Below are 57,671 nucleotides of genomic sequence, written 5' to 3'. Positions count from 1 at the left end.
GGGTGAGCCGGTTGTGCTGGCGGCTGGTCAGGTGGGCGTGGCGGGCGGCCAGGACCGGGTTGTGCCGGATCACCGTCCAGGTGGCACGCCAGGCGGCCAGCCGCAGCCCGGGGCGGCCGCGTTTGGAGGTGCGGGTGCGGCCGCGGAAGGTGGCCGAGGTGTTCTCCACCGGGTTCAGCCCGGCGTGCTTGACCAGGGACCGTGCGCTGTCGAAGCGGGTCGGGTCACCGGCCTCGGCGAGGATCTGCGCGGCAGCCGGCAGGGACAGCCCGGGGATCGAGGCCAGCGGGTCACTCAGGCCCAGGGCGTCCACGGCGGTGAGCATCTCCTGCTCGACGGTCTGCTGCTGGGCGCGGGCGGCGCGCAGGTCATCCACCGCCCAGGCGGCGCGTTTGAGCGCCCCGGCGCGCTGGCGGGCCACCGCGCCGGTGGTGTCGTTGAGGGCGGCGAACACGCCCTCGACGATCCGGCGGCGGATCTTGCGCCCACCCCAACGAGGCAGCTCACGGCGCACCGCGTCGGTGAACCGGGCCAGGCCCATCCGCCGCAGCCGGGCCGGGTCACCGTTGCAGCGGTCCAGCACCACCGCCACCGACGCCTGCCAGGTCATCGACTCGAACGGCTTGCTCGCCGCCGTCAGGACCGTGGGCCAGCCCACCGCGAGCAGGTCACGCAGCTGCAGCACCGCCCGGGTCGACCGGGTGATCAGCTCACCACGACGGCGACCGAGGTGCCGCAGCACCGCCCACTGCTCCTCCACACGTTCGGGGACGTAGCAGCGCAGCTCACCGGCCAACCGGGCGATCAGCACCGCATCCTTGTAGTCGGACTTGTCCCGGGTGTAGTCCTCCTCCTCCCGGGCCCGGGCCGCGGCCAGCGGCTGCACACACACCACCAGCAGGTCCCGCTCGAAGGCGGCGTCCTGCACCGCCATCCACCGTGACCCGGTCGGCTCACACGCCAACGTCACCGCCGTGAACCCGGCCCGCGCAGCCTGCTGCACCGCCCAGTCCAGGACCGGCCCCAGCTCCCACGCCTTGCCCTTGAACACCCGCCGGGCCAGCACCCGGCAGTCCCGGTCAGTGACCACCACCATCTGGGTGTCCTCCCCCAGATCAACCCCCACCACCGCAGCCGACGCCGGCACCGCCGCACGCAGCCGGGCCCGCCGCTCGTTACGCCGCCGATCACCCCGAGTCAAACCCGTACCATTACCCATGGACGTCCTCCTGTTCATCGCGTTGGGACACCAAGCCCGAGACGTGTACACAGGAGGACGTTCTATGCGAACCCCCTCCCAGAACGCCATTACTACGAGGGGAGGGGTTCACGGGGCGGAGAAGGCGGTCGGGTCGACCTCGACCCAGATGTGGGCGGCCCGGGCCAGCAGCGCGCCGTCCGCGGCCCGGCGCAGGGCGGTGGCCGTGAGCGTGCGGCGTCCGGATCGCCCCAGGACGGTCCCGACGACGACGCACGGCTCGCCCACCCGAGGCCGCTCCGGGACGGCGGCAGTGATCGTGCCGAGCACCATCGGCCGCCCGACGAGGTCTGCCGACCACCCACCTGGGCAGTCCAGCGCGGCCCAGACGACCGGCAGCGCCACGCGTCCGTCCCCGGCGTCCAGGTCCTCCGGCGGCGTCCACGGGCAGGCGGTCATCTCCTCCCGGAACAGCAGGTGGCCCGGCTCGAGGCGCAACCCGTCGGGGCGCTGCGTGCCGCACACGAAGCAGGTCGGGAACGGGTGGTCCTGCCGGCCCGCGTACCGGACCGTCGCCGCGGTCGCCGTCTCCAGGTCGACCGCCGGTAGGTCGGGACCCAGCGCCTCCTCGGTCGCGACGGCCGCGGTCAGGACGACGTCGCCGTCGATCCGGGCGGTGGCCGTGTCGTCCGCGACCTCGACGCTCATCGGGACGTCGAGCGGCGGTGGCCGGTGCAAGCGGACCGACACCGGGCGAGCGGACGCCTCCGGCGGCAGCAGCAGCGCCGCCAGTGCCCCGGCCGACCAGCCGCCGTTTGCCGAGGCGGGCGGACCGTTGAACCGAGCGGGGACGACGAGATCGGGCATGCCCGTGACGGTAGCGGTCCGGGCTACCGTGTGCTCGGGTCCGGCGGACCGGGCCGGGACGAAGGACGGAGCACGGTGAGCGACCTCATCGACACCACGGAGATGTACCTCCGCACGATCTACGAGCTGGAGGAGGAGGGCATCGTCCCGCTGCGCGCCCGGATCGCCGAGCGCCTGCAGCAGAGCGGCCCCACCGTCTCCCAGACCGTCGCCCGAATGGAGCGTGACGGCCTCGTCGTCGTCGCCGGTGACCGGCACCTCGAGCTGACCGAGGAGGGCCGCCGCAAGGCCACCCGGGTGATGCGCAAGCACCGGCTCGCCGAGCGGCTGCTCGTCGACGTCATCGGCCTGGAGTGGGAGTACGTCCACGAGGAGGCCTGCCGCTGGGAGCACGTCATGAGCGAGCGGGTCGAGCGCAAGATCCTCGCCATGATCGGCTCCCCGGCCGAGTCGCCCTACGGCAACCCGATCCCCGGCCTGGACGAGCTCGGCCACCCCGGCGCGTCCGGGGCGCAGCCGGTGGCTGCGCTGACGACCCTGGCGGACGCCGCCCGGCAGGCCGGCGGGGAGCCGGTGGACGTCGTGGTGCGGCGGCTGGGCGAACCGCTGCAGACCGACCCCGAGCTGATGCACCGCCTCGCCGTCGGCGGCGTGCGCCCGGGCGGCCGGGTCGTCGTGCGCGCGGGCGACGGCGGGCAGGTGCTCGTCGGCGGTGCCCTCACCCTGCCCGGTCCGGTCGCCTCGCACGTCTTCGTGGTCCCCGGTGACACCCGCTGACGAGCCGGACTGCGCCGAGGACCTGGCCGCCGTCCTGCGCTCGCTGATCGACGACGCCCGGTTCGCCGAGCTTGGCGAGGCTCTGCGCAGCGTCGAGCAGCTCAGCGGTGCCCAGCGCCGCCGGGCGCTGGCCCTGTGCCGGGCCGGCGCGCGGCTGGTCCAGCTCGACGCGGTCGGCTTCGACGAGGTGGACGGTGTGCCGGCCGACCTGGCCGCGCAGGTCCGGGCGATGCGGTTCCCTGACACCTACGACGACCCCGACCGTGGGTCGCTCGCGTCGTTGGTCCCGCTGTACGGGCTCATGCTCGAGGTGCTGGAGACCCACTGGTCCCGCGAGGAGACCGCGTTCGTCGTCCTCGTCCTGCACCTCATGGCCGAGTACCTGCCCGTGCTGGCGTGGGAGTCGGTGCTCGGCCACGCCGCCGACCCGCCCCGCCTTCGGGACCACGTGACCGGGACGATGTGGGGCACCGAGGACTGTCCGATGCCGAGGCACCGGCGGTCCGCGGCGGAGCGGGTCCTGGCGATGCGACCGGGCGAGGACTCCGGCCCCGTCCCGCCGGAGCAGTGGCGGGCGTACCTCGACCGGTGGCACGCCCGCGTTGCTGCGGGTCTGCGCCAGTGCGCGCTGCGTCCTGGACATGGCCGGCCCGACCCCGGCGACGCCGGGTGCGACCGGGCTTGCGGGGTGGTCACGGTCCTGCCCGGTGAGGTGCTGGAGAACCTGGCCGACCGGATGACGCTGGCCGCCGCCTTCGCGTCGTCGCCGGTGGTCGCCCTGCGGCACAGCGCCCCGGTCGGCCACTTCTTCGGCGTCCCCGGTCCGGACGACGTCCAGGCCGCGTGGGCGGAGACCCTGGAGCGCATCGGACGCCCGTGGGAGGACGGGGCCGGGGAGGACCGGAACCTCGTGCTGGCCGACGTGGCCGACGTCGACGGCGGCGAGCGGCGGCCCGAGGCGCTGCCCGGTCTGGCCGGGGTCCTCACCGTGGTGGCGGGGCAGCCGATCCGTCCGACGACGGTGCTGGACCGTCTGCGCCGGGAGGTCACCGCCGTCCTGGACGACGTGCTGGCGGGATGAGCGGCCGGCCTGCCGCTCAACCGCGTCCACGCGGTGTGATGATGCTCACAACACGTTGCGTGGTGTCTTAGTGCGGTGAGTGACATTTTCGGGCAGTGAGCCGGACGTCGTGACCATCTCTTGACCAAGGCTTGGCCCGACACGGGAGCCCGTTTTCGCTGGTCCTGGGCTGGTCCAGACGGGTCAGCGGTCAGGGTCGGACGGCGTCGTGACCTGGACGTGACATTGCCAGGGCGGCTCGCTACTGTCGCCCTCGCTTCCGGGACCCCCTCCCCGGAGCCCGACGTCGGAACGCCGAGCCCTGCCACCGACGGAGGTCCAGAACGACACCGCAGGCAGGGGCGGGGGAACCACACGTTTCCCGGGACCCATGGGTCCCTCGGGGTGAAGCCGCACGAGCGGCCGGGTGACTTTCCCACCCGAACCCGACAGCTCACCTCGTAGGCGTGGGAGAGGCACTGCAACTGTGAGCACACGACCCCGTGGGCGCTACCGCGCTGAGGTGCGTCCGAAGACCCCGCTGTCGACGCTGTCCGAGGCGGTCAGCGCGAACGCGGCGACGATGGGCCGCCGGTCTGCCGTTCTCGCCGCCTCCAGTGGGCTCGTCGTCACCATGGGCCTGCCGGCCGCCGGTGCCACCACCGGCACCGACACCGCGGGTCGACCGGACGCCGGCACGACCGAGGCCGTCGCGGCCGTGCCCGAGCAGGCTGGTGAGAAGGCCGCCCCGGCTGCTGCCGCCGTCCAGGTCGTCGCCGCTGCCGACGACGCCGAGCTACGCATCAAGCTGCCGCACGTCAGCACGGCCGAAGCGCCGCCGCCACCGCCGCCGGAGCCCGAGCCCGCCGTGCGCGACGAGCAGCGTCGCCAGACGGCGTCCCGCAGCACCACGCGCGAGTCGACCGGCAGCTCGTCGTCCGGGTCGTCGGAGGGGTCCGCGTCCGCTGCTGCACCAGTCACCTCCGCCTCGGGTTCCAACAGCGCGATCCTCGCGATCGCTGCCCGCTACGTCGGCACGCCGTACAGCTACGGCGGCGCCTCGCCGTCCGGCTTCGACTGCTCCGGCTACACCCAGTACGTGTACGGCCAGGCGGGCATCTCCCTGCCCCGCACGTCCGGTGGCCAGGGTTCCGGCGGACGCCGGATCTCGGCCAGCGAGGCCCGTCCCGGCGACCTGGTCTGGAGCGGCAGCGGCCACATCGGCATCTACGCCGGCGGCGGGATGATGTACGACGCCCCGCGCAGTGGCAAGACCGTGCAGAAGCGCAGCATCTGGTTCAACCCGATCTTCGTGACCTACACGCACTGATCCGTCGTCGTCCGAGCCGTCGGCCCGGTACCGCACGCCGCGGTGCCGGGCCGATGGCGTTCGTGGCCGCCTTCCGGCGACGGGTAGGTGACCCAGGGTGCTGGGCCGGCGGGCCGGTGGGCCGTACCCTGCCCCTGTGCGCCCCCGCACGCTCGTCCTCAATGCGGGCTTCGAGCCACTCGCCGTGGTGTCCCTGCGGCGGGCGATCGTCCTCGTCCTCACCGGGAAGGCGGTCGTGCTCGCGACGGACGGCCCCGGCGTCCGCTCGAGCTCCGTCGTCCTGGACCGGCCGTCGGTGATCCTGCTGTCCCGCTACGTCCGGGTGCCACGAGCCCGGACGATGCCGGTGTCGCGCCAGGGCGTGCTGCGACGCGACGCGCAGCGCTGCGCCTACTGCCGTGGGCCGGCGACCACCGTCGACCACGTGCTGCCGCGCAGCCGGGGCGGCCCGGACTCCTGGGAGAACCTCGTGGCCTGCTGCGTGCGGTGCAACAACGTCAAGGGCAACCGGACGCCGGAGGAGCTCGGCTGGACCCTGCACGTCGTCCCGCGCCCGCCGCACGGCCCCGCCTGGACCCTCCGGCACGCCGAGCCGCTCCACCCGTTGTGGGTGGACTACCTGCCCGCTGCTGCCTGACCTCGACGCCCCTCTTCACCCCTTCGCCACAGAATGCTGGATCGGGCACGTGTTGGCCGGCGTGTCGCGCCACCAACCCAGCATTCTGCGGGAAGGCGGTGGGGGCGCGAGGGTGGCGGGATTGCATGATCACGGTGGGGGGCGGGGGGCGGGGGGTGGGGTGCTGGGGGAGGAGGAGTGGTCGGGCACAGTGGCGTCATGGCTGACGTCCCGCTGACCCGTCCTGAGCTCGCCGGCACCTTCGGCATGGTGGCCTCCACCCACTGGCTGGCGTCGCAGACCGGGATGGGGGTGCTGGAGCGCGGCGGCAACGCCTTCGACGCCGCCGCGGCCGCGGGCTTCGTCCTGCAGGTCGTCGAGCCCCACCTCAACGGCCCCGCCGGCGACCTGCCGATCGTCCTGTGGAGCGGTACGGACCAGCGCGCGCACGTCGTCTGCGGCCAGGGCCCGTCCCCGCAGGCCGCGACGCTGCAGGCGTTCGCCGACCTGGGCCTGGACGCCGTGCCGGGCACCGGCCTGCTCGCCGCCACCGTCCCGGGGGCCTTCGGGGCCTGGACCCTGATGCTGCAGCGCTGGGGGACCTGGCGGCTGCGCGACGTCCTGGAGCCGGCCATCGGCTACGCCCGGCACGGGGCGCCGGTGCTGCCGCGGGTCTCCCGCACGATCGACGCGGTCTCGGCGCTGTTCACCGACGAGTGGACGACGTCCGCCCAGACCTACCTGGACGGCGGCCGGGCCCCGGCGCCCTGGTCCCGGTGGCGGCTCACCCGGCTCGCGGACACCTACGAGCGCGTGCTCACCGAGGCCGAGGCCGCCTCGAGTGACCGGGACGCCCAGATCGAGGCCGCCCGCGACGTCTGGTACCGCGGCTTCGTCGCCGAGGCGGTCGACACCTTCGCCCGGACGACGACCTGGCTGGACACCTCGGGACGGCGGCACGGCGGGCTGCTGAGCGCCGACGACCTGGCCCGCTGGCAGCCGACCGTCGAGGAGCCGCTGTCGGGCCGCTACCGCGACGTCGAGGTGCTCAAGACCGGTCCCTGGGGCCAGGGGCCGGTGTTGCTGCAGTCCCTGCACATCCTCGACGGACTCGACCTCGCCGGCCCGGACGGGGACCTGGCGGACGACGACCCGGACTGGATCCACCTCACCACCGAGGCCTCCAAGCTGGCGTTCGCCGACCGCGAGGCCTGGTACGGCGACCCCGAGCACGTCGACGTCCCGCTCGCCACCCTGCTGTCGCAGGACTACGCCGCCGAGCGGCGCCGGCTCATCGACCCGGCCCGCGCCGACCGGGAGCTGCGCCCCGGGTCCCCGGACGGGCGGACCCCCCGGCTGCCCGACGTCCCTCCCGAGGGTCTCGGCGGCACCCGGGACGCCTCGGTCGGTGAGCCGACCGTCCGCCGCGACGGCCGTACCCGGGGGGACACCTGCCACGTCGACGTCGTCGACCGGTGGGGGAACATGGTCGCCGCCACCCCGAGCGGCGCGTGGCTGCAGTCCTCCCCGGTCGTGCCCGACCTCGGCTTCCCGCTGGGGACCCGGGCGCAGATGTTCTGGCTCACCGAGGGCCTGCCGACGACCCTCGCCCCCGGCGTCCGGCCGCGGACCACCCTGTCGCCGTCCCTGGCCCTGCGCGACGGCGAGCCGTGGATCGCGTTCGGCACCCCCGGCGGCGACCAGCAGGACCAGTGGAGTCTCGTGCTGCTGCTGCGGATGGTGCACGCCGCCGAGGCGTCGCGGCGGCGTGGCGAGCCGGTGTGGACCGGCCTGCAGGCGGCCGTGGACGCCCCGATGTTCCACCACGACCACATGCCGTCCTCTTTCTTCCCGCGGCAGACCTTCCCGGCAAGGCTCACCGTCGAGGACCGCGTGCCCCGCCCGGTGCTCGACGAGCTCGCCCGCCGCGGGCACGACGTGCAGGCCGTCGACGGCTGGTCGCTGGGGCGGTTGTCGGCCGTCGCCCGGGACGGCGGGTGGCTGCGGGCCGCTGCCAACCCCCGGGGCGCCCAGGGGTACGCGGTGGGCCGCTGACCCACCTCGCGCGGGCCTGTTGTGAGGGGCGCCGGGACCGGGGCGGGGAGTGCCGAGCCGGGGGCCCTGGACCGGCGACGGGGCGGACCGACAGACTGACCGCATGACGGACGCGCAGGTCGTGCTGGTCGGTGTCGACGGCTCCGAGGCGGGCAACTACGCCCTGGACTGGGCGGTGGAGGAGGCGGTCCGGCTCGGCTGGTCGCTGCACCTCGTCTGCGCGTACACGATCCCGGTCACCGCGGGCATCGCCGGGGAGATCACCACGCCGCTCATCGACGACGAGTCGGTCCGGGCCGCCGCCGAGGCGACGTGCGCGGACGCCGCCCGGCGGGTCGCGGCCCACCCGCAGGCGCCGCCGGTGCGCACCGACGTCGTCTACGGCGACGCCGCCGGCGTCCTCGTCGACGCGTCCGAGGGTGCCGGTCTCGCCGTCATCGGCAAGCGGGGCCGCGGCGGGTTCGCCCGTCGGCTCCTCGGCGGGGTGTCCAGCGCGCTGCCCGCCCACGCCGCCTGCCCGACCGTGGTCGTCCCGTTGCCACGCCCCGTGGACGACGAGGCCGGCGTCCAGGAGCGGTCCGGCGTGGTCGTCGGCGTCGACGGCTCACCGGCCGCCGCCCGGGCCGCGGACGTCGCGGCAGCGTTCGCCGAGCGCCGCGGCTGGCCGCTGCGCCTGGTCGCCGCCGTCCCGCTCGCCGTCCCGACGCTGGCGTGGGTGCCGACCGCGCTGGACCCCGACCCGCTGATCGCGGAGGTGCGGGCCGAGCTGGCCGCCGACGCGGACGCCGTCCGGGCGAACCACCCCGGCCTGGAGGTGACGACCGCGGTCGAGCACGACTCTCCGGCCCGGGCGCTGACCGACGCGTCGGCGACCGCGGGGCTCGTCGCGGTCGGGGCCCGCGGGCACGGCGGGTTCACCGGGATGCTCCTGGGGTCGGTGAGCCAGGCGGTCCTCCAGCACGCCCAGGGCCCGGTGCTCGTCGTCCCGCACCGTGAGCGGGACGACGCCGGCTTGCGGGCCGACGGGGACGCGGGTAGGCCTGCGGTATGAGTGAACCGCAGCGCAGGGACCTCGGGCAGGCGACCCCCGGCGAGGAGCCCGGCGCCGGCATCGCCGACCCGGCCACCGTGGCCGGCGGCACCATCGGTGCCGGCGACCCGTCGGCGGAGGCCACCGCCGAGCAGGTCGACCCGGCCGGTCACCCCCACGAGCCGGCGCCCGAGGTGCCGCAGAATCCGCCCGACGCGAGCGACCGGGCCGAGGACACCTCACGCGAGGTGCGCGAGGCGCGCGAGGAGGTCCGGGACACCGGCGGCCTCGGCGAGGGCGAGGATCAGGGCAGCTGGGGCCCGGGGTGGGAGCGGGAGTAGGGCTCCATCAGGTCGCCGTCGGTCGCGAGCCGGTCGAGCACCTCGTCGTAGGTCAGCTGGCGCAGCCCCGGGCCGATCTCGTCCCACCGTCGGGGGGCCGCCACCGTGGGCCGGTCCCGGCCGCGCAGCGAGTACGGCGTGATGGTCGTCTTCGCCGCGGTGTTCTGGCTCCAGTCGAGCAGCACCTTGCCGCGGCGCAGCGACTTCGTCATCGTCGCGGTGACGAGGTCCTTGTGGTCGCGGGCGAGTCCCCGGGCGAGCCGCTCGGCGTAGCCACGCACGGCGTCCGCCGCGTCCTTGGCGGCCAGCGGCGCGTACAGCTGCAGGCCCTTGCCGCCGCTGGTCACCGGCACCGCCTCCAGCCCGTCGTCGGCGAGGCGCTCGGCGACCAGGTGCGCGACCGCCGCGCACTGCTCCAGGCCGGCTCCCTCCCCGGGGTCCAGGTCGACGACGAGGCGGTCGGGGTGGCGCACCGCGCCGCGTCGACCGACCGTCCACTGCGGGGTGTGCAGCTCGAGGGCGGAGAGGTTGCCGAGCCAGGCCAGGGTCGCGACGTCCTCGACGAGCGGGTACTCGATGAACCCGTCGGACGCCGGGACGCGCACGGTCCGGACCCAGGACGGCGTCCCGGCCGGCACGTTCTTCTCGAAGAACCGCTGGGGGTCGCCGACGCCGTGCGGCCAGCGGATCCGGGTCACCGGCCGCTCGTGGAGCTGGGCCAGCAGCGGCCCGCTGACCCGCACCAGGTAGTCGATCACCTCGGCCTTCGTCGTCCCGGTGGCCGGGTAGAGCACCTTCTGCAGGTTCGTCAGCCGTAGCCGGCGCCCGCCGACCTCGACGTGGGTGACCTCGTCGGCCGCCGGGTTCACCGCTCCTCCACGGGGTCGGCCTCGGCGTCGGTGCGCACGCCGAGGTAGGCCGGCTGGCGCAGCCGGCCGGCCGTCGTCCAGCCGAGGTGCACCACCTCGACGGCGAGCACCGGCTCGCACCAGGTGGCCCCCGCGGCGTCCACCCGTGGCACCGGGTCCGCGAACGGGCAGTCCGCCCGGGCCAGCGGGGAGAGGCGCTCGGCGAGGTCGCGCTGGGCGGTGCGCCCGATGCCGCTGCCGACCCGCCCGAGGTAGCGCAGGGCGCCGCCGGCGTCCGGTGCGCCGACGAGCAGCGCGCCGACGGTCCGGGTGGTGTCGGTCTGCGGCCGCCAGCCGCCGACGACGACGGTCCGGGTCGGGCGGTGGGGCACCTTCACCCAGTGCGGGCTGCGCCGCCCCGGTTCGTACACCGAGGTGCGCCGCTTGGCGACGACGCCCTCGAGTCCCTGCTCGCGGGTGGCGGCGAGCAGCGCCGGGCCGTCCTCGTAGAGCGGGGACAGCTGCACCGGGCCGTCCGGCAGGGGCAGCCGCTCGAGGGTCGCACGTCGCTCGGTCAGCGGCCGGCCGGTGAGGTCCACCCCGTAGAGCCGCAGGACGTCGAAGACGACGTAGCTGACCGGTCGGGTGCGGGCGAGCCGGCGGGCGCGGGCGGCGTCCCGGACGTGGATCCGCTCCTGCAGCGCGGGGAAGGAGGGCCGGCCGGCGTCGTCCAGGGCGACGACCTCGCCGTCGAGCAGGACGTCGGGCAGCTCGGCCAGGCACGCCAGCTCGGGGAACGCGGCCGTCACCGGCCGGCCGGTGCGGCTGAGCAGCCGCAGGTCGCCGTCCGAGGCGTCCGCGAGGACCCGGATCCCGTCCCACTTCACCTCGAACACCCAGTCGGCGCCGGTCGGCAGCCGGCCGGGTTCGGGGCTCGGAGTGGCGAGCATGGGCTGCACGGGGCCATCCTGCCGGGCAGGGAGATCATCGGCCGGATGAGAGGTGTCGCGTCGTGAGGGCGATCTGGAAGGGTGCGGTCTCGTTCGGCCTCGTCAACGTGCCGGTGCGGCTGTACGCGGCGACCGGGGAGAAGGACATCACGTTCCACCAGGTGCACGTCGTGGACGGCGGCCGGATCCGCTACAAGCGGGTGTGCAGCCTGGACGGCGAGGAGGTGCCCTACGGCGAGATCGCCAAGGGGTACGAGACGGACGACGGCGAGCTCGTCACGCTGACCGATGAGGACTTCGCCCAGCTGCCGCTGAAGACCAGCCGCGAGATCGACGTCGTCGAGTTCGTGCCGGCAGAGCAGGTGGACCCCATCCTGTTCGCCAAGACCTACTACCTGGAGCCGGAGAAGTCGGCCCTCAAGCCCTACGCGCTGCTGCGTGAGGCGCTGGTGGAGACCGACCGGATGGCCGTGGTCAAGGTGGCGCTGCGCCAGCGCGAGACGCTGGCGGTGCTGCGGGTCCGGGACAACGTCATCTGCCTGCAGACCATGCTGTGGCCGGACGAGGTGCGGGCCGCGGACTTCGAGATCCTCGAGTCCGACGTCGAGCTGCGGCCCCAGGAGCTGAAGATGGCGGCCTCGCTCGTGGAGTCCCTCGCCGGAGACTTCCGGCCGGAGCAGTTCTCCGACCAGTACGCCGAGGCGCTGCGCGAGCTCATCGAGGCCAAGGTGGGTGCCGGCGAGGTGCGCCGTCCCCAGGCCGAGGTCGAGGAGGAGGGCGCCGGCGGGCAGGTCGTCGACCTGCTCACTGCCCTGCAGCGCAGCGTCGAACGGGCCCGGGCCGGGCGTGGCGGTGACGCCGAGCCGGCCGCGGAGGAGCCGCCGGCGGCGAAGGCTGCCGCGCGAAAGTCGGCGGCGAAGAAGGCGCCGGCCAAGAAGGCGGCCACGAAGAAGGCGCCGGCCAAGAAGGCACCGGCCAAGAAGGCGGCTACGAAGCAGGCGCCGGCCAAGAAGGCGGCCACGACGAAGGCGCCGGCCAAGAAGGCGGCCACGACGAAGGCGCCGGCCAAGAAGGCGCCCCGCAAGACCGCCTGACCCCCGCGATCTCTGGAGGCCTTCCGGGGTCTCCGGCCCGGTCGAGACCCCGGAAAGTCTCCAGAGATCGGTCAGAGGTGGGGGTAGAGATCGGTCAGAGGTGGGTGCGCAGCCAGGTGGTGACGATGCCGTGGACCTCGGGGGCGATCTCGTGCCCGACGCCGGGCAGGAGCCGGACGTCGAGGTCCGCGTGCGGGGCGACGTCCGGCAGGTCGACGAGCGGGCGGAACCCGGTGAACAGGTGCGGGACGACGTCCGCGCCCTGGACCGGGACCGAACGGTCCAGCTCCCCGTGCAGGTGCAGCGCCTCGAACGCCCCGTCGCAGGTCGACGTCGTGATGGTCGCGTTGACGACGGCGATGGCGTCGACGAGCTCGGGCCGCTCGCAGGCGAGGCGGTAGGCGAGCATGCCGCCGTTGGAGTAGCCGACGACCGCGACCTGGGAGGCGCCCTCGGCGCGCAGCCGGGTCAGCGTCCGGGCGAGGAAGCCGACGTCGTCGACACCGGAGCGCGCGGCCGACCCGCAGCAGCCGCCGGCGTTCCAGGACGTGCGCCGACCCAGACCCGTCGGGTACACCACGGTGGCGTCGAGCTCCTGGGCCCACTCGTCCGCGTCGAGGTCGCGGCGCAGCTGCTCGGGACCGGCCGTGTACCCGTGCAGGGCCAGCACCACGCGCTCACGCACCGGCTCGTCGGCGGGGACGACGAGCAGCGGGCGCTCGGCGTCCGGCACCGCCGGGATCAGCGGGTCCGGCTGCAGGACCGGAGCCGGCGCCGAGGTCGACTCGGCGGGCGCGCCGCCGACGACCTCGGCCCCTGCCAGCATGACCACCGCGAGCGCCACGGCGGCCGCAGCGGCGCGGGGCAGCAGCCGGCGGCGGCTGAGCGGGGTGCTCACCGCACCAGGATGCGGCACCGGTCCGGTGCTGCCGGTAGCGGGGCGCCACCGGGTGGGTGAGGATGCCGACGTGACCCGGATCGCCGCGGTGGCCCCCGTCCTGCCGGAGCACCGGTACGCCCAGGAGGACATCACCGCGCTGTTCGCCGGGCTCGTCACCCCCACCGGGGACAGGCGCGCCCTGCTGGAGCGGCTGCACTCCTCGGCCGGCGTCCACCACCGGCACCTGGCGATGCCGCTGGAGCGCTACCGCACCCTCAGCGGGTTCGGCGAGGCCAACGACGTGTTCATCGACGTCGGCACCGACCTCGGCGCCCAGGCCATCTCGGCCGCCCTTGAGGCCGCGGGGCTGACCGCCCAGGACGTGGACGTCGTCCTGGCCACGAGCGTCACCGGCATCGCCGCGCCGTCCCTGGAGGCCCGTCTCGTCACCCGGCTCGGGCTGCGCCACGACGTCAAGCGGATCCCGGTGTTCGGCCTCGGCTGCGTCGCCGGCGCTGCCGGGATCGCCCGCCTGCACGACCACCTGCGCGGCGACCCGGACGGTGTCGCCGTGCTGCTCAGCGTCGAGCTGTGCTCGCTCACCGTGCAGCGCGACGACACCTCGACGGCCAACCTCGTCGCCAGCGGGCTGTTCGGTGACGGCGCCGCCGCCGTCGTCCTGGTCGGGGAGGACCGCGCCCGCCGGCTCGGGCTCGAGGCCGCCCCCCGGGTGGTCGCCACCCGCAGCCGGTTCTACCCCGACACCGAGGACGTCATGGGCTGGGACGTCGGCGGCACCGGCTTCCGGATCGTGCTGGCCGCCAGCGTCGCGGACGTCGTCGAGGCCCACCTCGCCGAGGACATGAAGGCCTTCCTCGCCGACGCCGGCCTGGAGACCGCCGACGTGGCACGGTGGATCTCGCACCCGGGCGGGCCGAAGGTGCTGCAGGCCGTGCAGGCGGCCCTGCAGCTCCCGGACGACGCGCTGCGGCCGGCCTGGCAGTCCCTCGCCGAGGTCGGCAACCTGTCGTCGTCCTCGGTGCTGCACGTGCTCGCGGCGACCCTCGCCGACGAGCCGCCGCCCCCACCGGGCTCCGCGGGGGTCCTGCTCGCGATGGGCCCCGGCTTCTGCGCCGAGCTCGTGCTGCTGCGCTGGGACGGCCCGTGAGCAGCGAGGCGTGGTTCGCCGTCCTCGTCGCCCTCGTGGTCGCCGCCCGCGTCGCCGAGCTCGCCGTCGCCCGGCGGCACCTGCGGTGGGCCGTGGCGCGTGGCGGGGTGGAGCACGGCGCCGGGCACTACCCGGTGATGGTGCTGATGCACACCGCCTTCCTCGTGGCCTGCCTGGTCGAGGTGGTCCTGCTGGACCGGCCGTTCCTGCCCTGGCTCGCCTGGCCCGCGCTCGCCGTCCTCCTCGCCGCGCACGCGCTGCGGTGGTGGTGCGTCGCCGCACTGGGGAGACGCTGGACCACGCGTGTCGTCGTCCTGCCCGGTGAGCCGCTGGTGACCCGGGGCCCGTACCGCTGGCTGCGTCACCCCAACTACCTCGCGGTCGCCCTGGAGATCCTCGCCCTGCCGCTCGTGCACACCGCCTGGCTCACCGCGGTGGTGTTCACGGTGCTCAACGCGGCGCTGCTGCTCGGGGTCCGCATCCCGGTGGAGGAGCGCGCCCTGGCCCAGGCGTCCCGGTGACCGGACGCTGGGACCTCGTCGTCGTCGGTGGGGGCCCGGTCGGGCTCGCCGCTGCGGTCGCAGCCGCCCGGCGCGGGCTGCGCAGCGTCGTGGTCGAGCAGCGGACCGGCCCGGTCGACAAGGCCTGCGGGGAGGGGCTCATGCCCGGCACGCTGCGCGCGCTCGCCGACCTCGGCGTGGACGTCGACCGGGCCCTCGGCGGCGCACCGTTCGTCGGGATCCGGTACGTCGGCCCGGACGGCGTGACGAGCGTCGCCCACCGGTTCCGGGCCGGGCCGGGGCGCGGGGTGCGTCGGACCGCGCTGCACGCCGCGCTGCGGCGCCGCGCCGACGAGGTGGGCGTCACCGTGCTGACCGGTCGGGTGGACGACGTCCAGCAGGACGGCGCGCGGGTGCGGGTCCTGGTCGCCGGCGGCACCCGTGCCGGCGGCTGCGGTGCCGGCGGCTGCGGTGCCGGCGGGGCGGTGGAGGCCCGGTGGGTGCTGGCCTGCGACGGGCTGCACTCGGTGCTGCGGCGGCGCCTCGGCCTGGACGCCGGGACGGACGGGCGGCGCTACGGCGTCCGGCGGCACGTCGCCGTCCGGCCCTGGACGGACCACGTCGAGGTGCACTGGTCCGCGGACGCCGAGGCGTACGTGACCCCGGTCGCGGCAGGGGAGGTCGGGGTCGCCGTCCTGGGCCCCCGTGGGACGGACCACGCGAGCGCGCTGACCGCGTTCCCGGCGCTGGCCGACCGGCTCGCCGGGGCAGCGTGGACGACGTCCGCGCGGGGCGCCGGGCCGCTGCGCCGGCGGGTGCGCGGCCGGGTCGCCGGCCGGGTGCTGCTCATCGGGGACGCCGCGGGCTACGTCGACGCGCTGACCGGGGAGGGGCTGCAGGTGGGGCTGGCGTCCGCGGAGGCGGCGGTGGCCGCCGTGGCCGCCGGCCGGCCGCAGGACTACGAGGCGGCGTGGCGCGAGGTCACCCGCTCCTACCGCTGGCTGACCGGCGCCCTGGTGACCGCGAGCCGGGCCGCCCCGGTGCGCCGGGCCCTGGTCCCGGCCGCGGCCAGGGCCCCGCGCCTGTTCGCCGCCGCCGTCGACACCCTCGCCACCTGACCCCCCGCCACCCCTCACGACTTCCCCGTGATCATGCAATCCCGCCACCCCTCACCCTCATCGGTGATCATGCAATCCCGCCACCCGGCGGGGCGGCGCCGGCACCGGCAGGAAGGCGTCTAGTGTCCACCATGTGAGCGCATCCCCGGTCGACGAGAGCCTGCTGCGGCAGGTGGCCGACACCCTCGAGCAGCACCGCGGCACCGTCGTCGGCCTCTCCCACGCGATCGCCGCAGACCCGGAGCTGGCCCACGAGGAGCACCGCGCCATGGACCGGTGCGCGAGCGTCCTCGAGCAGGCCGGGATCGAGGTCGAGCGCGGTGCCTACGGATTGCCCACTGCCTTCGCCGCCCGCTTCGGCTCCGGCGACACCCACGTCGTCCTGTGCGCGGAGTACGACGCCCTGCCCGAGGTCGGACACGCCTGCGGCCACAACGTCATCGCGGCGGCCGCGGTCGGTGCCGGACTGGTCCTGGCGCCGCTGGCGGAGGCCGCCGGGCTGCGGGTGACCGTGCTCGGCACCCCCGCCGAGGAGCGGTTCGGCGGCAAGGTGGACCTGCTGGACGCGGGTGCGTTCGACGACGCCGACGCGGCGCTCATGGTGCACCCGACCCCGTACGACGAGTACGGTCCGCGCAGCCTCGGCATCGAGGAGTGGCAGGTGGTCTACACCGGCCGCGCCTCACACGCCAGCGCCGCCCCCGAGCACGGCCGCAACGCTCTCGACGGCCTCGTCGCCGGCTACCAGGCCGTCGCGATGCTGCGCCAGCACCTGCGCCCCCAGCAGCAGGTACACGGGATCATCACCCACGGCGGCGACGCCCCGAACGTCGTCCCGGAGCGCACCGAAGGGCTGTTCTACCTGCGTGCCCGGACGCCGGACGACCTGGCCGACCTGCGCGAGCGGGTCCGGGCCTGCCTGAAGGGCGCGGCGACCGCGACCGGGACGTCCGTCGAGATCACCCCGGTCGGGCACACCTACCTGCCGCTGCGACCCCACGCGGGCCTGGTGGGTGTGTTCACCGACGCCTGCGCGGCTCTTGGCCGGCCGTACACCCCGGACCCGCGGGGCGACGGCCTGGGCGGGTCCACCGACTTCGGCAACGTCAGCCAGCGGCTGCCCGGCCTGCACGCCTACGTCGCCGTCCACTCCTGGCCGGCGGTCAACCACCAGCACGAGTTCGCCGCGCACTGTGTCACCCCGCAGGCGGATGAGACCCTGCTGCAGTCGGCCGGTGCCCTCGCGCTCACCGCCCTCGCCGTCGCCGGCGACCCCGGCGTCCTGCACGACCCCGACCCCACGAGCTGAGAGAGGTCCGCACCGGAGATGACCCGTACCGACGACCTTCGGTCGATGTCCGAGCGCTGGAGCGCCCACAACTACCACCCGCTGCCCGTGGTGATCTCGGAGGCCTCCGGGGCCTGGGTCACCGACGTCGACGGACGCCGCTACCTGGACTTCCTCTCGGCGTACTCGGCGATGAACTTCGGCCACCGCCACCCGCGCCTGCTCCGGGTGGCCCACGAGCAGCTCGACCGGGTCACCCTCGTCAGCCGGGCGTTCGACCACGAGACGTTCGGCCCGTTCTGCCGGGATCTCGCGCAGCTGTGCGGCAAGGACATGGTGCTGCCGATGAACACCGGCGCCGAGGCCGTCGAGACGGCGATCAAGGCCGCCCGGAAGTGGGGCTACCGGGTCAAGGGCGTGCCACGCGACGAGGCGACCATCGTCGTGGCGTCCGACAACTTCCACGGGCGCACGGTCACGATCGTGTCGTTCTCGACCGACGAGTCCGCCCGCGAGGACTACGGCCCGTACACCCCCGGGTTCCGGGTCGTGCCCTACGGCGACATCGCCGCGATGGAGCAGGCCATCGACGACACGACGGTCGCCGTGCTCATCGAGCCCGTGCAGGGGGAGGCCGGTGTCGTCGTCCCCCCGACGGGGTACCTGTCGGGACTGCGTGAGCTGTGCACGCGGGAGAACGTCCTGCTGGTCGCCGACGAGATCCAGTCCGGCCTGGGCCGCACCGGGACGACGTTCGCCGTGGAGCACGAGGGCGTCGTCCCGGACGTGTACATCCTCGGCAAGGCGCTCGGCGGTGGCATCGTGCCGCTGTCGGCGGTGGTCGCCGACGAGGAGGTGCTCGGGTTGTTCGCGCCCGGCACCCACGGGTCCACCTTCGGCGGCAACCCGCTCGCCACCGCGATCGGACGCGAGGTCGTCGCGATGCTGCGCACCGGCGAGCTGCAGGAGCGCTCCCGGGTGCTCGGCGAGCACCTCGCCCAGCGGCTCAAGGAGCTCCCCGCGGACGCCGTGGCCGAGGTGCGCAGCATCGGGCTGTGGGCCGGCGTCCAGCTGCGGCCCGAGGCCGGCCGGGCGCGGCAGGTGTCCGAGGCGATGCAGGCTCGCGGCGTGCTCGTCAAGGAGACCCACGAGTGGACGGTGCGGATCGCCCCGCCGCTCGTCATCGACCAGGCCGACCTGGACCACGGGCTCGACGCCCTCGCGGAGACCATCGAGGAGCTGCGACCGCGAGGCTGAGCCCAGCCGTGGTGGCGCTGCGCTCGCGCGCGCCAGCCCCTCGCGCCGGCTCCTCGCCCGCCGGCCCGCGCCCGGCCCCTCGCAAAATGCTGGATTTCGCCCGCGTCTCGCGGCGTGTTGCGTCTACAACCCAGCATTCTGCGCTGGAGGTGACGCTGGGGGTGAAGAGTGGGCGGCTGGGGGTGAAGAGTGGGCGCTGGGGGAGGGGGATGGGCGCTGGAGGCTCAAGGCGCCCTGGGCAACGGCCGATGCACGGAGGGTTCCGTCGGTCGTCGAAGGACTCCTCGTGCCGCAGATGTCTCGCTCCCGCCCCGCCGCCCCCGGCAGCTGGCTTCGCCGCTGCGTGTCCGGCGCCGCGCTGGCCGGGGTTGCCCTCGGTCTGCTGAGCGGTCCGGCCGCGGCCGTCACCGCCGGCCCGCTGACGTCGTCCGGGCCGGTGTCCGCGTACCCGGTCCCGGCGGCCGTGGAGACCTACAGCCCCTACCTCGGCCAGGTCAGCTGCGACCCGGCGCCCAAGCCCGGCACGGTTGCGCTGTCCGAGGTCGTCCTGGCCCACTACGGCCAGGGCCACTCCAGCGGCATCTCCCGCAGCTGCGATCAGGGCGGTCGCAGCGAGCACAAGGAGGGCCGGGCCTGGGACTGGGCGCTCGACGTCAACAACCCGGCGCACAAGGCGGCCGCGGACGAGTTCGTCGCCTGGCTCATGGCGGACGGCCCGGACGGCAAGCCGGGCTGGAACGCCCGCCGGCTCGGCGTCATGTACGTGATCTGGAACCGCCAGACCTGGTCGTCGTACAAGGCCGACCAGGGGCTGCTGGCCTACACCGGCTCCAGCCCGCACACCGACCACGTGCACGTGTCGCTGAGCTGGGCCGGCGCGATGCAGCGCACGTCATTCTGGACCGGCCGGGTCGCCGCCACCGACTACGGACCGTGCGTCGCGGTCGAGGGGCAGCTCGCGCCCCCGTACACCGCGCCGAACCTCGAGCGCTGCCCGGTGCCGGTCCGGTTGCGGTTCTGGGACGTGCCGCAGCACCACTCCTTCTTCACCGAGGTCGAGTGGCTGGCCGACCAGCAGATCACGGAGGGCCGGGCCGACGGCTCGTTCGGGGTCACGGACACCATCACCCGCGCTGAGATGGCCGCGTTCCTGTACCGGCACGCCCGCCCGTCCTGGTACCCGGCGTCCACCGAGCAGCGGTTCACCGACGTCCCCCTGGACCACCCGTTCGCCACCGAGATCGGCTGGCTCGCCGAGCAGGGGATCAGCCGTGGAGTCGGGGACGGCAGTGCCTTCGACCCGCGCGGCACGGTGACCCGTCACCAGATGGCGGCGTTCCTGCACCGGGCGCTCGGGGCGCAGGACGACTACGTGACTGCCACGCCGACGGTCGTGTTCGCCGACGTCCCGCCGACGAGCAGCTGGTACGAGGACGTCGTGTGGCTGGCCGCCAGCGGGATCACCACCGGGTCCGGTGACGGGACGGTCTTCCAGGGCGAGGACCCGGTGACGCGGGGCCAGATGGCGGCGTTCCTCTACCGGGCTTCGAACGGCTGACCGCCGGTCCCGACGCCGGTGGGACGATACCGGCAGGATGACACCCGGGTCGTTGACCTGACGGCAGCGACGGACCACGGTAGACCCATGGGGACGTCGCAGAGGGAGGCGGTGGGCCGGGACCAGTGGGCGACCAAGGTCGGCTTCCTGCTGGCCGCCATGGGGTCGGCCATCGGGCTGGGCAACATCTGGCGGTTCCCGTACGTCGTGTACGAGAACGGTGGCGGCGCATTCCTTATCCCGTACTTCGTCGCCATTCTTACGGCGGCGCTGCCGATCCTCATCTTGGAGTACGCCCTCGGGCACCTGCACCGGTCCAGCGCGCCGCACGCCTTCCGACAGGTGCGTCGCGGGTGGGAGTGGCTCGGCTGGTGGCAGGTCACAGTCGCGTTCTTCATCGCCACCTACTACGTCGTCATCCTCGGCTGGTGCCTTGCGTTCGTGTGGTACTCGGTCGGCCAGCAGTGGGGTGAGGACACCGCCGCGTTCTTCATCGGTGACTTCCTGCAGACCTCCGAGGGTGGGGCGCCAGAGGGGTTCTGGCAGGTCGGTGGCCCGGTCGTGGCGGTCCTGGTCCCCGTGCTTATCGCCTGGGCGATGATCTACACCATCCTGCGAGGTGGCGTGCGGCGCGGGATCGAACGGGCGTCCCGCGTGCTCATGCCGCTCCTCGTCATCCTGCTGCTCGTCCTCGTGATCCGTGGTGTCACCCTGGAGGGGGCAGGCGAAGGCCTCAACGTGCTCTTCACTCCGGACTTCGGGGCGCTCGCCGACCCGGGCGTGTGGATCGCTGCGTACGGCCAGGTGTTCTTCTCCATGAGCATCGCGTTCTCGATCATGATTGCGTACGCGAGCTACCTGCCACGGCGCACCGACCTGTCGAACAGCGCGTTCGTCGTCGGTCTGGCCAACTCGAGCTTCGAGTTCCTCGCCGCCATCGGCGTGTTCTCGGTCCTCGGCTTCCTCGCCGCAGCGTCCGGGTCGGCGGTCACCGACGTCGCCGGTAGCGGGGGCGTGGGGCTGGCGTTCATCGCCTTCCCTCAGATCATCAACACGCTCCCAGGGCTCAACAGCGTCATCGGGATCGTGTTCTTCCTGACCTTGTTCTTCGCCGGTCTCACCTCCATGGTGTCCATCCTCGAGCCCGGCATCGCGGCGGTTCGGGAGAAGTTCCACCTGTCCCGGACGGCGGCGGTGAACATCCTGTGCGGCGCCGCCTTCGCCGTCAGCCTCGTCTACACCACGCGCGGCGGGCTGTTCTACCTCGACACCGCCGACCGCTTCCTCAACAACTTCGGTCTGGTGGTGTCCGGGCTGCTCGAGGTGGTGCTCGTCGCCTGGGTGGGCCGGGAGCTGGCCGCGCTGCGCCGGCACGTCAACGAGATCTCGTACATCCGGGTCGGGGCGTGGTGGACCGTGTCGCTCGCTGTGATAACGCCGGTGCTGCTCGGCTCTATGACCGTCTACAACGTCTGGACCGAGGTCAACGAGCCGTACGCCGGCTACCCAGCGAGTGGGCTGCTGGTCGTGGGCTGGGGCGTGGTGGCGCTCACCCTGGTCATCGCGCTGCTGCTCAGCCAGATCCGCAAGGACCGCGAGATGAGGCTGGAGGGCTGAGCCGTGGACGGGTCCGCGATCGCGATGCTCCTGATCGGGGCGGTGCTGCTCTGGGGTGGGTTCACCGCTGCTGCGGTGCACTACTGGTGGTCGTCCAGACGGGACGGCGGCGGCACGTGACGGCTCCGGCCGCTGGTCGGGGCCGGGTTCTGCGACCGGCGCCGGCGACGAACCGGTGCGCCACGGGGCACGCTGGCCCTGCGTCGACGGAGCGACCCGTGCCCCCGGCAGGATTCGAACCTGCGACACACGGTTTAGGAAACCGTTGCTCTATCCCCTGAGCTACGGGGGCGTGCCCGGCCGTCGTTGTGGGCCGGGAGCCTGGTGGCGGCGACATCCTCGCAGATCCGCGTCCCCGGGCCACGGCATGCCCGCACGACGTGGGAAGGGGTGAGGAGAGAAGCGCTAGTGCCCGCCATCGGGTCGGCGGCGCTGCGGCCAGCGGCCCGCGGGAGGCACCTCGGTGCCGCGGCGCATCGCCGCGCCCCCGCCGGCCAGCGCGACGTCCCCGCGTGGCCCACCGACCCGGCAGCCCCGTCCCACCGTCGTCCCGGAGTCGACGACGGCGCCCGAGCGGACGACGGCACCGGGCAGCAGCACGGAGCGCCGCACAACTGCACTACGTTCCACGACGGCGCCCGCGGACACCACCGACCGGTCCACCTCTCCGGCGACCACTGCCCCGCCTGCGACGAGCGAGTCCGCGACGGCGGCTGTGCGCGCCAGCCGCGCCGGCGGCGTCCGCGCCCCCCGGGTGAGGATCGGCCAGTCGGGGTCGTCGAGGTCGAACGCCGGTCGCGGGCCGAGCAGGTCCATGTGCGCGGACCAGTACGCCTCCACGGTGCCCACGTCCCGCCAGTAGCCACCGAAACGGTGCACCCGCGCCTCCCCGGCCGCCACGAGCCGCGGCAGCAGGTGGTCCCCGAGGTCGCCGATCTGCTCAGGGTCCTCCCCGACGTCGGCGGCGACGGCGTCCAGCTCGTCCAGCACCCGTACCGGGTCGAGGACGAACACCTCGGTCGTCACCTGCCCGGACGCCGTCCGGTCGGGCTTGTAGGCGTAGTCGCGCACCCGGCCCTGGCGGTCGGTGACGACCACCCCGTACCGGGAGGCCTCGTCCCGGTCGACCGTCGTGGTCACCATCGTCACCGCGGCCTCGGAGTCCAGGTGGCCACGTACCACCTCGTCGTAGTCCATCCGGTACACCGCGTCGGCGCTCAGCACGACGAGCGCCTCCGGTGCGGCCTCACGGACGAGCGGCGCGTGCTTCCACAGCGCGTCCGCCGTCCCGTGGTGCCACCCCTCCCGCTGCGCACCCCGGGCCGGCGGCAGCAGCACCAGACCACCCGTGGTCCGGTCGAGGTCCCACGGGCGGCCGTTGACGAGTGCCTCCGCCAGCGACACCGGATGCTGCTGCTGGGCGATCCACACCTCCGGCATCCCACTGTGACGGCAGCTGCTCAGCGGGAAGTCGATGAGCCGGTAGCTGCCGCCGAAGGGCACCGCCGGCTTGGCGCGGCGCTCCGTGAGCAGCTCCAGCCGGCTGCCGGCGCCGCCGGCCAGCACGAGGACGAGGACACGCGACGGGGCCATCTGCGCAGGCTAGGCAGCCCAACCCGTTCAGGCACTCCCACCGCAGTGAGCCAGGTGGGCCCGGACGGCGCCGCGCCGGTTAGCGTTGCCGCATGCCCGACAGCCCGCAGCCGACCCAGGCCGCCGCGCCGCAGCCGACGGCGGCTCCCGCTGCTGACCGGGCGCCTGCCGCCGGGCAGGCGGGCGCGGTCACCGGGCTGGCGGGCGCGGTCGCCTCGTGGCGGGCCGACCTGGCCGCCGTCGGCGGCACGGACCCGCTGACCCGTTACCGCGACCTACCCGACGGCACGCTGGACCTGGGCAGCGCGCACCCCTCCGGCCTGGCGGGGTTCCTCGCCGGTCGCCCGACGCTGCTGTCCAGCCTGTTCCGTGAGCCGGCCGCGCTGTCCGACGCGCGCCGCCGGGCCCGCGCCGTCCGACTGGCCGCGACCGCCCTGGCCGACGAGCACGGGCTGCGCGCCGCGCACCTCGCCGTCGGCATGGTCAGCTGGCGCGACGGGGACGACACCGTGACCGGACCCGTTCTGCTGCGGCCGCTCACCCTGCGGCCCCGTGGGGTGGGGCAGAGCGACTACGACCTCTCCCTGGGCGGACCCGTGCGCACGAACCCGGCGCTCGTCCGACTGCTCGCCGCGGCCGGTCGCCCGCTGGACCCGCGGGAGCTGGAGGCCCTGGCCACCCGCGGGCCCGGATTCGACCCCACCCCGGCGTTCGACCGGCTCGCCGACGTCGCTGGCGGCCTGCCGGGTCTGGTCGTGCGGCAGCGGCTCGTCGTCGGCACGTTCGTCGACCTGGCCCCCGCCCTCGTCGCCGAGCTCGACCGACTGGCGCCGGGACTGGCCGGCCACGACGTCGTCGCCGCGCTCGCCGGCGACACCGAGGCGCGCAGCCGGCTGGCCGCCGCGGCGAGGTCCCGCGGCCCGCGGGTGGCCGACGGCACGGACGACGTCCGCGCCCTGCCCCTGGACGCCGACCAGCGCGCCGTCCTGCAGGCCGTCGTGTCGGGGCGGTCGGTGCGGGTGGAGACCCCGCCGGGCACCGGTGCCACCCAGCTGTTGGCCGGTCTGCTGGCCGCGCTGGCCGTTGGCCGGCGGCGGGTGCTCCTCGTCGCCGCGCAGCGGACCGAGCTCGCCGACGTCGTGGCCCGGCTCGCCGCGGTCGGTCTGCAGGACGTCGTCCAGGTCCCCGGCGACGTCGCCCCACCGCCGCCGGCGTCCGGCGCCGCGCAGGAGCCGCGCAGCGGTCACGCCGGGGACCCGATGGCCCTGCTGCGCCGCCAGCACCGGGCCCTGCACGCGCGACGGGACCCGTGGGGGGTCAGCGCCCTGCAGGCCCTGCACGAGCTGACCGCCCTCACCGCGCGCCGGCCGGCGCCGCGGACCACCGTCCAGCTCCAGGAGCCTGTGCTGCGCCGCCTCGACGAGCCGGCCCGGGCCCGGGCGGCCGCGGCCCTGCGGGAGGCCGCCGACCTGGGTGTCTTCGAGCGGTCCGCCCGCAGCAGCCCCTGGTACGGCGCCCGGCTCACCGACGACGCCGAGGCCGACCAGGTCCTGACCGTCGTCCGGGACCTCGCCGAGCAGCGGCTGCCCGCCCTGCGCGCGGCGATGGACCGGGTCGCCGCGGACGCCGGGCTGGCCCCGGCCGGCAGCGTCGGCGCCTGGAGCGACCAGCTGGAGCTGCTGCTCGGCGTCCGGGACACCCTGGACCTCTTCACTCCCGCCGTCTACGAGCGGCCGGTCACCCAGATGGTGGCCGCGACCGCGTCGTCCCGGTGGCGCGCCGAGCACGGCATCCAGATGGGCGTCCTGCAGCGGCGGCGCTGGGAGAAGCAGGCCCGTGAGCTGGTCCGGCCCGGCGTCGCCGTGCCCGACCTGCATGCGGCGCTCGTCGCCGCCCAGGCCCAGCGCGAGCAGTGGCAGCGGGCCTCCCGCGGCGGCGGCTGGCCCCGGGTGCCGTTCGGGCTCGCCGAGGTGGACGCCGTGCATGCCGCCGTCGTCGAGCAGCTGCGCCGGCTGGAGACCGTCCTGGCCGGGACCGAGGAGGGCGGGCGGCTGCTCGACGTCCCGCTCGCTGACCTGCAGCGCCGTCTCGAGCGCCTCGCCGCCGACGCCGGCGACGTGCCGCTGGTGGCGCGGCGCACCGCCGCCCTGGACGCTCTGGGGGACCTCGGCCTGGAGCCGCTGGTCGCCGACCTCATCGCCCGCGCCGCCCCCGCGCAGACCGTGGCTGCCGAGCTCGACCTGGCCTGGTGGCGGTCGCTGCTGCAGCTGCTGCTCGCCGGTGACCCGGACCTGGCCGCCGCCGACGCGGCCGCGCACGCAGCCGCGCTGGAGGCCGTCCGGTCGGCGGAGCTGCGGCGGCAGGGCGCCGTGGTCCGCTCGGTGCGCGACGCCGTCGCGGTCGCCGGTGCTGCACCCGTCGTGGCCACGACCCCGATGGCCCTGCCCCAGGAAGTCGGCGCAGACGCCCGGTTCGACGTCGTCGTCCTCGCCGGTGGGCACCGGGTCGGGACCGCCGAGGCCGTCCTCGCCCTGGCCCGGGCGCCGCAGGTCGTCGTCCTCGGCGACCCCGCAGGACTGCCCCCGGCGCCGGTGGTCGTCGCCGGGGAGAACCCGAGCCGCACGGCAGCGCCGGCGGTGGACGCCCCACCGCGACCCGGCGTCCTGGACCTGCTCGCCGACGTCCTGCCGACCCACCGGCTGCGCCACCAGCACCGGATGCCGGCCGCCGTCGTCCGGGTCGCGGACGCCGTCCGCCCCCGCGGAGGGGACGTCCCGGCGACGGCGCGGGTCCCGGCACCGCCGCGGCTTGCCTCCGCGGACCTCGTGCTCGTGCCGGACGGCGTGGGGTCCCCGGACGCCGACGGCGGGGTGGAGAGCGTCCAGGCCGAGGTCGACCGCGTCGTCGCGCTCGTGCTCGAGCACGCCCGGACCCGGCCGCAGGAGTCCCTCGCCGTGCTGACCCTCGGCCCGCGGCACGCCCGGCGCGTCGCCGACGCCCTGCGCGCCGACCTGCCCGACCACCCGGACGTCGCCCGTTGGCTGGCCGCGCAGACCCGGGAGCCGTTCGTCGTCACCGACACCGACCGCTGCGAGGACGCCGTCCGGGACTCGGTCGTGCTGAGCGTCGGGTTCGCCCGGACGCCGCACGGGCGGGTGCTGCACCGGTTCGGCCGGCTGGACGCCGACGGTGGTGACCGGCGGCTCGCCGTCGTCGCCAGCCGGGCCCGGCGGCACCTGACCGTCGTCTCCTGTCTCACCGCCGCCGACCTGGACCCCGACCGGCTCCGGACGCCGGGCGCGCGGGGCCTGCGGTCGCTGCTCGAGGCGCTGGAGGCGTCAGAGGCGCCGGACGACGGGGCGGCGGCCAGCGGGCACCAGCTCGCCGACCCTCTGCTCGCCGACCCCCTGCTCGCCGATCTCGCCGACCGGCTCGCCGCCCGCGGCCACGACGCCCGGGTCGGGCCCGGCGGCGTCCCGGACCTGGTCGTCGACGCCGACGGCGAGCGGCCGACCGCGGTGGTCACCGACCTGCACCCGGCGGACGCACCGGAGGAGGCCCTCAGCGACGCCCTCGTCGTCCGTCACCTGCTGCTGCCGGACCAGCTGCGCCGGTTCGGCTGGCGGGTCGTGCGGGTCGGCGCCGTGGGGCTGTTCACCGACCCCGAGGCCCAGGTGGACCGGGTGCTCGGCACCGAGGGTGGCGGGATTGCATGATCACGACGAGGGGATGTCGGCTGATCACCGAGGGTGGGCAGGCGGAGGGTGGCGGGATTGCATGATCACCGAGGAGGGGCGTGGGGGTGGGCGCGGCGAGGGCGACGAGCCGATGCTGCCGGAGCGTGCCGACGACGACCGGGACGAGGGCTGGGGTGAGCCCCCCGACCCCGAGGACGACGACCGCATCCTGCGGGAGCGGCCGCCGCACTGGTGACGCACTGATGAGAGGTCAGGGTGCGTCGCCCTGGCGCGCGCGCAGCAGGTCCCGGATCTCCCGGAGCAGCAGGACGTCCTCCGGCGGCGCCTGGACCTCGGGCTCCTCGCCGCGCCGCCGGCGCTCCATGAGCCGGTTCACCGGCACGACGACCGCGAAGTAGACCACCGCCGCGACGATCACGAAGTTGATCAGGGCGGTGATCGTCGTGCCGATGACGACCGGGCCCCAGCCCACGTCGCTGACGTCCGGGACGCCGCCGAGCGCCGCGATCAGTCCGCCGATGAAGTCGTCGGCGAACGCGCTGACGACGGCGCCGAAGGACGCCCCGACGACGACCGCGACGGCGAGGTCCACGACGTTGCCGCGCAGCAGGAAGTCCTTGAAACCCTTGAGCATGACCGCTCCCTCCTGGTGACCCTGGTGACGGACCACCGCGGTCGGTGGCGCCGGAGCTCACGCTAGGGGAGCACGGCGAGCAGCAGCGGACGTCGTCCCGCAGTGGCGGCCACCCGTGTCGCCTCCGCGCGGTCCAGGGCCAGGACGACGGTGCGGCCGGTGTCCTCCGCCCCCAGCAGGCCGCTGTCCGCCACCGGGACGTGCAGCACCGTCGCGTCCTCGACGATCACCTCACCGTGGGCCTCCGGTGAGGTGAGGTCGGCCCCGGCCAGCACGGCGACCGGGTCACCGGGGGAGACCAGGGCGAGGGCCTCGCCCTCGACCCGCACCGGCACCGCCCAGCTGCCGGGCGGGGCACCGGTGAGCAGCCCCGCGGCACGTACCCGTGCGTCGGTGAGCACCTCGCCGGCACGCACGGCGGCGCTGAGCCGGGCGCCCTGGGCCCGGCCGGGCGCCAGCGCCCCCGCCGGCACCGCAGCCGCCGGCAGCCGGACGGTGGTCACGTCGGCGGCGGCGAGCACGTGCCCGGCGGGCAGGTCCCGGGTCGTTGCGGCCACCGGTGCGCCCGGGTCCGCGGACGGTGCCAGCGCATCGACACCGACCGCGACCGCGGCGGCCAGCAGGAGCCCGGCGACGAGCCGCCGGGCGCGGGCGGTGCGACGAGGCGGCAGCCGACGCCCCCGGGGACGGCGCAGCGCGACGCGCAGGGCACGCACCGCGCTGTCAGGGCAGGTCGAAGGGGAGCGGCTGGCCGTCCAGCGCGTGCCGGCAGGTGCAGTCGGCCTCCGGGCCGGGCAGCCGGGCGATCGCCGCGGCGACGAGGTGCTTGAGCCGTTCGACGTTGCGCCCGAACACCTCGAGCACCTCGGCGTGGGTGACGCCCTCGCCCTGCTCGACGCCGGCGTCCAGGTCCGTGACGAGGGAGACGGTGGTGAAGCACATCGCGAGCTCGCGGGCGACGGCCGCCTCGGGCATCCCGGTCATACCGACGACCGACCACCCCGCCGCCGCGTGCCAGCGGGACTCCGCTCGGGTGGAGAACCGTGGACCGTTGACGACGACGAGGGTGCCGCCGTCCACGACGTCCAGCGGCGGCTGCGGCCCCGTCTCCTGGTCGTGGGTGCCGGCGTCGAGCACGGCGCGCCGTCCGACCGGGCAGTACGGGTCCGCCATCGGGGCGTGCACGACGGTGCCCGGGGCGTCGTAGATCGTGGCCGCCCGGCCGTGGGTGCGGTCGACGACCTGGTCCGGGACGACGACGGTCCCCGGACCCAGCTCCGGGCGCAGCGACCCGACGGCGCTCGGCGCGAGGACCTGGCGGACCCCGACCGCGCGTAGCGCCCACAGGTTCGCCCGGTAGTTGACGAGGTGCGGCGGCAGCCGGTGGTCCCGCCCGTGCCGGGGCAGGAACGCCACCGCCCGGCCCGCGAGGGTGCCCACGACCGGCTGCTCGGCGGGCTCACCGAACGGGGTCGTCACCTCGACGGGGCGGGCGTCGTCGAGAAAGGAGTAGAAGCCGGAGCCGCCGATGACGCCGACGTCCGCGCGAGGTTCCGTCATGGACCCGGACGGTAGCGCCGCGGCAGGACCGCCCAAGGGCGCGCCCACCCGTGCTGTGGACGACGCGGGACGGGCTGCGCCGGCTGTGGAGAGCGGTGAGACGAGCGGTGGGCGGCCGGGGGTGGTCAGGCGGCCGAGCCGGACGACGACGCCCCGGACGACGATGCCCCGGACGACGAGGACCCGGACGACGAGGACCCGGACGACGAGGCCCCGGACGACGAGGTCGCCGACCCGGACTTCGCCTCAGCCGAGGAGCCGTTCCCGTTCGAGGAGCCGTTCCGGGAGCCGCCGCCACCAGTGGAGGTCCGGTCGGCACGCGAGTCGGTCGCGTAGAACCCGGAGCCCTTGAACACGATGCCCACGGTGTTGAACAGCTTGCGCACGGTGCCCGCGCACTCGGGGCACTCGGTGAGCGCGGGGTCGGAGAACGACTGGCGCACCTCGAACCGGTGCTCGCAGTCGGTGCACGCGTACGCGTAGGTCGGCACGATGGACCTCCTGGCAGGACGGCGCCCCCGGATCTGGCACTCCAAGGGCGAGAGTGCCAAGTCTAGCGCCTGCGCCGAAGGTGCCGCCTCCGCCGTGCGTCCGCCACGCGTCCGCTACCCGTCCGCCGTGCCCCCGCCGCCCTCCGCCGCGCGTCCGCCCCGGGACGGTCGGCCGCGGTGGCTACTCTCGCGGCGTGGCCCGTGCTCGCTCCCTGCGCACCGTCGGCGTCGTCGTCGCCGCCGTGCTCGCCGTCGTCCTCGTCGTCTCCCTCGTCACCGTGGTCGTCATGGTGCGCCGGCCGCTGCCGTCGTGGTCGGGGGAGGCCGACGTCAGCGGCCTCGACCGCGAGGTGACCGTGCTACGGGACGCCAACGGCGTCCCGCACGTCTACGCCGACACCGCCGAGGACCTCTTCGCCGGGCAGGGCTACGTGCACGCGCAGGACCGGTTCTTCGAGATGGACCTGCGCCGGCACATCACCGCCGGCCGGCTGTCCGAGCTCGTCGGCGCCAACCCCGACGCGCTCGCCGCCGACCGGGTGATCCGCACGCTCGGCTGGCGGCACGTCGCCGAGCAGGAGGAGGCGCTGCTCGACCCGGACTCCCGCCGCTACCTGCAGGCCTACGCGGACGGCGTGAACGCCTACCTGCGCGACCGGTCGCCCAGTGAGCTGTCGGTCGAGTACACGGTGCTCGGCGCCCAGGTCGACCTGCCCCGCGTCGAGGAGTGGGACGTCGTGGACTCCCTGGCCTGGCTCAAGGCGATGGCCTGGGACCTGCGCGGCAACTACGACGACGAGATGGGCCGGGCTCTCGCCTTCGGAGCGATCGGGGACGTCGGTCGGGTCGAGGAGCTGTGGCCGCCGTACCCGACCGAGCGGCACGCCCCGATCCTGCCGGACGCCGGTGTCGCCGACGACGATGCCGACGACGACGACGACGCCGACGACGACGCCGCGGCCACCGGTCCGGCGGCCCGGGCGGACACGGCCGCCGCCCAGGCCGCCGCCCTCGCCGCCGCCCAGCCGGCCCTGCAGGCCGCCTCCGAGGCCCTGGACGCCGTCCCGGCGCTGGTCGGCACCGGCGACGGCATCGGCTCGAACTCGTGGGTCGTCTCCGGTGAGCACACCGAGACCGGCGCCCCGCTGCTGGCGAACGACCCGCACCTGGGGCCGAGCGTGCCGAGCACCTGGTACCAGGTCGGCCTGCACTGCACCCAGGTCGACGAGCAGTGCCCGTTCGACGTCTCCGGCTACTCGTTCTCCGGCCTGCCGGGTGTGATCATCGGGCACACCGCCGAGATCGCCTGGGGCTTCACCAACCTCGGCCCCGACGTCACCGACTTCTGGCTGGAGCGGGTGGCCGGTGACACCTACCTGCGAGACGGCCAGCAGCTGCCCGTGCAGACCCGCACCGAGGTCATCAAGGTGGCGGGTGCGGACGACGTCGAGCTCGAGGTGCGCTCGACCGGGCACGGCCCGATCATCTCCGACGTCCTGCAGGACGTCGCGGCGCTCGGCACCCGTGCCCCGCTGCCGGAGGACTCCCCGGTGCAGGGGACCGGTTTCGAGGTGGCGCTGCAGTGGACCGCGCTGGAGCCCGGTCGCACCGCCCAGGCGGTGTTCGCCCTCAACGCCGCGACCACCTGGGAGGAGTTCCGCGCCGCGGCAGAGCTGTTCGAGGTGCCGTCGCAGAACCTCGTGTACGCCGACACCGACGGCAACATCGGCTACCAGGCACCCGGACGGATCCCGATCCGCCCGTCGGGCAGCCAGCTCGGCAAGGCCGACGGCACGTGGCCGCGCCCGGGCTGGGACAGCTCGTGGGACTGGACCGGCTACATCCCCTTCGACGAGCTCCCCTCGGTGCTCAACCCGGAAGAGGGTTTCATCGTCACGGCCAACCAGGCCGTCGTCGGCCCCGAGTACCCGTACCACCTCACCGACGACTGGGCCTACGGCTACCGCTCCCAGCGGATCCGTGCGGCGATCGAGGAGGCGATCGGCTCCGGACGCCGCCTCGGCGTCACCGACATGCAGGCCCTGCAGCTGGACACCCGGAACGGCTTCGCGCCGGTCCTGGTGCCCGCGCTGCTCGCCGCCACGCTGCCGGTCAGCGACTCGATGAGCGTCGAGCAGCGCAACTTCACCCGCGAGGCGGTCGACCTGCTGCGGGACTGGGACTACTCCCAGGACGCCGACTCCGCCGCGGCCGCCTACTTCAACGCCGTCTGGCGCCAGCTCCTCGAGCGCACGTTCGCCGACGAGCTGCCCGGCGGCGTCCGGCCCGACGGCGGCGACCGCTGGTTCGAGGTCGTCGGCGCCCTTCTGCAGGAGCGGGACAGCACCTGGTGGGACGACCAGACCACCCCCACCATCCTGGAGAACCGGGACACGATCATCGAGCAGTCCCTGCACGCCGCCCGTGCTGAGCTGACCGCCCGGCTCGGCAAGGACCCCGAGGAGTGGCAGTGGGGCCGGCTGCACACGCTGCAGCTGCAGCACAACCCGCTCGGCGGGTCAGCCGTCCCCGGCCCGGTCCGCGACCTGTTCAACCCTGATCCCGTCCAGCTCGGCGGTGGCAGCTCCATCGTCAACGCCACCGGCTGGGACGCCTCCGCCGAGGACTACCGCGTGACCTGGGTGCCCTCGATGCGGATGGTGGTCGACCTGGGTGACCTCGACCGCTCGACGTGGATCGACCTCACCGGTGTCAGCGGGCACCCCTGGTCCGGGCACTACACCGACCAGCTCGACCTGTGGGCGGACGGCGAGCAGCTCCCCTGGGCGTTCAGCCCGGACGCCGTGCGCGCCGCGGCCGAGCACGAGCTCACCCTGCAGCCCCGGGACGGCGGGCCGTAGCCCGCGCGGCCCACCCCGCGAGCGGCACCCAGCCGGACGGCGTCGCCGCGGCGTCCACCGGGACGTCGTGCGGACCGGCCGGCACCTCGCCGGCGGCCAGCAGCTCGTCGTCGTGGACGAGCGCGACGACCGGCGGGCGGCCTGGCCCCAACCGGGCCAGCGTGCGGTCGTAGTAGCCGCCGCCCTGCCCCAGCCGGGCGCCGGAGCGGTCCACGGCCAGGGCCGGGACGACGAGCACGTCGCACCCGGCCACGGCCCGCGGCCCCAGCCGCGGACCGGCCGGCTGGCTCAGCCCGAGAGGTCCGGGGACGTCGGCGCCGTCGTCCACCGCCCAGTCCAGCGGCCGCCCGGGCCCGGTGACGACCGGCAGCAGGACGACGGCACCGGCGGCGTGCAGCGCGCGCAGCAGCGGCCCGGTGCCGGGCTCGCCCGGCCGCGAGCGGTAGCAGGCCACCCGGCGGGCGGCGCGCACCGCCGGCACCGCCGTGACCACGGCAGCGAGCCGCTCGGCCGCCCGGTCCCGCTCGTCGTCCGGGCGGGCCGCCCGCCGCTGGCGCACCTGCGTCCGCAGTGCCGCCTTCGTGTCCACGCCCGTCCTCCCGCCTACGATGCGGATCCTGCCCCAGGAGCGAGGGAGGAGCGCCGTGTCGCTGCGCGTCCGGCTGGCGGTGGTGCTCACCGTCACCGTCCTCCTCCCGCTGGCCGCCGCCGGCGTCGTCGTCGGCGTCCTGGTCCCCCGCGTGGCGGCGGACGCCTCCACCGAGCGGCTCGAGGCGACGGCCCGAGCGGCGACCGCGACCCTGACCCGCCAGTGCACCACGCTCGGGCTGGCCGCCCGCTCGCTGGCCCTGGACGCCGCCCCGCGGCTCGCCGCCGGCGACGACGTCCCGGCGTCGGCCGCGCAGGCGGCGGTGGGCTCGCTCGAGGGGGTCTCCGCCGGCCTGCTCGACGCCGACGGCACCGTCCTGGCCGCCACCGGGGACGCCGACCTGGCCGGTCTGCGCGGCGCCTCCTGCTCTCAGGGCAGCACCCCCGCGGACCGGCAGGTGGAGACGGTGCCGGTCCGCGACGGCCAGGGCCGGCTCGTCGGGTGGGCCGTGGCCGCGGTCACCGTCGACGACGCGGCAGTGCAGCAGCTGCGCGGGCGGCTCGGACTACCGGCCGGGCTCGTCCTGGTCGCCGACGGCCGGGTCGTCGCCGCGGACGTCGCCGGCCTCGGCAGCACCGGCCTGCAGCTCGACCGGCTCGCGGCGTCCGTGCCTGACCCCCCGGCGTCCGGCCTCCGGGTCGGGTCGACCGACGACCTGCGCTGGGCGGTCGCGGCCGGTGCCCCGGCGGTCGGCGGCACCGTCGTCGCGGTGGAGGCGCCGCGCGCCTCGTTCCTGTCCCGCGCCGTGCCGGTGCTGCTCCTGCTGGCCGCCGCGCTCGCCCTCGCCGGGACCTGGCTCGTCGCCCGACGGCTCACCGCGCCGCTCGAGGAGCTCACCGCCACCGTGGACCGGCTCGGGCACGGCGACCTGTCCACCCGCACCACCGTGCGCGGGCACGACGAGGTGGGCCGGCTCGGCGCCGCCGTCAACGCGATGGCCGACGCCCTCGAGCGCTCGCTCGCCGACGCCGACGAGGGTCGCGCCGCGCTCGCCGAGACCCTCGAGCGGTTCGGGGAGGCGCTGGCGCGCACCCACGACCTCGGCGGGCTGCTGCAGACCGTCGCCGAGGCGGCCGCCACCGAGGCCGGCGCCGACACCTGCGTCGTCTACGTCACCGACCCGGCGGTGCCCGTCGGCGGTGCGCCCGCGGGCGGCGTCCGGCTGGTCGAGCGGGCCGTCGTCGACCTGGAGGTGCACAGCCCGCAGACCAGGGACCGGCTGCGGGAGGTGGCCGCCCGCGCCGTCGCCGCGGCGGCCGAGGTCACCGACCGCTCCGCGCCGGGCACGAGCGTCGTCGCGCTGCCGCTGCTGCACGAGGCCGCTCCCGGGGAGGGGTGCGTCGTCCTCGGTGTCATCGTCCTGGCCGGTCGCCGCCGGCTGGAGGAGGACCAGCTGGCCGCCGCTCGCTCGCTGGTCCGCCCGGCCGGGACCGCCGTGCACAACGTCATCGTGCACGAGGAGACCGCGCGGATGTCCGTCACCGACCCGCTCACCGGGTTGGCGAACGCGCGCTCGCTCACCGACACCCTGACCCGGGAGGTCGAGCGGGCCACCCGCTTCGGCCGTCCGCTGTCCGTGCTCACGGTCGACCTCGACCACTTCAAGACCGTCAACGACACGTGGGGCCACGCGGTCGGCGACCGGGTGCTGCGCGCCCTCGCCGACCGGCTGCGCGGCCTGGTCCGCGAGGTCGACACCGTCGCCCGCTACAGCGGCGAGGAGTTCGTCGTGCTGCTCCCCGAGACCGCCGCCGCCGGCGCCGAAGAGGTCGCCCGGCGGGTCGTCGAGGCGGTGCGCCGAGAGCCGCTCTGCGACGCCGGGGTGGCCGAGCCGGTCCGGGTCACGGTGTCCGTCGGCGTGGCCGCGCTGCCCGAGCACGCCGGCACCGCGCAGGACCTGCTGCGCCGGGCCGGCGAGGGGCTCGCCGCCGCCAAGGCGGCCGGGCGGGACGGGTGGGCGTCGGTCGACGTCGATAGCCTGCCGACATGACCGACCCGACGACCTCCCCGCCCCGAGTCCGCAAGGCGGTCATCCCCGCCGCCGGCCTGGGCACCCGGTTCCTGCCGGCGACCAAGGCGACGCCGAAGGAGATGCTCCCCGTCGTCGACAAGCCCGCGATCCAGTACGTCGTCGAGGAGGCCGTGGCGGCCGGCCTGACCGACGTCCTCATGGTCACCGGACGCAACAAGCGTCCCCTGGAGGACCACTTCGACAAGGCCTGGGAGCTCGAGGAGGTCCTCGCCGCCAAGGGCGACGAGTCCCGGCTGGAGCAGGTCCAGGCGTCCTCCGACCTCGCCGCCGTCCACTACGTCCGCCAGGGCGACCCGAAGGGCCTCGGTCACGCCGTGCTGTGCGCCCGCCACCACGTCGGTCGCCAGCCGTTCGCCGTCCTGCTCGGTGACGACCTCATCGACCCCCGCGACCCGCTGCTGACCCGGATGCTCGAGGCGCAGGCCACGCACGGCGGCAGCGTCGTCGCGCTCCTGGAGGTCCCCGAGGACCAGGTCAACCTCTACGGCTGCGCCGAGCTGCTGCCCGACGACAGCGCGCCGGACGACGACGTCGTCCGGGTCGGTGGCATGGTGGAGAAGCCGGACCCGGCCGACGCGCCGAGCAACCTCGCGGTCATCGGCCGGTACGTGCTGCACCCGGACGTCTTCGACGTCCTGGAGCACACCCCACCGGGGCGCGGCGGGGAGATCCAGCTCACCGACGCCCTGCAGACCCTGGCCCGCCGTGAGGGCGAGGGCGGCGGCGTCCGGGGCGTGGTGTTCCGCGGTCGCCGCTACGACACCGGCGACCGGCTCGACTACCTCAAGGCCGTCGTCCGCCTGGCCTGCGAGCGCGAGGACCTCGGTCCCGGGCTGCGGGCGTGGCTGGCCGACTACGTCGCCGCCGGCTTCCGCGCAGAGGGAGACCCCCGATGATCCCCGTTGAGGACCATCTCGACCGCGCACTGTCCGCGGTCCGCCCGCTCGACCCGATCGACGTGGCCCTGCTCGACGCCCTCGACTGCGTGCTGGCCGAGGACGTCGTCTCGACGGCCACCCTGCCCGCCTTCGACAACTCGGCGATGGACGGCTACGCCGTGCACCTGCCGGACGTCGCCGAGGCCAGCGAGGAGTCCCCGGTCGTCCTGCCGGTGGTCGCCGACCTGGCCGCCGGGGCGAGGGAGGCGTTCCCGCTCACCCCCGGGTCCGCCGTCCGGATCATGACCGGCGCGCCGGTGCCGCCGCGCACCGGCGCCGTCGTCCCGGTGGAGTGGACCGACGGCGGCATCGCCCAGGTGAGGATCACCCGGGCCCCGCGACCGGACCAGAACATCCGCCGGGCCGGGGAGGACGTCACCCCCGGCGAGGTGCTGCTGAGCGCCGGCACCCGGCTCGCCGCCCGCCACCTCGGGCTGCTGGCCGCCGCCGGGCACGACCGGGTGCGGGTGCGGCCGCGCCCCCGGGTCGTCGTGCTGTCCACCGGCAGCGAGCTCGTCGAGCCGGGTCGTCCGCTCGGCTTCGGTCAGATCCACGAGTCGAACGGCTACGCGCTGACCGCCGCGGCGCTGGACGCCGGCGCCGCGGCCGTGCACGGCGGGATCGTCCCGGACGACCCGCGGGTACTCATGTCCACCCTCGAGGACCACCTCGGGCGCGCCGACCTGCTCATCACCACCGGCGGAGTGAGCATGGGCGCCTACGACACGGTCAAGGAGGTGCTCTCCCAGCTGGGGACCGTCACCTTCTCCCGAGTCGCGATGCAGCCCGGGATGCCGCAGGGGTTCGGCACCCTCGGACCCGACGCCACCCCGATCTTCACCCTGCCCGGCAACCCGGTGAGCTCCTACGTGTCCTTCGAGGTGTTCGTGCGGCCGGTGCTGCGCAAGATGATGGGCGAGTCCCAGCTGCACCGTCCCTCGGTGACGGCCACCGTCACCGAGGGGTGGACGTCGGTGGCCGGCAAGCGGCAGTTCGTCCGGGTCGAGCTCACCACCGACGAGCAGGGCCGCTCGGTCTGCCGACCCGTCGGCGGGCACGGCTCGCACCTCGTCGCCGACCTCGCCGTCGCCAACGCGCTCGCCGTCGTCCCCGAGGACACCACCCGGGTCGTGCCCGGTGACACGGTGCGCTGCCTGCTGCTCGAGCGGGGGCGGCGATGACCGGCCGGCTGACCCACGTGGACGCCGCCGGGCACGCCCGGATGGTGGACGTGTCCGCCAAGGACGTCACCGTGCGTGAGGCCACCGCGCGGGGACGGGTGCTGTGCTCGGCGCAGGTCGTCGCCGCGCTGCGCGGGGACGGCGTGCCGAAGGGGGACGCGCTCGCCGTCGCCCGGCTGGCCGGCATCCAGGCCGCCAAGCGGACCCCGGACCTGGTCCCGCTGGCGCACCCGGTCGCCGTGCACGCCGTCACCGTCGACCTCGAGGTCGCCGACGACGGCGTCGACGTCACCGCGACCGTGCGCACGGCCGACCGCACCGGGGTGGAGATGGAGGCGCTGACCTGCGTCGCCGTCGCCGGTCTCGCGCTCGTCGACATGGTCAAGGCGCTCGACCGGCAGACCCGGATCACCGACGTGCGGGTGGTCGCCAAGAGCGGCGGCCGCTCCGGGGACTGGACCGCCGAGTGACGCCCCGGCTGCAGGGGCGACGCGCCCTCGTCATCACCTCCTCCAACCGCGCCGCGGCCGGCGTGTACGCCGACCGCGGCGGCCCCGTGCTCGTCGACGGGCTGGCCGAGATGGGGTTCACGGTCGACGGCCCCGTCGTCGTCCCGGACGGCGAGGAGGTGGCCGTCGCGCTGCGGTCGGCCGTGGCGCAGGGGTACGACGTCGTGCTCACCACCGGCGGGACGGGGATCGCCCCCGGCGACGTCACCCCGGAGGTCACCCGCCCCGTGCTGGACCGCGAGCTGCCCGGACTCGCGGAGGCGATCCGCGCCCGCGGGCGGGACGCCGGGGTGCCCACCGCGGCGCTCTCCCGCGGGCTCGCCGGCGTCGCCGGACGCACCGTCGTCGTCAACCTGCCCGGGTCGCCCGGCGGCTGCCGGGACGGGATCGCCGTCCTGCGGGACGTGCTGCCGCACGCCGTCGACCAGGTGCACGGCGGTGACCACCCGCCGGCGTCCGGCGGCTGATGCCGGTGACCACCGGCTGGCCGGTGACGCTCACCGACTCCGACGTCGTGCTGCGGCCCCTGACCCGCCGGGACGGCCGGGCCTGGCGCCGGCTGCGCGCCGACAACGCCGCCTGGCTCGACCCCTGGGAGGCCACCAGCCCGTTGGCCGGGACGGTGCAGCCGACCTTTGCCCAGCTGCGCCGCGAGCTGGCCCGGCAGGGACGCAGCGGGCAAAGCATCCCGCTCGCCATCGAGTACCGCGGCCGCCTCGCGGGCCAGGTCACCGTCGGCGGGATCCTGTGGGGCTCACTGCGGTCCGGCCACGTCGGGTACTGGGTGGACCGGGCGGTCGCCGGCCTGGGGATCGCCCCGCTGGCGGTCGCGATGGTGGCCGACCACTGCTTCGGCACCGTCGGGCTGCACCGCCTCGAGGTGAACATCCGCCCGGAGAACGCGGCGAGCCTGCGGGTCGTGGCCAAGCTCGGGCTGCGCGAGGAGGGACTGCGCCGCCGGTACCTGCACATCGACGGCGCCTGGCGCGACCACCGCTCGTTCGCGGTCACCGCCGAGGAGGTCCCCAACGGCCTGCGCGCCCGCCTGCGCCTCCCGCCCACCTGACTCCTCGCCCCGCCCATCCCTATCCCACGTCGTGCGGGCTCGACGTGGTGCCGCGGCACCCCTCGGCCACGTCGTGCGGGCTTGACGTGAGCATCCCGCTGCTGCGACACGCGGCTGGCGTCCCGGGCGCGGCAGACCGGCGCGCCTACGGTGGGACATCGTGGACAGCAGCCTCATCTTCGTGGTCATCGTCGCGCTGTGGGGTCTGGTCCTGCTGCCCGGTGTGGTGCGTCACCGGGCCACGCTCGGTGGGTCCCGGGTCCGCGACCGGTTCTCGGTCGCCATGCGGGTGCTCGACCGCCGCCGCGGCGAGCCGCACCCGGCGGGGCGCACCTACGTCCACCCCCGTCGTCCGAGCGAACCCGCCCTGAGTCCAGCGGCCGCCGGACCTACCCGTCCGGTGTCCTCCCCGAGCCGGGACCCGCGCCGTCCGGGACCTCCGCCGCGTCGCGCCCTCGCCGTCGTCGTCCTGGCCGCCCTCGCGGCGCTCGCTCTCGCGGTCCCGGTGACCGTCGTGGCCTCGGCGGCCGGGGTGCTCCCGTTCTGGCTGCCCGCGGTCCCGTTGGCCTCCCTCGTCGCCGTCGTCGTCGGGCTCCGCCTGCGGGCGCTGGCCCGGTGCCGGCCTCGCACGGTGCAGCCCGGCCGGCTGGCGAACCGGACGTCGCCACCGGCCGGCACCGGTCCGGTCCCGGCGGCGAGCCGTCCCCGGCAGGCCTCGCCGGCACCGCAGCCCGCCCAGGCCCCGCCGGCCCCGCAGCCCGCGCCCCGGCCCGAGCAGCGTCCCGGCACCTGGACACCGGTTCCCGTCCCGCCGCCGACCTACGCGCTCAAGCCCGCCGCTCCCCGCCGGGCCGTCACCGTGGACGTGCCGGAGCAGACCCGTCCCGCGGTGGAGCCCGCCCCGCAGCCCACGCCCCAGCCCCGGCACCAGCCGGTCGCTGCGACCTGGGACCTCGACGCCGTGCTCGAGCGCCGGCGGGCCGCCGCCGGCTGAGTACGGCTGCGGCCCGGTGCTACTCTGTCCGTCGCCTCGGGGCTGTAGCGCAATTGGTAGCGCACCTCGGTCGCATCGAGGGGGTTAGGGGTTCGAGTCCCCTCAGCTCCACCCCGTAGCACGACGCCCCGTCCGGGCCACCCGGGCGGGGCGCTCGTCGTCCGGGTCCTCTCCGCCACCCACCGGGCGGACGGCGAGGGGCGCCGGTCAGATCCAGCTCGGGAACCACATCCGCATCTGCCACTGCGAGTACGGGATCACCTCGGCGACCTGGACCGGCCAGAAGAAGGCCTCGAGCACGACCGCGCCGACCACGAGCGCCCCGGCGAGCACGGCGCCGACCGCGCGGCGGCGCCGCGGCACCTCGCGCGGGCCCAGCAGCAGCCCGATGACGTGCGTGAGGGCCAGCACGAGGTACGGCACGAACACGACGGCGTAGAACGCGTACATCGTCCGGTCGTCGACGGCGTCGTAGTAGAACCACGGCAGCCACCCGGCGGCCACCGCGCCGAGCACCGCACCGGCGCGCCAGTCCCGGCGCAGCGCCCACAGCACGAGCAGGACGACGAGCGCCGCCGCCCCGCCCCACCAGACCACCGGGTTGCCCACCGAGGTGATCGCCTGGGAGCAGGACTCGGCCAGGCAGCCGTCCTCGCCGCGTTCGAGGCCCTCGTAGAAGAAGGACGTCGGGCGACCCTGCACGATCCACGACCACGGGTGCGCCTCGTACGGGTGCTCCGACGTCAGGCCGGTGTGGAAGCTGAGGATGTCGGCGTGGTACTTGCCGAGGGAGCGCAGCGAGTCCGGCAGGAACGCCAGCGGCCCGTCCGGGTTCTGCGCCCCCCAGGTGCGCAGGTGCGCGTCGTCCGAGCGGAACCAGCCCACCCACGAGGCGAGGTAGGTGAGCAGCGCGACCGGCACCGTCGAGACGAACGCGGGGACGCCGTCGCGCAGCAGCGCCCAGCGCCAGCCCGGCAGTCCCGCGGCCCGGCGGGCCCCGACGTCCCACAGCACGGTCATCAGCCCGAACGCGGCCAGGTAGAACAGCCCGGACCACTTGGTGCCCACCGCCAGGCCCAGCAGGACGCCGGCGAGCAGCCGCCACGGTCGCAGCCCGAGCCCTGGCCCGACGGCGCCGAGCGGCCGGCCGTCGGCGCGGGCGGTGGCGACGAGGTGGGCCAGCCGGACCCGGCTGCGCTCCCGGTCCACGAGCAGGGCGGCGAACGCGGCCAGCACGAAGAACGACAGGAAGATGTCCAGCAGGGACGTCCGGCTGTGGACGATGTGGTGACCGTCGACGGCCAGCAGCAGCCCGGCGACGACGCCGAGGAGGGTGGAGTTGAACAGCCGCCGGGCGGCGCGGGCGAGGACGAGCACCGACAACGTGCCGACAGCAGCCGCGGCGAACCGCCACCCCCAGCCGCTGTCGACGCCGAGCAGCCACTGCCCCCCGGCGATCATCCACTTGCCGACCGGCGGGTGGACCGGGAAGTCGGCGGCGGTGAGCAGGACGTCCGGCGTCCCGGCGGTGAAGCTCTCGTCGGCGTCCTCCGGCCAACGCCGCTCGTACCCGTACCGCAGCAGGCTGTAGCCCTGCTTGACGTAGTAGGTCTCGTCGAACACGAGCTGGTGGGGGCGGTCCAGCCGCCAGAAGCGCAGGACGCCGGCCAGCGCGGTGACGAGCAGCGGGCCGACCCAGCCCCACAGGGTGTCGGTGGGCCGCCGGCCGACGAGGTGGCGCCGCAGGCCGGCCTCGCTGACCCGGCCGCGCTGCCGCCCGGGCGCGGTGGGCACCCGGACGTCGGTGGCGCTCACCCGCCGCATGGTAGGTGCGGGCCCGGCGCGATCACCGTCGGCGGGCCGGGACGGCGCCCAGGCTCGCCGCGACGACGAGGCCGATACCGAGCAGCGTGGGCGCGCCGGGGCGCTGCCCGGCGACGACGAGCCCGGCCAGGGTGGCCACGGCCGGCTGCAGGCTCAGCATGATCCCGAACGCCTGGGTGCTCACCCGGCGCAGCGCGACCTGCTCGAGGGAGTACGGCAGCACCGACGACATCACCGCCACCGTTGCCCCGGCGAGCAGCCAGCGCGGGTCGAGCAGCACCGGTCCGGCGGTCAGCGCCCCGAGCGGGACCAGCCACAGCGAGGCGATGAGCATCGCCCACGCCAGGCCGGAGGTCCCCGGGATGGCGCGGGCCACCCGTGCCCCCAGCAGCACGTACCCGGCCCAGCAGGCACCCGCGCCCAGGGCCAGGGCGATCCCCACCGGGTCCAGCCCCGCCGTCGAGGGGTTGGTCAGCACGAGCACGCCGGCGGCGGCGAGGGCGACCCACAGCAGGTCGAGGCGCCGGCGGGACCCGGCGACCGCCACTGCGAGCGGCCCGGTCAGCTCGAGGGCGACCGTGGCGCCGAGCGGGATCCGCTCAAGGGCCAGGTAGTAGAAGAGGTTCATCGCCCCCAGCACGGTGCTGAACGCGACGACCGCGGGCAGCGCGGCGCGCGCCGGCCGGCGCCGCCACGCCCGCCCGCCGACGAAGAGCAGCAGGGCTCCGATGCCCATCCGGTGGGCCAGCACGCCCGGTGCCCCCAGGACGTCGAACAGCCGGGTGGCCACCGCCGAGCCGGTCTGCAGGACGACGGCGCCGGTGACGATGAGCAGCTGCGGCGGGACGGCGTCAGCGGCCACCTCCCAGCGCCGCCGCACCGTCCCCTCGCTCACCGCCGCAGGGTATGGGTACGGGAGACTGCCCCCCATGACCGACCCGGGACGCCTGGTCCTCGCCGCCACCCCCATCGGGGACGTCGAGGACGCCCCGCCCCGGCTGGCCCGCCTGCTGGCCGCGGCGGACGTCGTCGCCGCCGAGGACACCCGCCGGCTGCGCCGGCTCTGCTCGGCCCTCGGTGTGGAGCCCGCCGGACGGGTGGTCAGCTACCACGAGCACAACGAGGCCTCCCGCTCCGAGGGGCTCGTCGAGGAGGTCCGCGCCGGTCGCACCGTGCTGCTCGTCACGGACGCCGGGATGCCGTCGGTGTCCGACCCGGGCTACCGGCTGGTCCGGGCGGTCGTCGAGGCGGGCCTGCCGGTGACCGCCGTCCCGGGACCTTCCGCGGTGCTCACCGCGCTGGCGGTCAGCGGTCTGGCCACCGACCGGTTCTGCTTCGAGGGCTTCCTGCCTCGCCGGCCGGGGGAGCGTCGCCGCGCGCTGGCCGCGCTGGCCGACGAGCCGCGCACGATGGTGCTGTTCGAGGCACCGCACCGGCTGGCGGCCATGCTCGCCGCCGTCGCCGAGGCCTTCGGCCCGCAGCGGCCGGCCGCGGTCTGCCGCGAGCTGACGAAGACCTACGAGGAGGTCCGCCGCGGCCCCGTCGCCGAGCTCGCCGCGTGGGCGGAGCAGTCGCCGGTCCGCGGGGAGGTCACGGTCGTGGTCGCCGGCGCCGACCCGGCCCCCGCCCGGCCCCAGGACCTGCTGCCGGAGGTGCTCGCCCTGCTCGCCGACGGCGTCCGGCTCAAGGACGCCGTGACCGCGGTCGCCGACCGGCACGGGGTGCCCAAGCGGGTGCTGTACGACGCCACGCTCGCAGCCCGCCCGCAGGAACCGCCTCCCGGCGATCACTAGGCTGCCCGGCATGACCTCCGTGCTGTCCGCCGTCGCCTGGCCGTACGCCAACGGCCCCCGCCACATCGGCCACGTCGCCGGATTCGGCGTGCCCTCCGACGTGTTCAGCCGGTACATGCGGATGGCCGGTCACGACGTCCTCATGGTCTCGGGCACCGACGAGCACGGGACGCCGATCCTCGTCGAGGCGGACCGGCAGGGGGTCACCGCGCGGGAGCTCGCCGACCGCTACAACCGGGTCATCGTCGAGGACCTGCACGCCCTCGGCCTGTCCTACGACCTGTTCACCCGGACGACGACCCGCAACCACTACGCGGTCGCCCAGGAGCTCTTCCGCACCCTGCACCGCAACGGGTACATGGTGGAGCGGACGACGAAGGGCGCGATCTCGCCGTCCACCGGGCGCACCCTGCCGGACCGGTTCATCGAAGGCACCTGCCCGATCTGCGGCTATGACGGCGCCCGCGGCGACCAGTGCGACAACTGCGGCAACCAGCTCGACCCGGTCGACCTGCGCAACCCGCGCAGCCGGATCAACGGTGAGCGGCCCGAGTTCGTCGAGACCCAGCACTTCTTCCTCGACCTGCCCGCGCTGGCCGACGCCCTCGGCGCGTGGCTGCAGGACCGGGCTGCCACCGGCACGTGGCGGCCCAACGTCATCCGGTTCTCCATGAACCTGCTCGAGGACGTCCGGCCGCGGGCGATGACCCGGGACATCGACTGGGGCATCCCGGTGCCGCTGCCCGGCTGGCAGGACAACCCGGCCAAGCGGCTCTACGTGTGGTTCGACGCGGTGATCGGCTACCTGTCGGCGTCCATCGAGTGGGCCCGCCGCGGCGGCGACCCCGACGCGTGGCGCCGGTGGTGGAACGACCCGACGGCCCGGTCCTACTACTTCATGGGCAAGGACAACATCACCTTCCACAGCCAGATCTGGCCGGCCCAGCTGCTCGGCTACAACGGCCGGGGCGCGCGGGGCGGCACGCCGGGGGAGTACGGCGAGCTGCAGCTGCCCACCGAGGTCGTCTCCAGCGAGTTCCTCACCATGGAGGGCGGCAAGTTCTCCTCCAGCCGCGGCGTCGTCATCTACGTGCGGGACATGCTCGCCCGCTACCAGCCCGACGCGCTGCGGTACTTCATCGCGGTCGCCGGCCCGGAGAACCAGGACACCGACTTCACCTGGGCGGAGTTCCGGCGCCGGACCAACGACGAGCTCGTCAGCACCTGGGGCAACCTCGTCAACCGGACCGCCAACCTCATTCACACGAACGTCGGCAGCATCCCCGAGCCCGGCACCCTCACCGACGCCGACCACCAGGTGCTGCGCGCCGTCCGGGGAGCCTTCGCGCCGGTCGGCGAGCTCATCGGCAGCCACCGGCAGAAGCAGGCCGTCACCGAGGCGATGCGCGCCGCAGGCGAGGCCAACCGGTACCTGTCCGACCAGGCACCGTGGAAGCTGCGGACCAGCGACCCCGAGCGGATGCGCACCGTGCTGCACGTCGCCGCCCAGGCGGTCAGCGACTGCAACCGGCTGCTCGCCCCGTTCCTGCCGCACAGCAGCCAGCAGGTCCACGAGGCCCTCGGCGGGACCGGCGTGTTCCAGCCGATGCCCCGCATCGACGAGGTCGACGACCTCGACGGCGGCCCCGGCTACCCGGTGATCACCGGCGACTACCGGGACCAGCCCCCGTGGGGCAGCACCCCGGTCGTGCCCGGGACGCCGGTCGGCCCGCCGTCCCCGATCTTCCGCAAGCTGGACGAGTCCGTCGTCGCCGAGGAGCTGCAGCGCCTGCAGGAGAGGGCCTCCGGGTGAACCGGGCCGTGACCACCGCACCACCCGGGTACCCCCCGCTGCCGGAGCCGCTGCCCTCGCCAGTCGCCGACAACCACACGCACCTCGACATCCCCGGCGCCCTGCGGGACGACGACGGGCCGGGCCGGCGGTTCCCCACCGACGAGGAGGTCACCGCCCTGCTCGACGCGGCCGAGGCGGTGGGCGTGGACCGGACCGTGCAGATCGGCTGCGACCTGCCGGCCGCCCGCTGGACCGTCGAGGCCGTCCGCCGCCACCCCCGGCTGATCGGTGGCGTCGCCGTGCACCCCAACGAGGCGCCGCGGCTGGCCCGCGAGGGCCTGCTCGACGAGGCGCTCGCCGAGATCGAGCGGCTGGCCGGTCAGCCGCGCGTGCGGGTGGTCGGGGAGACCGGGCTCGACCACTACCGCACCGACCCCGACGACGACGCCGCGCTAGCCGCCCAGGAGGAGTCGTTCCGGGCGCACATCGAGATGGCCCGGCGCACGGACCGGGTGCTGCAGATCCACGACCGCGACGCGCACGCCGACGTGCTCCGGGTGCTCGCCGACGCCGGAGCGCCACCACGCACCGTCCTGCACTGCTTCTCCGGCGACGCGGACCTGGCCCGCACGTGCGTCCGCAACGGCTGGTACCTCTCGTTCGCCGGGACCGTCACGTTCCGCAACGCCGCAGGCCTGCGCGAGGCGCTCGCGGCCGCCGGCCCCGAGAGGGTGCTGGTCGAGACGGACGCGCCGTACCTCACCCCGGTGCCGCACCGGGGCCGACCGAACGCCAGCCACCTCGTGCCCCACACCGCCCGGGTGATGGCCGACGTGCTGGGACTGTCGGTGACCGAGATGTGCCTGCGGCTGGACCGCGCGACCACGGAGGTCTACGGAACGTGGTGACGGTCACGTCGTAGGTCATCCGGGCGGCGACCGCGGTCACGGAGAAACCCCATGGGAGGCAAAAACCCCGTCAAGTCAACCGTTCGGGTTCGACTCGCAGGTCTCGATCCGGTTACGGTCGGGCGGCCCGCCGGGGATCCCCCCGGAACTCTGAATGACTGGAACACCTCATCGTGCCCAAGCTCCCCACCGCTCGCCTGACGCGCCGTCGCGCCCGGGTCGCGGGCCAGGCTGGCGTCGTCGCCGCTCTCGTGGCCGGCACCGCGTCCTTCGCCACCGCCGACACCACCGTGCAGCTGACCGTCGACGGCGAGACCCAGGAGGTCCGCGCCTACGGTGACACCGTGGCCGACGTCCTGGAGGCCGCCGACCTCGAGGTGACCGAGCGCGACATCGTCGTCCCCGGTCCCCGGGAGGAGGTCGAGGACGGCGAGCGCGTCGTCGTCCGGCTCGCCCGCGAGCTCACCCTCACCGTGGACGGCGACACCGAGACCTACTGGACGCACGCCCTGACCCTCGGCGAGGCCCTCGAAGACCTGGACGTGCGCGCCGACCGGGCCGTGCTCTCCGCCTCCCGCTCCACCGGTCTTGGCCGTGACGGCCTGGAGGTCGAGCTCACCACCCCGCGCAGCGTCCAGGTCGCCGTGGACGGCGAGATGATCGCCGCGCAGACCCACGCGCCGGACGTCGGCGCGCTGCTGGAGGAGATCGGTGTCACCGTCGGGGAGCGGGACCTGCTCTCGCTGCCGGCCGACACGCCCGTCACCGACGGCCTGACGGTCGCCGTCACCCGGATCACCACCGACGCCCTCGTGGAGGAGAAGGCGATCGCCTTCCCGAGCGAGGAGCGGCGCACCGACGATCTCTACAGCGGCCAGAAGAAGGTCACCCAGAAGGGCGTCGCCGGCGTCCGCACCCTCACCTACGAAAAGGTCTTTGCCAACGGCACCGAGATCGGCAAGAAGCTCGTCTCGGAGGAGGTGACGACCGAGCCGACCCCGCAGGTCGTCCTCGTCGGCACCAAGGAGCGGGCGACCAGCACCGCGAGGACCTCGGCCTCGACGTCGTCCGCGCCCGCCGTCGCCTCCGGCTCGGTCTGGGACCGGCTGGCGCAGTGCGAGTCCGGCGGCAACTGGTCCATCAACTCCGGCAACGGCTACTACGGCGGCCTGCAGTTCTCGCTGTCGTCGTGGCGCGCGGTGGGCGGCACCGGGTACCCGCACGAGGCCTCCCGTGCCACCCAGATCCAGATGGGCGAGCGGCTCCGGGCGCAGCAGGGCTGGGGCGCGTGGCCGTCCTGCTCCGCCAAGCTGGGGCTGCGCTGAGCGCCCACCCCCCGGTACCCGACGGCCTGCTCGGGCCCGCCGACGTGCGGGCCCTGGCAGGCCGTCTCGGCGTCCGGCCGACCAAGACGCTCGGGCAGAACTTCGTCGTGGACGCCAACACCGTCCGGCGGATCGTACGGACCGCGGACGTCGGGCCGCACGACGTCGTCGTCGAGGTCGGTCCCGGCCTCGGGTCGCTCACCCTCGGCCTGCTGGCGGCCGCTCGGCGGGTCGTCGCCGTCGAGGTCGACCCCGTCCTGGCTGGGGCACTGCCGCGGACCGTCGCCGAGCGCCGACCCGACCTCGCCGACCGGCTCGAGGTGGTCGCCGCCGACGCCCTCGACGTCCGGGACCTGCCCGGCCCGGCCCCCACCCACCTGGTGGCCAACCTGCCGTACAACGTCGCTGTCCCGGTGCTGCTGACGATGCTCGAACGGTTCGGCACCCTCACCGGGGCGCTCGTCATGGTCCAGGCCGAGGTCGCCCACCGGCTCGCCGCGGCCCCCGGGAGCCGCACCTACGGCGTGCCGACGGTCAAGGCCGCCTGGTACGCCGACGTCCGACTCGCCGGGGCGGTCCCGCGCAGCGTGTTCTGGCCGGTGCCCAACGTGGACTCCGCGCTGGTGCGGCTCACCCGCCGTGAGCCACCTGCCAGCCGCGCCGGACGCGAGGCGGTGTTCGCCGTCGTCGACGCCGCGTTCGCCCAGCGCCGCAAGACGTTGCGCGCCGCGCTGGCCGGCTGGGCCGGCTCGGCCGCTGCGGCCGAGCGGGTGCTGCGGGCCGCCGGCGTGGACCCGGCCGACCGCGGCGAGCGGCTCGGGGTCGCCGAGTTCGCAGCGGTCGCGGACGCCCGGCTCCTACTGGTCCCCTAGGGTCGGGGCATGTCGAGGTCGTCGCCGCAGGTCGCCGCCCGGGCACCCGCCAAGGTGAACCTCGCGCTCGCGGTCGGGGCCGTCCGCCCGGACGGGTACCACGACCTCGCCACCGTGTTCCACGCCGTGTCCCTGTACGAGGACGTCCTCGCCGAGCCGGCCGACGGGCTCGAGGTCGTCGTCCGCGGCGAGTACGCCGACGGCGTCCCGACCGGGCCCGACAACCTCGCGCTACGGGCCGCGGCCCTGCTCGCCGAGCGCACCGGGGTGGACCCCGCCGTCCGGCTCACCGTCACCAAGAAGGTGCCGGTGGCGGCCGGGCTCGCCGGTGGCTCCGCCGACGCCGCGGCCACTCTCGTCGCCTGCGACGCGCTGTGGCAGACAGGTCTGTCCCGGGACGCGCTGGGCGAGCTGGGCGGCGAGCTCGGCGCCGACGTGCCGTTCTGCCTCGTCGGCGGGACGGCACTGGGCACCGACCGCGGGGACCGGTTGACCCCCGCGCTGGCCCGAGGCGAGTACCACTGGGTCCTGGCGCTGTCCCCGGCGCGGCTGTCCACCGCCGAGGTGTACGCCGAGTGCGACCGGCTGCGCGCCGGCCGGGCGCTGCCGGAGCCGCGCGTCCCGGCCGCGATGATGCAGGCTCTGCGCTCCGGCGACGCCCAGGCCCTGGGCGCCTCCCTCAGCAACGACCTGCAGCCGGCCGCCGTCAACCTGCTGCCGGACCTGGAGCGGGTTCTCGAGGTGGGCAGCGACTACGGCGCGCTGGGCGGTGTCGTGTCCGGGTCGGGACCGACCGTCGCGTTCCTCGTCCGCGACGCCGAGCACGCCCTGGACCTGTCGGTCGCGCTCACTGCGTCCGGGGCCGTCCGCAGCGTGGGCCGGGTGCGTGGGCCGGTGCCCGGCGCCCGGGTGGTCGAACCCGTCGTCCTGCACTGAGGTCGTCGTGGCACACCTGCTCAACGTCGAGGACGTCACCGTCCACGCCGGGGCACGCGCCCTGCTCGACGGCGTCTCGGTCGGGCTCGACGACGGGGACCGGGTCGGGGTCGTCGGCCGCAACGGGGACGGCAAGTCCACCCTGCTGCGGCTGCTCGCCCGTGACCTTGTCCCGGACGCCGGTCGGGTCACCCACACCGGGGGCCTGCGCGTCGGCCGGCTCACCCAGCAGGACGCCGTCGACGGTGACCTCAGCGTCCGCCAGGCCGTGGTCGGGTCCGGGCCCGAGCACGTGTGGGCGTCCGACCCGCGGGTCCGGGACGTGCTCGACGGGCTGCTGGGGGACGTCGAGGCCGACGTCCCGGGCGGGGTCGAGGCACCGGTGCGGCTGCTGTCCGGGGGCCAGCGGCGACGGGTCGCCCTGGCCCACCTGCTCGCCGGCGACCACGACGTCCTGCTGCTCGACGAGCCGACCAACCACCTGGACGTCGACGGGGTCGCCTGGCTGGCCGCGCACCTGCGTGAACGGTGGCCGGCCGGCCGTGGAGCCCTCGTCGTCGTCACCCACGACCGCTGGTTCCTCGACGCGGTCGTCGAGCGCACCTGGGAGGTGCACGACGGCACCGTCGACCTCTACGACGGCGGGTACGCCGCCTACGTGCTGGCCCGCGCGGAGCGGGCCCGGACCGCGGCGGCCGCGGCCCAGCGGCGGGCGAACCTCTTGCGCAAGGAGCTCGCCTGGCTGCGCCGAGGCGCCCCGGCCCGGACGTCCAAGCCCCGCTTCCGCCTCGACGCGGCCGCCGCGCTCGTCGCCGACGAGCCGCCGCCGCGGGACCCGCTGGTCCTGCAGCGCACGGCGAGCGCCCGGCTCGGCAAGGACGTCGTCGACCTCGAGGGGGTCACCTACTCGGTCGGCGGCCGGGTGCTGCTGGACGACGTGACGTGGCGGCTCGGGCCAGGCGACCGGGTCGGGGTCGTGGGCGCCAACGGGTCGGGCAAGACGACCCTGCTGCGGCTGGTCACCGGCGAGCTGACCCCGGACGCCGGTCGGGTCCGCCGGGGACGGACGGTGCGGATGGCGCTCCTCAGCCAGGACCTGCACGAGCTCGACGAGGTCGCCGGCCTGCGGGTCCTCGAGGCGGTGGAGCGGGAGCGCCGGGTGGTCGAGGTGGACGGCCGGGAGGTGACGGCTGCGCAGCTGGTCGAGCGGCTGGGCTTCACCCGGGAGCGGGCCTGGACACCGGTCGGGGAGCTCTCCGGCGGTGAGCGCCGGCGGCTCCAGCTGGCACGGCTGCTCATGGACTCGCCGAACGTGCTGCTGCTCGACGAGCCGACGAACGACCTCGACACCGACACGCTGGCCGCGGTCGAGGACGTCCTCGACGGGTTCGCTGGGACCCTGGTCGTCGTCAGCCACGACCGCTACCTGCTCGAGCGGGTCGCCGACCGGGAGCTGGCGATGCTCGGTGACGGCACCCTGCGTGACCTGCCCGGAGGGGTCGAGGAGTACCTCGCCCTGCGCCGTGGCCGCCTGCGCGCGGGGACGGCGACGTCCGCCCTGGCCGGCGGCGGCGGGGCTGCGGCGTCCGGCCGCGGGGACACTGGTGGGACTGGTACCGCCGCCGCACCGTCGGCGGCCGAGGTCCGGGCTGCGCGCAAGGAGATGGCCCGGATCGAGCGGCAGCTGTCCCGCCTCGCCGAGCGGGAGGCCCGGCTGCACGCCGAGCTCGCGGCGTCCGCGACCGACCACGAGGCCGTCACGGCCCTCGACGCCCGGCTGCGGGAGCTTGCCGCCGAGCGCGACCGGCTCGAGGAGGAGTGGCTGGCCGCGGCCGACGTCGCGGGGTGACCCGGTTCCCTCCGGTGGTGTGCCGGTCTACCATCGGCGGGTCCGAGGAGCGGGGCGGGACCAGGGGGTGGTGCCATGCCGACGCGCCTGGTCCGGCGCAGTCGGGCCTACCTCATCGGGATCGCCGTCGGGGTGCCGACCATCATCGGCATCTGGCTCACCCAGCGAGCCGACGACCACGTGGTAGGGGTCACGTACCCGGTTCTCGCGGTCTACCTGCTCGGAGCCGGGTGGGTGCTGCGCTACCGCCCGGACCTGACCCGGGCGGTGGAGCGGACCACCTTCGCCGCGGTCTCCCTGCTGTGGCTGCTGCGGCTCGGCTTCGAGCTGCACGGGGGGGACCCGGTGGCCGGCTGGCAGCAGGTCACGCCGTGGACGTTCATCACCCTGCCGCTGCTCGCCCTGCTGGGCTACGTCGTCCACGACACCGCCGCGGCGCTGCGCCGAACGGTGATGCTGCCGCTGGTGTCCTCCGTGCTGTCCCTGTCGGCGCTCGTGCCGGCCGCGACGGCGACCGGCGACTGGTCGGCGGTGATCGAGCTGGTGCGCTACGAGGTGTACCTCATGGTGACGATGGTCTTCGTCCACGCCCTGGCACTGCACAAGGACGAGGCCGCCCGGATCCAGCTCGAGGCCGAGCGGCTGCGCCTGCTCGCCCACCACGACTCGCTGACCGGCCTGCCGAACCGGCGCTACCTCGAGGAGGTCCTCGAGCGCAACGTGGCCTCGGCCGACCGGGCCGGTCGTCCGATGTCGGTCCTCCTGTTCGACCTGGACCGGTTCAAGGAGGTCAACGACACCCACGGGCACGCCGCCGGCGACGGGGTCCTGCGCGACGTCGCCCGGTCCGTCGCCGCTCACACCCGGCCCCTGGACGCCGTCGGGCGCTGGGGCGGGGAGGAGTTCCTCGTCGTCCTGCCGGACACCGACCGCGAGGCCGCGGTCGCCGTGGCCGAGCGGATGCGCGCCGCGGTGGCCGAGGGGACGGTGTCGTCGGGGGTCCCCGTCACCGCAAGCTTCGGCGTCGCCCAGTACCGGTCGGGGACTGCGGCGGCCGACCTCGTTGCCGAGGCCGACGAGCTGCTCTACGCGGCGAAGTCGTCCGGTCGGGACACCGTTCGCAGCACGCGGCTTCCGGCGGCCCGCGCCCCGGTCACCGGGGTGTCGCTGGCCGGGACCGAACTCGGGGTGACCCCCGCAGACGGCGGTTCAGGAGTCGAACGGCGCGACGAGCCGGCGCAGCAGCCCTGACAGGGTCTCCTGCTCTGCTGCGGACAGGTCGCCGAGCAGCTCGTGCTCGCGCGCCAGCAGGTCCGCGAGGGCGGCGTCCACCCGGTCCAGCCCGGCGTCCGTCAGCTGGACGAGGACGCCGCGGCGGTCACCTGCTGCGCGGTGGCGCTCGACGAGGCCCCGGGCGGCGAGCCGGTCGATCCGGTGCGTCATCGTGCCGCTCGTCACGAGGGTCTGGGTCACGAGCTGTCCGGGGGAGAGCTGGTAGGGGGGGCCGGTGCGTCGCAGCGCCGACAGGACGTCGAAGTCCCAGGTCTCCAGGTCGTGCTGGGCGAACGCGGCCCGGCGGGCCCGGTCGAGGTGGCGGGCGAGGCGGGTGACCCGGGACAGGACGCCGAGGGGGGTGACGTCGAGGTCGGGGCGCTCGCGCCGCCAGGCCGCGACGATGCGGTCGACCTCGTCCTGCGGCACCCGGCCAGCGTAGCCTCTCGACGTCAAGACACCCTGATCCCCAGCCCACGTCCTGCGGGCATGACGTGGCCAGACGGAGGCCCCAGCCCACGTCGTGCGGGCATGACGCGGGCAGACGGAGGCCCCAGCCCACGTCCTGCGGGCATGACGTGGCCAGACGGAGGCCCCAGCCCACGTCGTGCGGGCATGACGTGGCCAGATGGAGGCCCCAGCCCACGTTGTGCGGGCATGACGTGGCCAGATGGAGGCCCCAGCCCACGTTGTGCGGGCATGACGTGGGCAGACGGAGGCCCCCGGCCCACGTCGTGCGGGCATGACGTGGGCAGACGGAGGCCCCCGGCCCACGTCGTGCGGGCATGACGTGGGCAAGCGAGTCCCCGGAGGTCGCTGTCAGGAGCGGCTCGACAGCGCCGGCTTGGGCTCCAGCCCGGACAGGCCGTTCCACGCTAGGTTCACCAGGTGCGCGGCGACGTCCGCCTTCTTCGGCTTGCGGTTGTCGAGCCACCACTGCCCGGTGAGGGCGACCATGCCGACGAGCATCTGGGCGTACATCGGCGCCGTCCGGGCGTCGAGGCCGCGCCGTCTGTACTCGGCGACGAGGATGTGCTCGACCTGGCTCGCGACGTCACTGATGAGGCTGGCGAAGGTTCCGGTGGACTGGGCCACCGGAGAGTCCCGGACGAGGATGCGGAAGCCGTCCGTGGAGCCCTCGATGTAGTCGAGCAGTGCCAGCGCTGCCCGCTCGAGCAGCTCGCGCGGGTGCCCCTCGCTGACCAGCGCCCCGGTGATCCCCTCGAGCAGGGTCTCGATCTCCCGGTCCACGACCACCGCGTACAGGCCCTCCTTGCCGCCGAAGTGCTCGTACACGACCGGCTTGGACACCTGTGCCCGGGCCGCGATCTCCTCGACGCTGGTCCCCTCGTAGCCCTTCTCGGCGAACAGCCTGCGGCCGATGTCCAGCAGCTGCTCGCGGCGCTGCTTGCCGGTCATCCGGGCCCGGGGCGGGCGGGGGGTCGGCGTGTCGTCGCGGCTCACCCGCCCATCATGCCGTGCCGGTGCGCCCGGCCCGTCGGGCCGCGGCCTCCTCCCGGCGGGCGACGAAGGTCGCGGCCCTGGCGTCGAGGTCGGCGACGAGGCGAGCGAGGTCCTCCCGTGCCGCCTCCCCTCGCGGGCCGAGGTCGTCACGGTCGAACACCTTCCAGAACCGCAGCACCGGTTGGACCACCTCGTCGTGGTGCAGCCGCAGGTCGTAGATCCCGGCGAGCGCGATCGTCATCGCGTTGCGGCGGAAGTTCGGCATCCCGGCACCGGGCATCTCGAACGCGGCGACCTCGTCCCGCACCGCCTCCATCGTGGCGTCCGGCTCGCGGTCGAACGCCGCCGCCATGAGGTTCCGGTAGAAGACCATGTGGAGGTTCTCGTCGACGGCGATCCGGGCCAGCAGCTGCTCGGCCACCGGGCAGCCCGTGGCCCGACCGGTGTTGCGGTGGCTCACCCGGGTCGCCAGCTCCTGGAACGAGACGTAGGCGAGGGTCCGCAGCATCGAGCGCTCGCCGGAGTCGTAGCCGGCGCTCATGTGCTGCATCCGCAGCTGCTCGAGCTGCACCGGGTCGACGCCGCGGGTGACCACGAGGTAGTCCCGCAGGGCCACCCCGTGCCGGCCCTCCTCGGCCGTCCAGCGGCCCACCCACTCTCCCCACGCGGCGTCCCGGGTGAACCGCTCGGAGATCTCCCGGTGGTAGGAGGGCAGGTTGTCCTCGGTGAGCAGGTTCACGATCATCGCCGTGCGGGCGACCGGGTCGAGCCGTGAGTCCTGCGGCACCCAGTCCTCGCCGCCGAGGAACGCGAAGTCGCGGCCCTCGCTCCAGGGCACGTAGTCGTGCGGGTTCCAGTCGCGGGCCACCTGCAGGTGGCGCTCGAGGTTCTCGGCGACGACGGGCTCGAGCTCCAGCAGCATTCGCGACTGCAGGGTGGCGTCGGCATCGGGGTCGTGCAGCGGAGGGGCAGTCATCCCGGCTCTCTCGGTCGACAGGTCGGCTTGGTTGCGCCTACGTAACCGTAACCACGGGCGCGGTGGTCCTGTCCAGTCCTGCGGCGGAGTCTTTGCCGAGTCCGGACGCCGACCGGACGTCGTCCCGCCCCTGACCGCCGGCGGTACCCTCACGCCGGCGGTCCCCCGTGGTGTAACTGGCAGCACACCAGGTTTTGGTCCTGGTGGTCAGGGTTCGAGTCCTTGCGGGGGAGCCAGCCGGTGACGTCCCGGTGGCGTGCGGGTTACCGGCCCGCCGGTAGCATGACCAGTCGACGTCACCGCCGAACGCCGAGGAGCCCTGCCGCGTGAGCGCGTCCCGCCCGGCCGCCGTCGTCGTCCTCGCCGCCGGTGAGGGCACCCGGATGAAGTCGTCGACGCCGAAGGTCCTGCACCGGATCGCCGGTCGGACCCTGCTCGGCCACGCGGTGGCTGCCGCCCGCGGGCTCGATCCCGAGCACCTCGTCGTCGTCGTCCGCCACGAGCGGGACCAGGTGGCCGCCCACGTCATGGAGATCGACCCGGGCGCGCTCGTCGCCGACCAGGACGACGTCCCTGGGACCGGCCGCGCCGTCCGCTGCGGTCTCGACGTCCTGCCCTGGGACCTCAGCGGCACCGTCGTCGTCACCTACGGGGACGTCCCGCTGCTGGAGACCAGCACCCTCGCGGCCCTGGTGGCCGCGCACGAGGACGCCGGCAACGCGGTGACCGTGGTGACTGCCGAGGTGGAGGACCCGACTGGTTACGGCCGGGTGGTGCGCGACGCGGACGGCGCGGTCGCCGCGATCGTCGAGCACAAGGACGCGACCTCCGACCAGCTCGCCGTGCGCGAGATCAACTCGGGCATCTACGCCTTCGACGCCGCCGTGCTGGCCGACGCCCTGCGCCGCGTCCGGCGGGACAACGCCCAGGGCGAGGTGTACCTCACCGACGTCCTGGGCATCGCCCGCGGTGACGGACGGCGGGTCGCCGCCCACCGGGTCGACGACGCGTGGCAGACCGAGGGGGTCAACGACCGGGTCCAGCTGGCCCGGCTGGGTGCCGAGCTGAACCGGCGGCTGCTCGAGCGGCACATGCGGGCCGGGGTCACCGTCGTCGACCCGGCGACGACGTGGGTGGACGTCGACGTCGAGCTGGCCCCGGACGTCGTCCTGCTGCCCGGCACCCAGCTGCACGCCGGGACGGTGGTGCAGACCGGGGCGAGCGTCGGGCCGGACACCACGCTGAGCGGCGTCCGGGTCGGTGCCGGGGCGAGCGTCGTGCGCAGCCACGGCAGCGACGCCGAGATCGGGCCGGGCGCCGCCGTCGGCCCGTTCTCCTACCTGCGGCCCGGCACCCGACTGGGTGCCGACGGCAAGATCGGTGCCTTCGTCGAGACGAAGAACGCCGTCATCGGCACCGGCTCCAAGGTCCCGCACCTCAGCTACGTGGGGGACGCGGAGATCGGCGAGGGGTCGAACATCGGCTGCGCCACCGTGTTCGTCAACTACGACGGAGTCGCCAAGCACCGCACCGTCGTCGGTGACCACGTCCGGATCGGCAGCGACACGATGCTCGTCGCGCCGGTCACCATCGGGGACGGGGCGTACACCGCCGCCGGCTCCGTCATCACCGAGGACGTCCCCGCCGGGGCGATGGCGGTGGCCCGCGGCCGGCAGCGCACGATCGAGGGCTGGGTGGAGCGCCGCCGCGCCGGCACCCCGGCCGCCGAGGCGGCCCGCCGGGCCCGCGGCACGGAGCCGACCAGCAGCACCGACGACGAGGGAGCGGCCGGATGACGGGTATCACGACGACGGGGGAGAAGCGCCTCGTGCTCATCGGGGGCCGGGCGCACCCGGAGCTCACCGAGGAGGTCGCCGCCGCGCTCGGCGTCGAGGTCGTGCCGACGACGGCCTACGACTTCGCCAACGGTGAGATCTACGTCCGCTTCCAGGAGAGCGTTCGCGGCTCCGACGCGTTCGTCATCCAGAGCCACTGCGCCCCGATCAACCAGTGGATCATGGAGCAGCTGCTCATGGTCGACGCGCTGAAGCGCGCGTCCGCCAAGCGGATCACCGTCGTCGCCCCGTTCTACGGCTACGCCCGGCAGGACAAGAAGCACCGCGGCCGGGAGCCGATCTCGGCCCGGTTGATCGCCGACATGTTCCGCACCGCGGGCGCCGACCGGCTGATGAGCGTCGACCTGCACGCCGCCCAGATCCAGGGCTACTTCGACGGGCCGGTCGACCACCTGTGGGCGCTGCCGCTGCTTGCCGACTACGTCGGCAGCCGGGTGGACCGCAACAGGCTCACCATCGTCTCCCCGGACGCCGGCCGGGTCCGGGTGGCGGACCTGTGGTCGGACCGGCTCGGGGCACCGCTGGCGATCATCCACAAGCGGCGGGACCCGAACGTGGCCAACCAGGTCAAGGTGCACGAGCTGGTCGGGGACGTGGAGGGCCGCACCTGCGTGCTCGTCGACGACATGATCGACACGGCCGGGACCATCGTGCAGGCGGCGGAGGCGCTCAAGGACAACGGCGCGGCGGACATCGTCGTCGCAGCGACCCACGCGGTGCTGTCCGGCCCGGCGGTCGACCGGCTCAAGAACAGCGCCGTCAGCGAGGTCATCGTGACGAACACGCTGCCGGTCGCCGAGGAACGGCGCTTCCCGCAGCTCACCACGCTGTCGATCGCGCCGCTGATCGCCCGCGCCATCCGCGAGGTGTTCGACGACGGCTCGGTCACCAGCCTGTTCGAGGGCAACGCCTGACCCGAACCTCCTCACGGTGGCCGCACTTCGACCACAGAAGCCGCACTTCGACCACAGAATGCTGCCCTCGGCCCGGCCTGGCCGGCGTGTCGCGCCACCAACCCAGCACTCTGCGAGCCGGACGGTGGC

52 protein-coding genes and 3 tRNA genes (1 of these 55 only partly in view) are annotated in these 57,671 nt (G+C 75.0%); 38 read left to right on the top strand and 17 right to left on the bottom strand.

Going from position 1 to position 57,671, the window contains the following annotated elements:
* Both HJG43_12110 and HJG43_12105 read right to left on the bottom strand, forming a co-directional pair.
* Positions 1-1,219, bottom strand: partial view of an IS110 family transposase gene (locus tag HJG43_12110; protein ID UER55160.1) — the 5' portion only. It extends 128 nt beyond the left edge of the window; 1,219 of the gene's 1,347 nt are visible here — the first part of the coding sequence; its start codon is at positions 1,217-1,219; its stop codon lies beyond the left edge, outside the window.
* 108 nt (positions 1,220-1,327) lie between these two features.
* Complete coding sequence (locus HJG43_12105; GenBank protein ID UER55159.1) at positions 1,328-2,065, bottom strand: hypothetical protein; 738 nt, start codon at positions 2,063-2,065, stop codon at positions 1,328-1,330.
* 75 nt (positions 2,066-2,140) lie between these two features.
* Here HJG43_12105 and HJG43_12100 point away from each other — a divergent pair, with 75 nt between their 5' ends.
* The 7 genes from HJG43_12100 (at position 2,141) to HJG43_12070 (ending at position 9,274) form a co-directional block, all read left to right on the top strand.
* Positions 2,141-2,842: a metal-dependent transcriptional regulator gene (locus HJG43_12100; protein ID UER55158.1), complete on the top strand. Its 702-nt coding sequence runs from the start codon at positions 2,141-2,143 to the stop codon at positions 2,840-2,842.
* A complete protein-coding gene (locus HJG43_12095) occupies positions 2,829-3,923 on the top strand; it encodes a hypothetical protein (GenBank protein UER55157.1) in 1,095 nt (364 codons plus the stop codon). The genes HJG43_12100 and HJG43_12095 overlap by 14 nt, the downstream gene beginning before the upstream one ends.
* Before the next feature lie 406 nt (positions 3,924-4,329).
* The gene (locus tag HJG43_12090; protein ID UER55156.1) at positions 4,330-5,232 is read left to right on the top strand and encodes a C40 family peptidase; all 903 of its coding nucleotides are present in this window, start codon (positions 4,330-4,332) and stop codon (positions 5,230-5,232) included.
* A 136-nt stretch (positions 5,233-5,368) separates the two neighbouring features.
* Entirely contained in the window at positions 5,369-5,869 is a 501-nt protein-coding gene (locus HJG43_12085; GenBank protein UER55155.1) for an HNH endonuclease, read from the top strand.
* Positions 5,870-6,067: 198 nt separating this feature from the next.
* Complete coding sequence (locus HJG43_12080) at positions 6,068-7,903, top strand: gamma-glutamyltransferase family protein (protein ID UER55154.1); 1,836 nt, start codon at positions 6,068-6,070, stop codon at positions 7,901-7,903.
* A gap of 103 nt (positions 7,904-8,006) precedes the next feature.
* A complete protein-coding gene (locus HJG43_12075; protein ID UER55153.1) occupies positions 8,007-8,954 on the top strand; it encodes a universal stress protein in 948 nt (315 codons plus the stop codon).
* On the top strand, positions 8,951-9,274 hold the full coding sequence (locus HJG43_12070; GenBank protein UER55152.1) for a hypothetical protein: 324 nt from the start codon (positions 8,951-8,953) through the stop codon (positions 9,272-9,274). The genes HJG43_12075 and HJG43_12070 overlap by 4 nt, the downstream gene beginning before the upstream one ends.
* Here the strand turns inward: HJG43_12070 and HJG43_12065 are convergent.
* Both HJG43_12065 and HJG43_12060 read right to left on the bottom strand, forming a co-directional pair.
* Positions 9,238-10,143 carry an ATP-dependent DNA ligase gene (locus tag HJG43_12065; protein ID UER55151.1) on the bottom strand — a complete coding sequence of 302 codons (906 nt, stop codon included), beginning with the start codon at positions 10,141-10,143 and terminating at the stop codon, positions 9,238-9,240. The genes HJG43_12070 and HJG43_12065 overlap by 37 nt on opposite strands.
* Positions 10,140-11,081 (bottom strand): DNA ligase, encoded by a 942-nt coding sequence (locus HJG43_12060; protein UER55150.1) that lies wholly within the window; start codon positions 11,079-11,081, stop codon positions 10,140-10,142. Before HJG43_12060 ends, HJG43_12065 begins: the two co-directional genes overlap by 4 nt.
* A 53-nt stretch (positions 11,082-11,134) precedes the next feature.
* Here HJG43_12060 and HJG43_12055 point away from each other — a divergent pair, with 53 nt between their 5' ends.
* The gene (locus tag HJG43_12055; protein ID UER55149.1) at positions 11,135-12,166 is read left to right on the top strand and encodes a Ku protein; all 1,032 of its coding nucleotides are present in this window, start codon (positions 11,135-11,137) and stop codon (positions 12,164-12,166) included.
* 94 nt (positions 12,167-12,260) lie between these two features.
* Here HJG43_12055 and HJG43_12050 read toward each other — a convergent pair whose 3' ends face one another.
* Positions 12,261-13,064 carry a hypothetical protein gene (locus HJG43_12050; GenBank protein UER55148.1) on the bottom strand — a complete coding sequence of 268 codons (804 nt, stop codon included), beginning with the start codon at positions 13,062-13,064 and terminating at the stop codon, positions 12,261-12,263.
* 70 nt (positions 13,065-13,134) lie between these two features.
* Between HJG43_12050 and HJG43_12045 the strand changes: the two genes are divergently transcribed.
* From HJG43_12045 to HJG43_12010, 8 genes are all read left to right on the top strand, one after another.
* Positions 13,135-14,214: a type III polyketide synthase gene (locus tag HJG43_12045; GenBank protein ID UER55147.1), complete on the top strand. Its 1,080-nt coding sequence runs from the start codon at positions 13,135-13,137 to the stop codon at positions 14,212-14,214.
* Positions 14,211-14,735, top strand: a complete 525-nt coding sequence (locus HJG43_12040) for a hypothetical protein (protein UER55146.1) — start codon at positions 14,211-14,213, stop codon at positions 14,733-14,735. The genes HJG43_12045 and HJG43_12040 overlap by 4 nt, the downstream gene beginning before the upstream one ends.
* On the top strand, positions 14,732-15,832 hold the full coding sequence (locus tag HJG43_12035) for an FAD-dependent oxidoreductase (protein ID UER55145.1): 1,101 nt from the start codon (positions 14,732-14,734) through the stop codon (positions 15,830-15,832). Before HJG43_12040 ends, HJG43_12035 begins: the two co-directional genes overlap by 4 nt.
* A gap of 160 nt (positions 15,833-15,992) precedes the next feature.
* On the top strand, positions 15,993-17,141 hold the full coding sequence (locus HJG43_12030) for an amidohydrolase (GenBank protein ID UER55940.1): 1,149 nt from the start codon (positions 15,993-15,995) through the stop codon (positions 17,139-17,141).
* 18 nt (positions 17,142-17,159) lie between these two features.
* Positions 17,160-18,377, top strand: coding sequence for an ornithine--oxo-acid transaminase (rocD, locus tag HJG43_12025; GenBank protein UER55144.1), 1,218 nt, complete (start codon positions 17,160-17,162; stop codon positions 18,375-18,377).
* A gap of 286 nt (positions 18,378-18,663) precedes the next feature.
* Entirely contained in the window at positions 18,664-19,935 is a 1,272-nt protein-coding gene (locus tag HJG43_12020) for an S-layer homology domain-containing protein (GenBank protein UER55143.1), read from the top strand.
* Between the two features lie 87 nt (positions 19,936-20,022).
* A complete protein-coding gene (locus HJG43_12015; GenBank protein UER55142.1) occupies positions 20,023-21,552 on the top strand; it encodes a sodium-dependent transporter in 1,530 nt (509 codons plus the stop codon).
* 3 nt (positions 21,553-21,555) lie between these two features.
* Positions 21,556-21,672, top strand: coding sequence for a MetS family NSS transporter small subunit (locus tag HJG43_12010; protein ID UER55141.1), 117 nt, complete (start codon positions 21,556-21,558; stop codon positions 21,670-21,672).
* Between the two features lie 99 nt (positions 21,673-21,771).
* Here the strand turns inward: HJG43_12010 and HJG43_12005 are convergent.
* Together HJG43_12005 and HJG43_12000 are read right to left on the bottom strand one after the other, a co-directional pair.
* Positions 21,772-21,844 (bottom strand) — tRNA-Arg (locus HJG43_12005).
* A gap of 113 nt (positions 21,845-21,957) precedes the next feature.
* Positions 21,958-23,145: an NTP transferase domain-containing protein gene (locus HJG43_12000; GenBank protein ID UER55140.1), complete on the bottom strand. Its 1,188-nt coding sequence runs from the start codon at positions 23,143-23,145 to the stop codon at positions 21,958-21,960.
* A 92-nt stretch (positions 23,146-23,237) separates the two neighbouring features.
* Here HJG43_12000 and HJG43_11995 point away from each other — a divergent pair, with 92 nt between their 5' ends.
* Entirely contained in the window at positions 23,238-26,861 is a 3,624-nt protein-coding gene (locus tag HJG43_11995) for a hypothetical protein (protein UER55139.1), read from the top strand.
* 61 nt (positions 26,862-26,922) lie between these two features.
* Complete coding sequence (locus HJG43_11990) at positions 26,923-27,078, top strand: hypothetical protein (GenBank protein UER55138.1); 156 nt, start codon at positions 26,923-26,925, stop codon at positions 27,076-27,078.
* A 15-nt stretch (positions 27,079-27,093) separates the two neighbouring features.
* Here HJG43_11990 and mscL read toward each other — a convergent pair whose 3' ends face one another.
* The 4 genes from mscL to HJG43_11970 all read right to left on the bottom strand — a co-directional run bounded on the left by mscL (position 27,094) and on the right by HJG43_11970 (position 29,528).
* A complete protein-coding gene (gene mscL / locus HJG43_11985) occupies positions 27,094-27,477 on the bottom strand; it encodes a large conductance mechanosensitive channel protein MscL (protein UER55137.1) in 384 nt (127 codons plus the stop codon).
* Positions 27,478-27,539: 62 nt separating this feature from the next.
* Entirely contained in the window at positions 27,540-28,193 is a 654-nt protein-coding gene (locus tag HJG43_11980; GenBank protein ID UER55136.1) for a hypothetical protein, read from the bottom strand.
* A gap of 7 nt (positions 28,194-28,200) precedes the next feature.
* Positions 28,201-29,037, bottom strand: a complete 837-nt coding sequence (locus HJG43_11975; GenBank protein UER55135.1) for an S-methyl-5'-thioadenosine phosphorylase — start codon at positions 29,035-29,037, stop codon at positions 28,201-28,203.
* Between the two features lie 125 nt (positions 29,038-29,162).
* On the bottom strand, positions 29,163-29,528 hold the full coding sequence (locus HJG43_11970; protein ID UER55134.1) for an FmdB family transcriptional regulator: 366 nt from the start codon (positions 29,526-29,528) through the stop codon (positions 29,163-29,165).
* 287 nt (positions 29,529-29,815) lie between these two features.
* Here HJG43_11970 and HJG43_11965 point away from each other — a divergent pair, with 287 nt between their 5' ends.
* Positions 29,816-32,389: a penicillin acylase family protein gene (locus HJG43_11965; GenBank protein UER55939.1), complete on the top strand. Its 2,574-nt coding sequence runs from the start codon at positions 29,816-29,818 to the stop codon at positions 32,387-32,389.
* On the opposite strand, the gene HJG43_11960 is transcribed toward HJG43_11965, so the two are convergent.
* Complete coding sequence (locus HJG43_11960; protein UER55938.1) at positions 32,358-32,999, bottom strand: 5-formyltetrahydrofolate cyclo-ligase; 642 nt, start codon at positions 32,997-32,999, stop codon at positions 32,358-32,360. The two genes, HJG43_11965 and HJG43_11960, sit on opposite strands and share 32 nt — an antisense overlap.
* Positions 33,000-33,033: 34 nt before the next feature.
* On the opposite strand from HJG43_11960, the gene HJG43_11955 reads away from it, so the two are divergent.
* The 8 genes from HJG43_11955 to HJG43_11920 all read left to right on the top strand — a co-directional run bounded on the left by HJG43_11955 (position 33,034) and on the right by HJG43_11920 (position 39,869).
* Positions 33,034-35,028 carry a diguanylate cyclase gene (locus HJG43_11955; protein UER55133.1) on the top strand — a complete coding sequence of 665 codons (1,995 nt, stop codon included), beginning with the start codon at positions 33,034-33,036 and terminating at the stop codon, positions 35,026-35,028.
* Complete coding sequence (galU, locus tag HJG43_11950; protein ID UER55132.1) at positions 35,025-35,966, top strand: UTP--glucose-1-phosphate uridylyltransferase GalU; 942 nt, start codon at positions 35,025-35,027, stop codon at positions 35,964-35,966. The genes HJG43_11955 and galU overlap by 4 nt, the downstream gene beginning before the upstream one ends.
* Positions 35,963-37,189 (top strand): molybdopterin molybdotransferase MoeA, encoded by a 1,227-nt coding sequence (locus tag HJG43_11945; protein UER55131.1) that lies wholly within the window; start codon positions 35,963-35,965, stop codon positions 37,187-37,189. Before galU ends, HJG43_11945 begins: the two co-directional genes overlap by 4 nt.
* Complete coding sequence (gene moaC, locus HJG43_11940) at positions 37,186-37,659, top strand: cyclic pyranopterin monophosphate synthase MoaC (GenBank protein UER55130.1); 474 nt, start codon at positions 37,186-37,188, stop codon at positions 37,657-37,659. Before HJG43_11945 ends, moaC begins: the two co-directional genes overlap by 4 nt.
* Before the next feature lie 8 nt (positions 37,660-37,667).
* A complete protein-coding gene (locus HJG43_11935) occupies positions 37,668-38,165 on the top strand; it encodes a MogA/MoaB family molybdenum cofactor biosynthesis protein (GenBank protein ID UER55937.1) in 498 nt (165 codons plus the stop codon).
* Positions 38,165-38,764 (top strand): GNAT family N-acetyltransferase, encoded by a 600-nt coding sequence (locus HJG43_11930; GenBank protein ID UER55129.1) that lies wholly within the window; start codon positions 38,165-38,167, stop codon positions 38,762-38,764. Before HJG43_11935 ends, HJG43_11930 begins: the two co-directional genes overlap by 1 nt.
* A 160-nt stretch (positions 38,765-38,924) precedes the next feature.
* On the top strand, positions 38,925-39,758 hold the full coding sequence (locus tag HJG43_11925) for a hypothetical protein (GenBank protein ID UER55128.1): 834 nt from the start codon (positions 38,925-38,927) through the stop codon (positions 39,756-39,758).
* Positions 39,759-39,796: 38 nt separating this feature from the next.
* A tRNA-Ala gene (locus tag HJG43_11920) sits at positions 39,797-39,869 on the top strand.
* Positions 39,870-39,965: 96 nt separating this feature from the next.
* On the opposite strand, the gene HJG43_11915 is transcribed toward HJG43_11920, so the two are convergent.
* Both HJG43_11915 and HJG43_11910 read right to left on the bottom strand, forming a co-directional pair.
* The gene (locus HJG43_11915) at positions 39,966-41,582 is read right to left on the bottom strand and encodes a phospholipid carrier-dependent glycosyltransferase (protein ID UER55127.1); all 1,617 of its coding nucleotides are present in this window, start codon (positions 41,580-41,582) and stop codon (positions 39,966-39,968) included.
* A 22-nt stretch (positions 41,583-41,604) separates the two neighbouring features.
* The gene (locus tag HJG43_11910; protein UER55126.1) at positions 41,605-42,513 is read right to left on the bottom strand and encodes an EamA family transporter; all 909 of its coding nucleotides are present in this window, start codon (positions 42,511-42,513) and stop codon (positions 41,605-41,607) included.
* On the opposite strand from HJG43_11910, the gene rsmI reads away from it, so the two are divergent.
* The 8 genes from rsmI (at position 42,512) to HJG43_11870 (ending at position 52,311) form a co-directional block, all read left to right on the top strand.
* Positions 42,512-43,375 (top strand): 16S rRNA (cytidine(1402)-2'-O)-methyltransferase, encoded by an 864-nt coding sequence (rsmI, locus tag HJG43_11905; GenBank protein UER55125.1) that lies wholly within the window; start codon positions 42,512-42,514, stop codon positions 43,373-43,375. The genes HJG43_11910 and rsmI overlap by 2 nt on opposite strands.
* A gap of 10 nt (positions 43,376-43,385) precedes the next feature.
* Positions 43,386-45,188, top strand: coding sequence for a methionine--tRNA ligase (locus HJG43_11900; GenBank protein ID UER55124.1), 1,803 nt, complete (start codon positions 43,386-43,388; stop codon positions 45,186-45,188).
* A complete protein-coding gene (locus HJG43_11895; protein UER55123.1) occupies positions 45,185-46,078 on the top strand; it encodes a TatD family hydrolase in 894 nt (297 codons plus the stop codon). Before HJG43_11900 ends, HJG43_11895 begins: the two co-directional genes overlap by 4 nt.
* A 173-nt stretch (positions 46,079-46,251) precedes the next feature.
* The gene (locus HJG43_11890) at positions 46,252-47,403 is read left to right on the top strand and encodes a DUF348 domain-containing protein (GenBank protein ID UER55122.1); all 1,152 of its coding nucleotides are present in this window, start codon (positions 46,252-46,254) and stop codon (positions 47,401-47,403) included.
* Entirely contained in the window at positions 47,367-48,275 is a 909-nt protein-coding gene (rsmA, locus tag HJG43_11885; protein UER55121.1) for a 16S rRNA (adenine(1518)-N(6)/adenine(1519)-N(6))-dimethyltransferase RsmA, read from the top strand. Before HJG43_11890 ends, rsmA begins: the two co-directional genes overlap by 37 nt.
* A gap of 9 nt (positions 48,276-48,284) precedes the next feature.
* Entirely contained in the window at positions 48,285-49,211 is a 927-nt protein-coding gene (locus HJG43_11880; GenBank protein ID UER55120.1) for a 4-(cytidine 5'-diphospho)-2-C-methyl-D-erythritol kinase, read from the top strand.
* A gap of 7 nt (positions 49,212-49,218) precedes the next feature.
* A complete protein-coding gene (locus HJG43_11875; protein ID UER55119.1) occupies positions 49,219-51,060 on the top strand; it encodes an ABC-F family ATP-binding cassette domain-containing protein in 1,842 nt (613 codons plus the stop codon).
* Positions 51,061-51,135: 75 nt separating this feature from the next.
* Complete coding sequence (locus tag HJG43_11870) at positions 51,136-52,311, top strand: GGDEF domain-containing protein (GenBank protein UER55118.1); 1,176 nt, start codon at positions 51,136-51,138, stop codon at positions 52,309-52,311.
* On the opposite strand, the gene HJG43_11865 is transcribed toward HJG43_11870, so the two are convergent.
* The 3 genes from HJG43_11865 to HJG43_11855 form a co-directional block, all read right to left on the bottom strand.
* The gene (locus HJG43_11865; GenBank protein UER55117.1) at positions 52,270-53,076 is read right to left on the bottom strand and encodes a MarR family transcriptional regulator; all 807 of its coding nucleotides are present in this window, start codon (positions 53,074-53,076) and stop codon (positions 52,270-52,272) included. The two genes, HJG43_11870 and HJG43_11865, sit on opposite strands and share 42 nt — an antisense overlap.
* Before the next feature lie 75 nt (positions 53,077-53,151).
* Complete coding sequence (locus HJG43_11860) at positions 53,152-53,751, bottom strand: TetR/AcrR family transcriptional regulator (protein ID UER55936.1); 600 nt, start codon at positions 53,749-53,751, stop codon at positions 53,152-53,154.
* Positions 53,752-53,803: 52 nt separating this feature from the next.
* Positions 53,804-54,772: an acyl-ACP desaturase gene (locus tag HJG43_11855; GenBank protein UER55116.1), complete on the bottom strand. Its 969-nt coding sequence runs from the start codon at positions 54,770-54,772 to the stop codon at positions 53,804-53,806.
* A gap of 161 nt (positions 54,773-54,933) precedes the next feature.
* Here HJG43_11855 and HJG43_11850 point away from each other — a divergent pair.
* The 3 genes from HJG43_11850 (at position 54,934) to HJG43_11840 (ending at position 57,542) form a co-directional block, all read left to right on the top strand.
* Positions 54,934-55,008, top strand: a tRNA-Gln gene (locus HJG43_11850).
* A 90-nt stretch (positions 55,009-55,098) separates the two neighbouring features.
* Positions 55,099-56,568, top strand: coding sequence for a bifunctional UDP-N-acetylglucosamine diphosphorylase/glucosamine-1-phosphate N-acetyltransferase GlmU (glmU, locus tag HJG43_11845; protein ID UER55115.1), 1,470 nt, complete (start codon positions 55,099-55,101; stop codon positions 56,566-56,568).
* Positions 56,565-57,542: a ribose-phosphate diphosphokinase gene (locus HJG43_11840; protein UER55114.1), complete on the top strand. Its 978-nt coding sequence runs from the start codon at positions 56,565-56,567 to the stop codon at positions 57,540-57,542. The genes glmU and HJG43_11840 overlap by 4 nt, the downstream gene beginning before the upstream one ends.
* Positions 57,543-57,671 lie beyond the last annotated feature (129 nt).

The sequence above is a fragment of the Kineosporiaceae bacterium SCSIO 59966 genome, assembly GCA_020881835.1.
Classification (GTDB): domain Bacteria; phylum Actinomycetota; class Actinomycetes; order Actinomycetales; family SCSIO-59966; genus SCSIO-59966.
The sequence above is the reverse complement of the archived record's forward strand: the minus strand, read 5'-3'. Positions and strand labels throughout refer to the sequence as shown.

Coding starts and splice junctions, on each gene's coding strand:
- HJG43_12105 (UER55159.1), bottom strand. CDS start 2,065: ATGCCCGATCTCGTCGTCCCCGCTCGGTTCAACGGTCCGCCCGCCTCG.
- HJG43_12080 (UER55154.1), top strand. CDS start 6,068: ATGGCTGACGTCCCGCTGACCCGTCCTGAGCTCGCCGGCACCTTCGGC.
- HJG43_12075 (UER55153.1), top strand. CDS start 8,007: ATGACGGACGCGCAGGTCGTGCTGGTCGGTGTCGACGGCTCCGAGGCG.
- HJG43_12070 (UER55152.1), top strand. CDS start 8,951: ATGAGTGAACCGCAGCGCAGGGACCTCGGGCAGGCGACCCCCGGCGAG.
- rocD (UER55144.1), top strand. CDS start 17,160: ATGACCCGTACCGACGACCTTCGGTCGATGTCCGAGCGCTGGAGCGCC.
- HJG43_12015 (UER55142.1), top strand. CDS start 20,023: ATGGGGACGTCGCAGAGGGAGGCGGTGGGCCGGGACCAGTGGGCGACC.
- HJG43_12000 (UER55140.1), bottom strand. CDS start 23,145: ATGGCCCCGTCGCGTGTCCTCGTCCTCGTGCTGGCCGGCGGCGCCGGC.
- HJG43_11995 (UER55139.1), top strand. CDS start 23,238: ATGCCCGACAGCCCGCAGCCGACCCAGGCCGCCGCGCCGCAGCCGACG.
- HJG43_11990 (UER55138.1), top strand. CDS start 26,923: ATGATCACCGAGGAGGGGCGTGGGGGTGGGCGCGGCGAGGGCGACGAG.
- mscL (UER55137.1), bottom strand. CDS start 27,477: ATGCTCAAGGGTTTCAAGGACTTCCTGCTGCGCGGCAACGTCGTGGAC.
- HJG43_11975 (UER55135.1), bottom strand. CDS start 29,037: ATGACGGAACCTCGCGCGGACGTCGGCGTCATCGGCGGCTCCGGCTTC.
- HJG43_11965 (UER55939.1), top strand. CDS start 29,816: ATGGTGCGCCGGCCGCTGCCGTCGTGGTCGGGGGAGGCCGACGTCAGC.
- galU (UER55132.1), top strand. CDS start 35,025: ATGACCGACCCGACGACCTCCCCGCCCCGAGTCCGCAAGGCGGTCATC.
- HJG43_11945 (UER55131.1), top strand. CDS start 35,963: ATGATCCCCGTTGAGGACCATCTCGACCGCGCACTGTCCGCGGTCCGC.
- moaC (UER55130.1), top strand. CDS start 37,186: ATGACCGGCCGGCTGACCCACGTGGACGCCGCCGGGCACGCCCGGATG.
- HJG43_11930 (UER55129.1), top strand. CDS start 38,165: ATGCCGGTGACCACCGGCTGGCCGGTGACGCTCACCGACTCCGACGTC.
- HJG43_11915 (UER55127.1), bottom strand. CDS start 41,582: ATGCGGCGGGTGAGCGCCACCGACGTCCGGGTGCCCACCGCGCCCGGG.
- rsmI (UER55125.1), top strand. CDS start 42,512: ATGACCGACCCGGGACGCCTGGTCCTCGCCGCCACCCCCATCGGGGAC.
- HJG43_11910 (UER55126.1), bottom strand. CDS start 42,513: ATGGGGGGCAGTCTCCCGTACCCATACCCTGCGGCGGTGAGCGAGGGG.
- HJG43_11900 (UER55124.1), top strand. CDS start 43,386: ATGACCTCCGTGCTGTCCGCCGTCGCCTGGCCGTACGCCAACGGCCCC.
- HJG43_11880 (UER55120.1), top strand. CDS start 48,285: ATGTCGAGGTCGTCGCCGCAGGTCGCCGCCCGGGCACCCGCCAAGGTG.
- HJG43_11870 (UER55118.1), top strand. CDS start 51,136: ATGCCGACGCGCCTGGTCCGGCGCAGTCGGGCCTACCTCATCGGGATC.
- HJG43_11865 (UER55117.1), bottom strand. CDS start 53,076: ATGCCCGCACGACGTGGGCCGGGGGCCTCCGTCTGCCCACGTCATGCC.
- HJG43_11860 (UER55936.1), bottom strand. CDS start 53,751: ATGACCGGCAAGCAGCGCCGCGAGCAGCTGCTGGACATCGGCCGCAGG.
- HJG43_11855 (UER55116.1), bottom strand. CDS start 54,772: ATGACTGCCCCTCCGCTGCACGACCCCGATGCCGACGCCACCCTGCAG.
- HJG43_11840 (UER55114.1), top strand. CDS start 56,565: ATGACGGGTATCACGACGACGGGGGAGAAGCGCCTCGTGCTCATCGGG.